At 70.6% G+C, this 54888-nt stretch carries 56 protein-coding genes and 2 tRNA genes (2 of these 58 cut by a window edge); 35 read left to right on the top strand and 23 right to left on the bottom strand.

Annotated elements, in window-relative coordinates; genetic code table 11:
• From accC to ACFFIC_RS05710, 4 genes are all read right to left on the bottom strand, one after another.
• Positions 1 to 522, bottom strand: partial view of an acetyl-CoA carboxylase biotin carboxylase subunit gene (gene accC, locus ACFFIC_RS05695; protein WP_377049166.1) — the 5' end (the start) only. The gene continues 837 nt to the left of window position 1, outside the view; only the first 522 of its 1359 coding nucleotides appear in the window; the start codon lies at positions 520 to 522; the stop codon falls past the left edge of the window.
• Positions 523 to 529: 7 nt separating this feature from the next.
• A complete protein-coding gene (gene accB, locus ACFFIC_RS05700) occupies positions 530 to 1003 on the bottom strand; it encodes an acetyl-CoA carboxylase biotin carboxyl carrier protein (protein WP_377049167.1) in 474 nt (157 codons plus the stop codon).
• Complete coding sequence (aroQ, locus tag ACFFIC_RS05705) at positions 1000 to 1455, bottom strand: type II 3-dehydroquinate dehydratase (protein WP_377049168.1); 456 nt, start codon at positions 1453 to 1455, stop codon at positions 1000 to 1002. The genes accB and aroQ overlap by 4 nt, the downstream gene beginning before the upstream one ends.
• 110 nt (positions 1456 to 1565) lie before the next feature.
• A complete protein-coding gene (locus tag ACFFIC_RS05710; protein WP_377049169.1) occupies positions 1566 to 2525 on the bottom strand; it encodes a methyltransferase domain-containing protein in 960 nt (319 codons plus the stop codon).
• Positions 2526 to 2712: 187 nt separating this feature from the next.
• Between ACFFIC_RS05710 and thiS the strand changes: the two genes are divergently transcribed.
• Both thiS and ACFFIC_RS05720 read left to right on the top strand, forming a co-directional pair.
• Positions 2713 to 2925 (top strand): sulfur carrier protein ThiS, encoded by a 213-nt coding sequence (gene thiS / locus ACFFIC_RS05715; protein WP_377049170.1) that lies wholly within the window; start codon positions 2713 to 2715, stop codon positions 2923 to 2925.
• A 4-nt stretch (positions 2926 to 2929) separates the two neighbouring features.
• Positions 2930 to 3745: a thiazole synthase gene (locus ACFFIC_RS05720; RefSeq protein WP_377049171.1), complete on the top strand. Its 816-nt coding sequence runs from the start codon at positions 2930 to 2932 to the stop codon at positions 3743 to 3745.
• Between the two features lie 9 nt (positions 3746 to 3754).
• Here ACFFIC_RS05720 and ACFFIC_RS05725 read toward each other — a convergent pair whose 3' ends face one another.
• The 3 genes from ACFFIC_RS05725 to ACFFIC_RS05735 form a co-directional block, all read right to left on the bottom strand.
• Positions 3755 to 4147 carry a hypothetical protein gene (locus ACFFIC_RS05725; RefSeq protein ID WP_377049172.1) on the bottom strand — a complete coding sequence of 131 codons (393 nt, stop codon included), beginning with the start codon at positions 4145 to 4147 and terminating at the stop codon, positions 3755 to 3757.
• A 70-nt stretch (positions 4148 to 4217) separates the two neighbouring features.
• The gene (locus ACFFIC_RS05730) at positions 4218 to 5813 is read right to left on the bottom strand and encodes a DHA2 family efflux MFS transporter permease subunit (RefSeq protein WP_377049173.1); all 1596 of its coding nucleotides are present in this window, start codon (positions 5811 to 5813) and stop codon (positions 4218 to 4220) included.
• Between the two features lie 8 nt (positions 5814 to 5821).
• Positions 5822 to 7024: an HlyD family efflux transporter periplasmic adaptor subunit gene (locus ACFFIC_RS05735; RefSeq protein WP_377049174.1), complete on the bottom strand. Its 1203-nt coding sequence runs from the start codon at positions 7022 to 7024 to the stop codon at positions 5822 to 5824.
• A gap of 117 nt (positions 7025 to 7141) precedes the next feature.
• Between ACFFIC_RS05735 and ACFFIC_RS05740 the strand changes: the two genes are divergently transcribed.
• The 4 genes from ACFFIC_RS05740 (at position 7142) to ACFFIC_RS05755 (ending at position 10641) form a co-directional block, all read left to right on the top strand.
• Positions 7142 to 7771, top strand: a complete 630-nt coding sequence (locus tag ACFFIC_RS05740; protein WP_377049175.1) for a TetR/AcrR family transcriptional regulator — start codon at positions 7142 to 7144, stop codon at positions 7769 to 7771.
• Positions 7772 to 8148: 377 nt separating this feature from the next.
• Positions 8149 to 9279, top strand: coding sequence for a type III PLP-dependent enzyme (locus ACFFIC_RS05745; protein WP_377049176.1), 1131 nt, complete (start codon positions 8149 to 8151; stop codon positions 9277 to 9279).
• A gap of 151 nt (positions 9280 to 9430) precedes the next feature.
• Positions 9431 to 10000: a DedA family protein gene (locus ACFFIC_RS05750; protein ID WP_377049177.1), complete on the top strand. Its 570-nt coding sequence runs from the start codon at positions 9431 to 9433 to the stop codon at positions 9998 to 10000.
• Between the two features lie 176 nt (positions 10001 to 10176).
• Positions 10177 to 10641 (top strand): Lrp/AsnC family transcriptional regulator, encoded by a 465-nt coding sequence (locus ACFFIC_RS05755; protein ID WP_377049178.1) that lies wholly within the window; start codon positions 10177 to 10179, stop codon positions 10639 to 10641.
• Between the two features lie 47 nt (positions 10642 to 10688).
• Here the strand turns inward: ACFFIC_RS05755 and ACFFIC_RS05760 are convergent, their stop codons facing one another.
• Positions 10689 to 12311 (bottom strand): ABC transporter substrate-binding protein, encoded by a 1623-nt coding sequence (locus ACFFIC_RS05760; RefSeq protein WP_377049179.1) that lies wholly within the window; start codon positions 12309 to 12311, stop codon positions 10689 to 10691.
• 110 nt (positions 12312 to 12421) lie between these two features.
• Here ACFFIC_RS05760 and ACFFIC_RS05765 point away from each other — a divergent pair, with 110 nt between their 5' ends.
• From ACFFIC_RS05765 to ACFFIC_RS05795, 7 genes are all read left to right on the top strand, one after another.
• Complete coding sequence (locus tag ACFFIC_RS05765; protein WP_377049180.1) at positions 12422 to 14008, top strand: ABC transporter substrate-binding protein; 1587 nt, start codon at positions 12422 to 12424, stop codon at positions 14006 to 14008.
• 19 nt (positions 14009 to 14027) lie between these two features.
• The gene (locus ACFFIC_RS05770) at positions 14028 to 15611 is read left to right on the top strand and encodes an ABC transporter substrate-binding protein (protein WP_377049181.1); all 1584 of its coding nucleotides are present in this window, start codon (positions 14028 to 14030) and stop codon (positions 15609 to 15611) included.
• A gap of 60 nt (positions 15612 to 15671) precedes the next feature.
• Positions 15672 to 16646 (top strand): ABC transporter permease, encoded by a 975-nt coding sequence (locus ACFFIC_RS05775; protein ID WP_377049182.1) that lies wholly within the window; start codon positions 15672 to 15674, stop codon positions 16644 to 16646.
• Entirely contained in the window at positions 16643 to 17575 is a 933-nt protein-coding gene (locus tag ACFFIC_RS05780; protein WP_377049183.1) for an ABC transporter permease, read from the top strand. Before ACFFIC_RS05775 ends, ACFFIC_RS05780 begins: the two co-directional genes overlap by 4 nt.
• 1 nt (position 17576) lies before the next feature.
• Positions 17577 to 18587 carry an ABC transporter ATP-binding protein gene (locus ACFFIC_RS05785; protein WP_377049184.1) on the top strand — a complete coding sequence of 337 codons (1011 nt, stop codon included), beginning with the start codon at positions 17577 to 17579 and terminating at the stop codon, positions 18585 to 18587.
• Positions 18584 to 19648 carry an ABC transporter ATP-binding protein gene (locus ACFFIC_RS05790; protein ID WP_377049185.1) on the top strand — a complete coding sequence of 355 codons (1065 nt, stop codon included), beginning with the start codon at positions 18584 to 18586 and terminating at the stop codon, positions 19646 to 19648. The genes ACFFIC_RS05785 and ACFFIC_RS05790 overlap by 4 nt, the downstream gene beginning before the upstream one ends.
• Before the next feature lie 122 nt (positions 19649 to 19770).
• Positions 19771 to 20151: a VOC family protein gene (locus tag ACFFIC_RS05795; RefSeq protein ID WP_377049186.1), complete on the top strand. Its 381-nt coding sequence runs from the start codon at positions 19771 to 19773 to the stop codon at positions 20149 to 20151.
• Here the strand turns inward: ACFFIC_RS05795 and ACFFIC_RS05800 are convergent.
• The 4 genes from ACFFIC_RS05800 to ACFFIC_RS05815 form a co-directional block, all read right to left on the bottom strand.
• Positions 20148 to 20657 (bottom strand): DinB family protein, encoded by a 510-nt coding sequence (locus ACFFIC_RS05800; protein ID WP_377049187.1) that lies wholly within the window; start codon positions 20655 to 20657, stop codon positions 20148 to 20150. The two genes, ACFFIC_RS05795 and ACFFIC_RS05800, sit on opposite strands and share 4 nt — an antisense overlap.
• Positions 20657 to 21655, bottom strand: a complete 999-nt coding sequence (locus tag ACFFIC_RS05805; protein ID WP_377049188.1) for a GNAT family N-acetyltransferase — start codon at positions 21653 to 21655, stop codon at positions 20657 to 20659. Before ACFFIC_RS05805 ends, ACFFIC_RS05800 begins: the two co-directional genes overlap by 1 nt.
• On the bottom strand, positions 21652 to 22854 hold the full coding sequence (locus tag ACFFIC_RS05810; RefSeq protein WP_377049189.1) for a pyridoxal phosphate-dependent aminotransferase: 1203 nt from the start codon (positions 22852 to 22854) through the stop codon (positions 21652 to 21654). The genes ACFFIC_RS05805 and ACFFIC_RS05810 overlap by 4 nt, the downstream gene beginning before the upstream one ends.
• An 86-nt stretch (positions 22855 to 22940) precedes the next feature.
• Positions 22941 to 23828: a LysR family transcriptional regulator gene (locus ACFFIC_RS05815; RefSeq protein ID WP_377049190.1), complete on the bottom strand. Its 888-nt coding sequence runs from the start codon at positions 23826 to 23828 to the stop codon at positions 22941 to 22943.
• A 111-nt stretch (positions 23829 to 23939) separates the two neighbouring features.
• Between ACFFIC_RS05815 and ACFFIC_RS05820 the strand changes: the two genes are divergently transcribed.
• Complete coding sequence (locus ACFFIC_RS05820) at positions 23940 to 24413, top strand: cupin domain-containing protein (protein WP_377049191.1); 474 nt, start codon at positions 23940 to 23942, stop codon at positions 24411 to 24413.
• Between the two features lie 42 nt (positions 24414 to 24455).
• Here ACFFIC_RS05820 and ACFFIC_RS05825 read toward each other — a convergent pair whose 3' ends face one another.
• From ACFFIC_RS05825 to ACFFIC_RS05845, 5 genes are all read right to left on the bottom strand, one after another.
• On the bottom strand, positions 24456 to 25658 hold the full coding sequence (locus ACFFIC_RS05825; protein ID WP_377049192.1) for a pyridoxal phosphate-dependent aminotransferase: 1203 nt from the start codon (positions 25656 to 25658) through the stop codon (positions 24456 to 24458).
• Between the two features lie 91 nt (positions 25659 to 25749).
• Positions 25750 to 26538: an ABC transporter permease gene (locus ACFFIC_RS05830; RefSeq protein ID WP_377049193.1), complete on the bottom strand. Its 789-nt coding sequence runs from the start codon at positions 26536 to 26538 to the stop codon at positions 25750 to 25752.
• Positions 26535 to 27371 (bottom strand): ABC transporter permease, encoded by an 837-nt coding sequence (locus ACFFIC_RS05835; protein ID WP_377049194.1) that lies wholly within the window; start codon positions 27369 to 27371, stop codon positions 26535 to 26537. Before ACFFIC_RS05835 ends, ACFFIC_RS05830 begins: the two co-directional genes overlap by 4 nt.
• The gene (locus ACFFIC_RS05840; RefSeq protein WP_377049195.1) at positions 27368 to 28417 is read right to left on the bottom strand and encodes an ABC transporter ATP-binding protein; all 1050 of its coding nucleotides are present in this window, start codon (positions 28415 to 28417) and stop codon (positions 27368 to 27370) included. The genes ACFFIC_RS05835 and ACFFIC_RS05840 overlap by 4 nt, the downstream gene beginning before the upstream one ends.
• The gene (locus ACFFIC_RS05845; RefSeq protein WP_377049196.1) at positions 28414 to 29508 is read right to left on the bottom strand and encodes an extracellular solute-binding protein; all 1095 of its coding nucleotides are present in this window, start codon (positions 29506 to 29508) and stop codon (positions 28414 to 28416) included. The genes ACFFIC_RS05840 and ACFFIC_RS05845 overlap by 4 nt, the downstream gene beginning before the upstream one ends.
• 238 nt (positions 29509 to 29746) lie before the next feature.
• Here ACFFIC_RS05845 and ACFFIC_RS05850 point away from each other — a divergent pair, with 238 nt between their 5' ends.
• The 4 genes from ACFFIC_RS05850 to ACFFIC_RS05865 are packed head-to-tail and all read left to right on the top strand — an operon-like array spanning position 29747 to position 34476.
• Complete coding sequence (locus ACFFIC_RS05850; RefSeq protein ID WP_377049197.1) at positions 29747 to 30394, top strand: hypothetical protein; 648 nt, start codon at positions 29747 to 29749, stop codon at positions 30392 to 30394.
• A 59-nt stretch (positions 30395 to 30453) separates the two neighbouring features.
• Positions 30454 to 32862: a glycosyl hydrolase family 28-related protein gene (locus ACFFIC_RS05855; RefSeq protein ID WP_377049198.1), complete on the top strand. Its 2409-nt coding sequence runs from the start codon at positions 30454 to 30456 to the stop codon at positions 32860 to 32862.
• Positions 32862 to 34088: a phage head spike fiber domain-containing protein gene (locus tag ACFFIC_RS05860; RefSeq protein WP_377049199.1), complete on the top strand. Its 1227-nt coding sequence runs from the start codon at positions 32862 to 32864 to the stop codon at positions 34086 to 34088. The genes ACFFIC_RS05855 and ACFFIC_RS05860 overlap by 1 nt, the downstream gene beginning before the upstream one ends.
• Positions 34089 to 34101: 13 nt before the next feature.
• The gene (locus ACFFIC_RS05865; RefSeq protein WP_377049200.1) at positions 34102 to 34476 is read left to right on the top strand and encodes a phage tail fiber protein; all 375 of its coding nucleotides are present in this window, start codon (positions 34102 to 34104) and stop codon (positions 34474 to 34476) included.
• A gap of 19 nt (positions 34477 to 34495) precedes the next feature.
• Here the strand turns inward: ACFFIC_RS05865 and ACFFIC_RS05870 are convergent, their stop codons facing one another.
• Together ACFFIC_RS05870 and ACFFIC_RS05875 are read right to left on the bottom strand one after the other, a co-directional pair.
• The gene (locus tag ACFFIC_RS05870; protein WP_377049201.1) at positions 34496 to 37714 is read right to left on the bottom strand and encodes an error-prone DNA polymerase; all 3219 of its coding nucleotides are present in this window, start codon (positions 37712 to 37714) and stop codon (positions 34496 to 34498) included.
• Positions 37711 to 39252 carry a Y-family DNA polymerase gene (locus ACFFIC_RS05875; protein ID WP_377049202.1) on the bottom strand — a complete coding sequence of 514 codons (1542 nt, stop codon included), beginning with the start codon at positions 39250 to 39252 and terminating at the stop codon, positions 37711 to 37713. The genes ACFFIC_RS05870 and ACFFIC_RS05875 overlap by 4 nt, the downstream gene beginning before the upstream one ends.
• 473 nt (positions 39253 to 39725) lie before the next feature.
• Here ACFFIC_RS05875 and ACFFIC_RS05880 point away from each other — a divergent pair, with 473 nt between their 5' ends.
• Positions 39726 to 39911, top strand: coding sequence for a hypothetical protein (locus ACFFIC_RS05880; protein ID WP_377049203.1), 186 nt, complete (start codon positions 39726 to 39728; stop codon positions 39909 to 39911).
• Between the two features lie 331 nt (positions 39912 to 40242).
• Here ACFFIC_RS05880 and ACFFIC_RS05885 read toward each other — a convergent pair.
• A tRNA-Thr gene (locus ACFFIC_RS05885) sits at positions 40243 to 40317 on the bottom strand.
• A gap of 470 nt (positions 40318 to 40787) precedes the next feature.
• Between ACFFIC_RS05885 and ACFFIC_RS05890 the strand changes: the two genes are divergently transcribed.
• On the top strand, positions 40788 to 41027 hold the full coding sequence (locus ACFFIC_RS05890; protein WP_377049204.1) for a hypothetical protein: 240 nt from the start codon (positions 40788 to 40790) through the stop codon (positions 41025 to 41027).
• Positions 41028 to 41123: 96 nt separating this feature from the next.
• On the opposite strand, the gene ACFFIC_RS05895 is transcribed toward ACFFIC_RS05890, so the two are convergent.
• Both ACFFIC_RS05895 and ACFFIC_RS05900 read right to left on the bottom strand, forming a co-directional pair.
• Positions 41124 to 41828 (bottom strand): PEP-CTERM sorting domain-containing protein, encoded by a 705-nt coding sequence (locus ACFFIC_RS05895; protein ID WP_377049205.1) that lies wholly within the window; start codon positions 41826 to 41828, stop codon positions 41124 to 41126.
• 375 nt (positions 41829 to 42203) lie between these two features.
• Complete coding sequence (locus tag ACFFIC_RS05900) at positions 42204 to 42431, bottom strand: hypothetical protein (protein WP_377049206.1); 228 nt, start codon at positions 42429 to 42431, stop codon at positions 42204 to 42206.
• 205 nt (positions 42432 to 42636) lie between these two features.
• On the opposite strand from ACFFIC_RS05900, the gene ACFFIC_RS05905 reads away from it, so the two are divergent.
• The 13 genes from ACFFIC_RS05905 (at position 42637) to ACFFIC_RS05965 (ending at position 52981) form a co-directional block, all read left to right on the top strand.
• A complete protein-coding gene (locus ACFFIC_RS05905) occupies positions 42637 to 42816 on the top strand; it encodes a hypothetical protein (protein ID WP_377049207.1) in 180 nt (59 codons plus the stop codon).
• Between the two features lie 138 nt (positions 42817 to 42954).
• A complete protein-coding gene (gene dcd, locus ACFFIC_RS05910; protein WP_377049208.1) occupies positions 42955 to 43509 on the top strand; it encodes a dCTP deaminase in 555 nt (184 codons plus the stop codon).
• A 12-nt stretch (positions 43510 to 43521) separates the two neighbouring features.
• Positions 43522 to 44781 carry a UDP-N-acetylglucosamine 1-carboxyvinyltransferase gene (gene murA, locus ACFFIC_RS05915; protein WP_377049209.1) on the top strand — a complete coding sequence of 420 codons (1260 nt, stop codon included), beginning with the start codon at positions 43522 to 43524 and terminating at the stop codon, positions 44779 to 44781.
• A gap of 131 nt (positions 44782 to 44912) precedes the next feature.
• Positions 44913 to 46568, top strand: a complete 1656-nt coding sequence (locus tag ACFFIC_RS05920) for a DUF4214 domain-containing protein (RefSeq protein WP_377049210.1) — start codon at positions 44913 to 44915, stop codon at positions 46566 to 46568.
• Between the two features lie 138 nt (positions 46569 to 46706).
• A complete protein-coding gene (gene hisG, locus ACFFIC_RS05925; RefSeq protein ID WP_377049211.1) occupies positions 46707 to 47402 on the top strand; it encodes an ATP phosphoribosyltransferase in 696 nt (231 codons plus the stop codon).
• On the top strand, positions 47399 to 48694 hold the full coding sequence (gene hisD / locus ACFFIC_RS05930) for a histidinol dehydrogenase (protein ID WP_377049212.1): 1296 nt from the start codon (positions 47399 to 47401) through the stop codon (positions 48692 to 48694). The genes hisG and hisD overlap by 4 nt, the downstream gene beginning before the upstream one ends.
• 241 nt (positions 48695 to 48935) lie before the next feature.
• A complete protein-coding gene (gene infA, locus ACFFIC_RS05935) occupies positions 48936 to 49154 on the top strand; it encodes a translation initiation factor IF-1 (protein WP_043836045.1) in 219 nt (72 codons plus the stop codon).
• A gap of 23 nt (positions 49155 to 49177) precedes the next feature.
• On the top strand, positions 49178 to 49789 hold the full coding sequence (locus ACFFIC_RS05940; RefSeq protein ID WP_456306925.1) for a Maf family protein: 612 nt from the start codon (positions 49178 to 49180) through the stop codon (positions 49787 to 49789).
• Complete coding sequence (locus ACFFIC_RS05945) at positions 49786 to 50946, top strand: ribonuclease E/G (RefSeq protein ID WP_377049214.1); 1161 nt, start codon at positions 49786 to 49788, stop codon at positions 50944 to 50946. The genes ACFFIC_RS05940 and ACFFIC_RS05945 overlap by 4 nt, the downstream gene beginning before the upstream one ends.
• Positions 50936 to 51106 (top strand): DNA gyrase inhibitor YacG, encoded by a 171-nt coding sequence (gene yacG / locus ACFFIC_RS05950; RefSeq protein WP_377049215.1) that lies wholly within the window; start codon positions 50936 to 50938, stop codon positions 51104 to 51106. Before ACFFIC_RS05945 ends, yacG begins: the two co-directional genes overlap by 11 nt.
• 80 nt (positions 51107 to 51186) lie before the next feature.
• Positions 51187 to 51262: transfer RNA gene (locus tag ACFFIC_RS05955), tRNA-Phe, on the top strand.
• 541 nt (positions 51263 to 51803) lie between these two features.
• A complete protein-coding gene (locus ACFFIC_RS05960; protein WP_377049216.1) occupies positions 51804 to 52028 on the top strand; it encodes a hypothetical protein in 225 nt (74 codons plus the stop codon).
• Positions 52029 to 52747: 719 nt separating this feature from the next.
• Positions 52748 to 52981 carry a hypothetical protein gene (locus ACFFIC_RS05965; protein WP_377049217.1) on the top strand — a complete coding sequence of 78 codons (234 nt, stop codon included), beginning with the start codon at positions 52748 to 52750 and terminating at the stop codon, positions 52979 to 52981.
• 47 nt (positions 52982 to 53028) lie between these two features.
• Here ACFFIC_RS05965 and ACFFIC_RS05970 read toward each other — a convergent pair whose 3' ends face one another.
• Positions 53029 to 53334, bottom strand: coding sequence for a hypothetical protein (locus tag ACFFIC_RS05970; protein WP_377049218.1), 306 nt, complete (start codon positions 53332 to 53334; stop codon positions 53029 to 53031).
• Positions 53335 to 53467: 133 nt separating this feature from the next.
• Between ACFFIC_RS05970 and ACFFIC_RS05975 the strand changes: the two genes are divergently transcribed.
• Together ACFFIC_RS05975 and pepA are read left to right on the top strand one after the other, a co-directional pair.
• Positions 53468 to 54139 (top strand): HAD family hydrolase, encoded by a 672-nt coding sequence (locus ACFFIC_RS05975; RefSeq protein WP_377049219.1) that lies wholly within the window; start codon positions 53468 to 53470, stop codon positions 54137 to 54139.
• A gap of 425 nt (positions 54140 to 54564) precedes the next feature.
• Positions 54565 to 54888, top strand: the 5' end (the start) of a protein-coding gene (pepA, locus tag ACFFIC_RS05980) for a flocculation-associated PEP-CTERM protein PepA (RefSeq protein ID WP_377049220.1). Its footprint extends 501 nt past the window's final position; only the first 324 of its 825 coding nucleotides appear in the window; the start codon lies at positions 54565 to 54567; its stop codon lies beyond the right edge, outside the window.

A 54888-nucleotide genomic window follows, 5' to 3' on the forward strand; every position in this document is an offset into this window, starting at 1 on the left:
GTGCGCGACCTTCATGCCGCGCCCGCCGCCGCCGGCGGCGGCCTTGATCAGCACCGGGTACCTGATGTGGTCCGCGATCTCGCGCGCCTCGTCCACGGAGGCCAGGGCCCCGGGCGAGCCGGGGACGAGCGGCACGCCGAGGCGGCGCATGGCGTCCTTGGCGGCGATCTTGTCGCCCATGATGCGGATGTGCTCGGCCGTCGGGCCGATGAAGGCCATGCCATGGGCCTCCACCATCTCGGCGAAGCGGGCGTTCTCGGACAGGAAGCCGTAGCCGGGGTGGATGGCCTCGGCGCCGGTGATGGTGGCGGCCGAAAGGATGGCGGCGGCGTTGAGGTAGCTGTCCCGGGCGGAGGGAGGACCGATGCAGACGCTCTCGTCGGCCAGGCGGACGTGCATCGCCGTGTCGTCGGCGGTGGAATGCACGGCCACCGTGCGGATGCCCATCTCCTGGCAGGCGCGGTGGATGCGGAGCGCGATCTCGCCGCGGTTGGCGATCAGGATCTTGTTGAAGGGGGGCACGCGGCGATCACTCGATGACCAGCAGGGGCTCGCCGAATTCCACGGGCGTGCCGCTCTCGATCAGGATGCGGGTCACGGTGCCGGCGCGCGGGGCCTTGATCTGGTTGAAGGTCTTCATCGCCTCGATCAGCAGCACGGTCTGGCCCTGCGTGACGCGGGCGCCGAGCGTGATGAAGGGGGCCGCGCCGGGCTCGGGCGAGAGGTAGGCGACGCCGACCATGGGCGAGGTGACGGCGCCGGGGGTGGCGGCGCTCACCTCCTCGCTGGCGGTGGTGGGCACGCCGGGGGCCTCCGCGGCGGGGGCGGCGATGGCGGGCGAAGCCGGGGCCGCGACGGCCTGGACCACCTGCTGGGCGGGCGCGGTGCGGGCGACGCGGATGCGGGCCTCGTTCTGAACCAGCTCGATCTCGGTCAGGTCGGTTTCACGAAGGATCTTGGCCAGGGCGCGGATCGCGTCCGGGTCGAAGGAAAGGCCGCTCATGCCGTCTCGTCCTGTCCGATGATGCCGGCGATCGCGCGCAGGCCGAGGGCGTAGCCCCCGACCCCCAGGCCGCAAATCACGCCCACCGCCGCGCGGGAGACGTAGGAGAGATGCCGGAAGGCCTCCCGCCGGTGGATGTTGGTGATATGGACCTCGACCACCGGCAGGTCCACCGCCAGCAGGGCATCCATCAGCGCGACCGAGGTATGCGAGTAGCCGGCGGGGTTGATGATGATGCCCGCGGCCCGGCCCCGGCATTCCTGGACCCAGGAGATCAGCTCGCCTTCCAGGTTGGTCTGGCGGAAGTCGATGGCGAGGCCCAGTTCCTCGGCGGCCTCGGCGCAGAGGGCTTCCACGTCGTCCAGCGTGGCGGAGCCGTACTTCTCGGGCTCGCGCGTGCCGAGGAGATTGAGGTTCGGGCCGTTCAGGACGGCGATCAGAGGGGGTTCCAAGGGCCTGGTTCCGGTTGCCCCGGCTGCTCCGGGGCTGTGGGCGGGCGGGCTAGCAGGCGGGGCGCGCCCCGGCAACCCGGGTGGAGGCCCCTCCCCCGCGAGGCCTGGCTTCAGCGGCCGCGGAAGAGGCCGATGATCTCGCGGTCGGGGATCGGTGTCGCCCGCCTGCGGCCGAAGAAATACACGGCGCAGGCGGCGTTGTAGGAGCTTTCTGTGCGGAACAGCAGCGGATCGAGGTAGCGCAGCGGATAGGTGACCAGGAGCGCCCCCAGGCGCAGCACCGAGCGGATGGTCGGGCGGTCGGACAGGCTGAGCACGAGGTTGCGGAACAGGTGGATCGCCGAATAGCCGGGCCCGCCCACCATGCCGCTGCCCAGGTCGTCGAACTGGCGGAACAGGCGGCGGTGGCCGAGATAGGTGAACCGCGTGAAGTCGTAGGCCCCCATGTGGACCGGCTGCAGGAAGGGGGTGACGGCGTAGACGAAGCCCTCCGGCTTCAGGACCCGGATGATCTCGGCCACGACGCGCTGGGGGTCGCAGACATGCTCCAGCACGGCTTCGGCGAGGACGGCATCGAAGGCGCCGTCCTCGAAGGGAAGGTCGTGGGCGTCGCAGATGCAGGCGATGTTCCGGGCAAAGGCGACATCGGTGTAGGTCACGTTGCCGGCGTGCCGGCGTTCCCCGGCGCCGATGACGAGGATGCGCGCATCGGGCTGCTGGCGGAGGATTTCGGCCATGGGGTCGAAGCCCGAGCCGGGCACAGGGGCCTCGGACAGGCGGCGGGCGAAGTTGCGGTAGGCGCGCTTCAGGCCGCTCGTGTGGTCCGCCGAGCCGCCATAGGCGCTCGCTCCGCCATACCCGTCATCGTTCCTGTAGTCCTCGATGCGGAAGACGCTGTTCTCGTCGTTGATGAGGACGGGGACGCCGCGCAGCACGGGGAAGCGGGCGCCGCAGCCCGCGCAGACCAGCATGTCCCCCTCCGCCACCAGCGGCGCACGGTCGATCGGGCAGACAAAGCGCGGCCGTCCATCGAGCGCAGGCGGTGCGGCCAGGGTGAGCGGATAGGACAAGAACGGCTGCCTAGAGGAAGGGCGTTAACATGAGATGTACAGGGTTCGGCGTCGAGGCGCCACAGATTACAACTCCTGGTTGCCATGGTGGTTGGGGGCCGGATGAGGATCGTGGCGTGACCGTGCCGCCGGATCCTTGTGACAGGGCCCTTCAATCGGTGCGAGCCCCGTGCCACATGCGGGCGGCATGGACAGCCCCATTTCCATCACCGTCAACGGCGAGCCGCGCGTCCTGGACGCCCCGCTCGCCCTTTCCGAGTTCCTGACCTCGGCGGGGCTGGACCTGCGCAAGGTGGCGGTGGAGCGGAACGAGGAGATCGTGCCGCGGTCGGCCTACGGAACCACGGTGCTCGGGCCGGGGGACCAGATCGAGGTTGTGCACTTCATTGGTGGAGGCTGAGGCGATGGATGGGCTGATCGCGGCCGAGAACGGCGTTGCCGATCCCGTGTCTGACTTCTGGGAGGTGGCGGGGCGCCGCTTCCGCTCCCGCCTGGTGGTGGGAACCGGGCGCTACAAGTCGCTGGAGGAGACGGCCGCGGCCATCGAGGCCTCGGGCGCGGAGATGGTGACCGTCGCGGTGCGGCGGGTGAACCTGTCGGATCCCGGCGCGCCCATGCTGCAGGATTTCGTGCCTCCGGACCGCTACACCTACCTGCCCAACACCGCTGGCTGCCACACGGCCAGGGAGGCGGTGCGGACCCTTCGGCTGGCACGGGAGGCCGGGGGCTGGAACCTGGTGAAGCTGGAGGTGCTGGGGCCGCCGCCCTTCCTGTACCCGGACATGCCTGCGACCTTCGAGGCGGCGGAGGCGCTGATCAAGGACGGGTTCGAGGTCATGGTCTATTGCGCGGACGACCCCCTGGCCGCCAAGCGGCTGGAGGAGATGGGCTGCGTGGCCGTGATGCCGCTGGGGGCGCCGATCGGCTCGGGCCTGGGGCTGTCCAACCCCTTCATGCTGCGCTCCATCATCGAGAACGCGCGCGTGCCGGTGCTGGTGGATGCCGGGATCGGGACGGCGAGCGAGGCGGCCCAGGCGATGGAGCTGGGCTGCGACGCCGTGCTGCTGAACTCCGCCATCGCCCATGCGAGGGACCCGGTCCGCATGGCGCGGGCCATGCGGGCGGGGGTGGAGGCCGGGCGGCACGCCTATCTTGCGGGACGGATGCCCCGCAACTACGCCGCCGATGCCTCCAGCCCTATGAGCGGACTGATCCGGTAGAGGCTGCGGTTAGTCCCAGTAAACCGGCAGGCCGGGCAGTTCGCCGTCGTCCTCGGTGGAAAGGCGGGCGGCGCAGAGGATGTCCAGCAGCGTGACGCCCGCCACCGCCGCGATGGCCCATTGGGCGTTGGCGCGCTCCCGCGGGCCGTAGACGGGGGTGCTGGCGAGAAGGGCGAGGTCCATGGCGTCGCCCGCGACGCGCGTCATGAGCAGGGGGGCGGAGGCGGGACTTCCGAGGATGGCCACGCCGTTCGCGACCTCCCGCACGCCGAAGGCACGGATCAGGCCGGTGTGGCGGCGCATGCCGATGGTGCGCGCCAGGTCGCGACCGTAGAGGATTTGCAGCAGGCCGAGGCCAATGCTGAACCAGCCCAGGAAACGCGAGAGCCTCAGGACCTGCATGGGCGAACTCCTCTGCCTTGTGTCAGCCTCTGGAACGCGGCAGGCGGGAAAAGGCTGAGGCACGGCGCGATCAATGCGCGGCGCCGCCCCCTGCCCCGGGCTTGGGCGCCTTGATGAAGAACACGAGAGGGACCGCCAGGGCGAACAGGCCGGCGATCACCACCAGCACGTCGTTGTAGGCGAGGATCAGCGCCTCCCGCGTGAGCATGGCGGAGACGCGGGCCAGGGCGGCGTGGTCGGCGGCCTCGCCGAGGCGCGAGGACAGGGCGCCGGAGATGGCGTCCACCGAGGAGGCGACGCCCGGGCGCGCCCAGTTCACCCCTTCGGATAGATGCAGGCGGTGGGCGGCGGAGCGGCCGATCACCAGGGTGTTGATCATGGCCAGCCCCACGGCGCCGCCGAGGTTGCGCATGAGGTTGTAGAGGCCGGATGCATTCTTGATCATCGCCGGCGGCAGGGTTCCGAGCGCGAGCTGGTTCACCGGCACCATGGCGAACATGGTGCCGATTCCGCGCAGCGAGAGCGGCAGCCAGAGTTCCCCGAAGGCCGACTGGGCGGTGAGCTGCGCGGTCATCCACATGGCGACGGCGGTCACGCCCATGCCGAAGGCGAGCAGCAGGCGGAGGTCCACCGCGCGCGAGAGGCGCCCGACCACGGGTGCGGCCAGGAACATGGCGAAGCCCGTGATGAACATCGTCTCGCCGATCTGGAGCGAGTTGTAGCCGCGGACGCGCCCGAGAAAGACGGGGATGAGGTAGACGGCGCCGTAGAGGCCGATGCCCACGATAAAGGCGAAGACGCTGCCGAAGGCGAAGTTGGCGTTGCCGTAGGCGCGCAGCTCCACGATCGGGTCCTGCCGGTTGAAGGCGCGCCAGAAGAAGACGAGGGCCGAGACGAGGCAGGCGGCGGCGAAGGCGGCGATGGTCGGGTCGTCCAGCCAGTCCCAGCGGGGCCCCTCCTCCATCACGTATTCCATGCTGCCGAGAAAGACGGCCATGGCGACGAGGCCGGTCCAGTCGAAGCGGCCGAGCAGGCTGCGGTCGCCGCGGTCGATGTCCATGGTGGTCCAGACCACGATGGCGATGAAGATGCCGACGGGGACGTTGATCAGGAACAGCCAGTGCCAGGAGAAGCTCTCGGTCAGCAGGCCGCCCAGCGTCGGGCCGATGGTGGGCGCGAGGGTCGCGGTGAGGCCGATCAGCACGCTGACCGAGGCGCGGCGGGGTCCCTGGAAGAGCAGAAAGGCGGTGGCGAAGACGGTGGGGATCATCGCCCCGCCCAGGAAGCCCTGCGCGGCGCGGGCCGTGATCATCACCGGGAGCGAGGTGGCGGTGGCGCAGGCCAGCGAGAACAGGGTGAATCCCGCCGCCGATATGGTGAACAGCACGCGGGTGGACAGCAGGCGCGACAGGAAGCCCGAGAGCGGGATCATGACGATCTCCGCAATCAGGTAGGAGGTCTGCACCCAGGATGCCTCGTCGGGGGAGGCAGCGAGGCCAGCCTGGATGTCCGTGATGCTGGCCGAGACGATCTGGATGTCCAGGATCGCCATGAACATGCCGAGCACCATGGTCATGAAGCCGAGGAAGTGCTGGCGGGAGACGGCGCCCGCCGCGGGGGGCGCGGCGGGAAGGCTCCCCGGGCTGGCGGTGGCGGTGGCGGACATGGGGGGGCTCAGTGCCCGCGGATCATCGCCGCGGCGGCGCCAAGGAGGCCGCGGGGGGCGTGCGGATCGTCCCGGGTGTCGACCTCGGCTTCCACCGACAGGCCCGGGCGAAGGTTGCCGACCGGCTGGCCCGGCTCCACCGCGATGCGGACGGGCACCCGCTGGACGATCTTGGTGAAGTTGCCCGTGGCGTTCTCGGGCGGCAGCAGGGAGAACTGGGCGCCGGTGGCCGGGGCCAGGCTCTGCACGGTGCCGTGGAGCGTGCCGCCGGCATCGACGGAAAGCTCCACCGGCTGGCCCTCGCGCAGCCGCCGGAGCTGCGTCTCCTTGAAGTTGGCGGTGACGTAGAGGCGCTCGGCGGGAGGCGAGACGGCGATCAGGTTCTGCCCGGCGCGGACGTGCTGGCCGAGCTGGGCGGCGCGGTTCCCGGCGATGCCCGCGAAGGGTGCGCGGATCGTGGCGTGGTCGAGGTTGGAGTCCGCGAGGGCGAGCGCGGCGCGGGCGGCGTCGCGCCGGGCCACGGCGGACTTCGCCTGGGCATCCAGCACGGGGACGGCGCCGCGGGCCGATTCAAGCCCGGCCTGGGCGACCGCGACCGAGGCCTCGGCGCGGCGCCGGGCGGCGGTGGTGCGGTCCACGGCTTCCCGCGTGCCGAAGCCGGAGGAGGCCAGCGTTCCGGCGCGGCCGGCATCGGTGACGGCGAAGACGCGGTCGGCCTCGGCCTGGGCGATCTGGGACTCGGCGGCGGCGACCTGGGCGACGGCCTGGGCACGCTGGGCGGCCAGCGTGCCGATATTGGCCTCGGCTTCGGCGAGCGCGGCGGCCGCTTGGTCGCGGCGGGCCTGCCAGTCGCGGTGATCCAGCTCGATCAGGGGCTGGCCGGCCTCCACAGGCTGGTTGTCGCCCACCAGGATGCGGGCCACGTCGCCCTCGATGCGCGAGGAGAGCACGGCGATGTCGCCGCCGACATAGGCGTTGTCGGTGGACTGCATGAAGCGGCCGACCTGCCAGTACCAGGTGCCGCCCAGCGCGCCGCCCGCCAGGGCCAGCAGGCCGAGGAGGGGCAGCGCCCGGCGGAAGCGGGAGCGGCGGGGTGGGGCCGTGACGGCGGGGGCTGCCTCGGGCACCGGGTGGGGATCGGCGGCGGCCTTGGCCTGCGGGGCGCTGGAGCGCGGCTCGGGGTCGGGCTGGGTGGAGGTGCGAGCATTCATGATCTGACTGAACCGTTCAGTTCAATCGGGTAAATGGGCCTGGCCCGCCGTTTTGTCCATGGAAAACTGAACCGTTCAGTATCACCTATCGGCCTGCCCCTACCGGAGCATCCCGTCTTGTCCGTAGCCCTCACTCCTCCAGCGGAGACCTCCCCCAAGCGTGCCGCCATCCTTGCGGCCGCGGCCCGGCTCTTCATGGCCGGTGGCTATGCCACCGTTTCCATGGATGCGGTGGCCAGGGAGGCCGGTGTCTCCAAGGCGACGCTTTACGCCTACTTCGCGGGAAAGGAGGCCCTGTTCGGCGCCATCGTGGGGGAACGCTGCGCGGCCATCGCGGCCCAGGCGGAGGAGCTCGCGGCCCATGCCGCCTCGGCCGATGGCGCGTTGCGCGAGATGGGGCGGCTCTGGATGCGCTTCCTGCTCGAGCCGGCCAGCATCGCGATCCACCGGATCGTCATCGCGGAATGCGGCCGTTTCCCGGACCTGGCCTCCACCTTCTATGCGGCGGGGCCGGGCGCGGGCCGGGCCTGGCTGATGCGGCGCCTGGCGGAGGAGCAGCGGCAAGGGCGGTTGCGGGCCGATGCCGATTCGGGGGTGGCGGCCGACCACCTGATGGGGCTGATGCGGGGCGAGCTCTACCTCCGCACCATCCTCGGCGGGCCGACTCCGGACGAGGCGGCGAGCAACGCGGTCGTGGACCAGGCGGTGGAGGTGTTTCTGCGGGCCTATGGTGTGGTCGTGCCGTAAAGCGGCCTGCCTGGGCCCGGTTTGGCCGTGCGATCGCCGGGCCGGTCGGCGGTTCGCCCGGCCTGTTTCCGGCTCTGGCAGCCGCCTTGCGGAAAAATCTTGAGCCGGAGCGCGAAGTCCCTTGCATGGGGGGCAGGCGGGGGCTATCTGCCCGCTCAGACGCAGTACGCACGTGCCTCTGGCCCGCAAGGTTACGCAACGACGTCAAGCGTTCTGGCAACCCCCTGCCGCTTCGGACGACCCTCACGACAAAGAGGGTGGAAGGATGCGACGGGGCCATCACTTGGTCGCTGGTTCGTTCGACCGTTCGTCAACCTGAGCATGGCCGTATCGCCCCTGGCGAACGCCTGCCGCCTCATCATGGGGAGGGTGGTGCGATGACTCCGAAGATCGCGCAGTATCTGGCCGATGTTCAACCGGCGACGCCGTGCCTCGTCCTTGACGTGGACCGGGTCGAGGCGAACTACCGGCGCTTGCAGGCGGCGCTGCCGCTGGCCCGCATCTACTATGCCGTGAAGGCCAATCCGGCCGCCGCCATCCTTGAGCGGCTGGCGGGGCTGGGCTCCTGCTTCGACGCGGCCTCCTTCGAGGAGGTGTCGGCGGCGCTGGAGGCCGGCGCGGCGCCGGAAGCGGTGTCCTACGGGAACACCGTGAAGAAGGAGAGCGCCATTCGCGCCGCCTATGCGCGGGGCGTGCGGATGTTCGCCTTCGACTCCGAGGGTGAGCTGGAGAAGCTGGCCCGGTCGGCGCCGGGCTCGCGCGTTTATTGCCGCATCCTCGTCGGCAATGACGGGGCCGAGTGGCCGCTGTCGCGCAAGTTCGGCTGCGAGCTGGAGATGGCGCGCGAGCTGATGCTCCGCGCCGGCGAGCTGGGGCTGGACCCGTTCGGACTGTCCTTCCACGTGGGCAGCCAGCAGATGCACACGACGGCCTATGAGGCGGCGATCGCCAAGGTCGCCATGCTCTTCACCGACCTCAAGCAGGCCGGGGTGAAGGTTCGCATGGTGAACCTGGGCGGCGGCTACCCCGTGCGCTACCGCGCGGAGGTGCCGGAGATCGACGCCTTCGGCTCCGCGATCATGGGGGCCATGGCCGAGCACTTCGGCAATGCCCTGCCCGACATCGTGGTGGAGCCCGGGCGCTTCATCGCGGGGGATGCGGCGGTGGTTTCGGCCGAGGTGGTGCTGGTGTCCCGCAAGTCGAAGGACGATCCGGTGCGCTGGGTGTATCTCGACATCGGGCGCTTCGGCGGCTTGGCCGAGACGGAGGGCGAGGCCATCAAGTATGCCTTCCGCACGCCGCACGATGGCGGGGCGGAGGGGCCAGTGACGATCGCGGGGCCGACCTGCGACAGCACCGACACGCTCTATGAGAAGTCCAACTACCGGCTGCCGGAAAGCCTGGTGCCGGGTGACCGGATCGAGATCCTCTCGGCCGGGGCTTATGTGACGACTTACGCCAGCCAGGGCTTCAATGGTTTCGCGCCATTGGCCGAGCACTACATCTGACGTTGGCGTAAACGGAAGGGGCGCCGCATGGCGCCCCTTCTCGTTTTTGGTTCCAGGCGACGCCTTGTCTCGATTGCTGCAACGCAGGACGGAATCTGCTTTGTTAAGCATGACGTGTCGGTAATAATGCCGCAAAAGACCGGGGGCTTGCGTGGCAGAGTTCTGGGCTGAATGGGGCGCGCTGGCCTATGTTGTTGCGGCGCTCTGGGCGTTCTTCGAGGGTGAGACTTTCGTTCTGGCGGCCTCGGCCGTGGGCGCGACAATGGGGGTGATCGACCCCTTCCTTCTCATGGGCGCGGTGTGGCTGGGATCCTTCCTTGGGGACCAGACCTGGTTCACCCTGGGCCGGCGTTATGGGCCGCGCGTGATGAAGCGCTATCCCAAGGCGGAGGCGAAGATGGCCACCGCCACCTCCATGCTGCTCCAATACGGCACGCTGTTTGTGCTGACCTTCCGGTTTCTTTACGGCATCCGAAACGTGGCGGCCGCGGCCTGCGGGCTGGCGGGCATGGGGAAGCTCCGCTTCGCGGCCCTGAACTTCATCGCGGCCGGCGTCTGGGCGGGCAGCTTCGTCGCGGCCGGCTGGTATCTCGGTGCGCTGATCGGGCCGGAGCGTCTGTTCCACGTCATCGCGGGCGGGGCTCTGCTGGTCCTGGCGGTGGTGCTGTTCCGCCGCTTCTACCGCAGGCGTCGTTCGGCCCGGACGGTTCCGGTCATCTGAGTCCGTCCGGGCCAGGCGGGCCTTGTGCCCGATCGACCATCCGGCTTCAGGAAGCCAGAGCGCAGGGCAAGCGTGCCTTGGGGGCCGCGTGTTCTTGCGCCTGAGGTGGAGCAGGCCGTTCCCGAAGGCGGGACAGGCGGTTTGCCAGAAGCGGTACAGGCACTAGGCTGCATCCCATGGACGAGATCGACCGGAACATCCTGATCGCGGTGCAGCAGGACGGCGCAGCGGGGCTGGCGGAGCTTTCGAAGGTGGCCGGGCTTTCCGTTTCTGCCACCGCCGAGCGGGTGAAGCGGCTGGAGGAGCGTGAAACGATCCGCGGCTGGCACGCGGCGCTGGACCCGGCCGCGGTCGGCTGCGCGCTGCTGTCCTTCGTGATGGTGGGGCTGCGTCCCGGACGGGATGACGGGGCCTTCCGCAAGGCCATGCGCCGGGCGCCTGCCGTGCTGGAGTGCCACGCCGTCAGCGGCCCCTGGGATTACCTGCTGAAGCTGCGCCTGCACGACCTTTCGGGGCTGGAGCGATTCGTGGCCGAGGAGGTTCGGGGACAGACGGGAGTGGAGCGGACGGAGATCATCGTCGCCCTGGCCTCCGCCAAGGAAACGATGATCCTGCCGGTGGCCGAGGCGGACGAGGAGTAGCCCCCCTTCCCCGCCCCGGTGTCGGCCTCCGCCCCGGCTTGCTTGCGTCAGGCGGCCGGGGTGACGCCGGTGGCCAGGGTGCGCTCGTCGGCGCGGGCGTCGTAGGCCAGGCCGCGCTTGAGGGCCCAGATGTTCACGAGCTGGAACAGCGGGGTGAAGGCCAGGTCGTCCATGGCGATCTTCACGGCCTCCTGCAGCAGAGTCTCGCGCGCCTTGTCGTCCAGCGTCGCGGTGGCCCGCTCGGTCAGGGCGTCAAGCGCCGGATTGCTGTAGCGGGCGGTGTTGTTGGTGCCCATGCGCTTGGCGGTGTCGTAGGTGCCGGTGATGTTGACGAGGGTGTAGGAGGCCTCGCCCGTCACGCTGCCCCAGCCGGCAAGGCGGGCGGCGAATTCCTGGCGGTTGCTGCGGACCGAATAGGTGGTCCAGGGCAGGGCCTCCACGCTCGTCTGGATGCCGACGCGCTGCCACATCTGGGCCACTGCCTGGATGGTGCGGGCGTCGTTGGGGTAGCGGTCGTTGGGGCCGTGCAGGGTGAGCTTGAAGCCCTGGGGGAAGCCGGCTTCGGCGAGCAGGGCCTTGGCGCGCTCGGCATTGAAGGGGTTCGGCTTGACCTCGGGGTTGTAGGAGTAGGAGCCGGGGGGCAGCCACTGGCCGGTGGGGGCGGCGGTGCCTTCCATGACCTGGCGGCAGAGGGCCTCGCGGTTGATGGCGAGCGACAGCGCCTGGCGGACGCGGAGGTCGTTGAAGGGATTCTTCGCGAGGGGCTGGCCGGCATTGTCCGTCACGAAGGGCACGGCGCCTTCGCGCGAGCGGTCGAAGGTGAGGTAGATCACGCGCACGCCCTGGACCTCGGCCAGCGCCACGCGGCTCTCGCGGCGGAGGCGGGCGAGGTCGCTGGTGGGGACCTGGTCGATCAGGTCCACGTCCCCCGCCAGGAGGGCGGCGGTGCGGGCGCTGTCATTGCCGATAAAGCGGTAGGACACGCGGGCCCAGGGCTGCTTGGGTCCGAACCAGTCGTCGTTGCGGACGAGTTCGGTGCGGTCCCCGGGGGCATAGGAGACCACCTTGTAGGGGCCGGTGCCGATGGCCGCCTTGCCCGAGTTGTAGTCCTCCGTGCCGGCATTCGCCCCGGCGTGGCGGGAGACGACCGCGACCGAGCCGAGGTCCGTGGGCAGCAAGGGCGAAGGGGCGGCGGTGTGGAAGCGCACCGTGAGGGGGTCCACCACCTCGGTGCGCTGGATGGCACGGACGAAGCCGCCGAAGCCGCCCGGCGAATTCGGGACGTTGGGCGCGCGCTCGATCGTGAAGGCGACGTCGTCCGCGGTGAAATCGCGGCCGTCATGCCACTTCACGCCGGGGCGGAGCTTGAACTCCCAGACCTTCTCGGAAACGGGGGTCCAGGAAAGGGCGAGGCCGGGGACGAGGCGGGTCTGGGCGTCGCGCTCCACCAGCCGGTCGAAGACGTGCATCGACAGGCTGTTGTTGGGGGAGGCGTTGTAGAAGTGCGGGTCGAGCGAGGTGACGGCGCCGCCGATGCCGATGGTGAGCGGGCGGGCAGCGGGCGCGGCCGCGCCCTGGGCCGTGGCGAGGGATGGCGCGAGGCCACCGGTGATGGCGGCCAGTGCCGCCGGGGCGGTCACGAAGAGACGCCGGCCGATGGGCTTGGTCATCTGAAGCTCTCCCTTTTGTAATCCTTCGGGGGCGCAAACTAGCGGCAGGGTGAGCGGACTGCTAGAAGGGGTGCCTGGGAAGGCGCCATCGGGAAATCCGGGGGAACTGAATGCGGCATGTAGCACAGGCGGCCCTGGCCGCCTGCCTGTCGTCGTTTGCGTTGGGAGGCATCCTTCCGGCGGCCGCCCAGACGCTGAATCTGGCGGTGGGCGCTCCGGTCACATCGCTTGACCCGCACTACCACGCGCTGTCGCCGAACTACGCGGTGGCGGACATGCTGTTCGACAGCCTGACGAGCTTCGACGCGCGGGCGCGGGTGGTGGCACGGCTGGCGGAAAGCTGGCGGCCCGTGGCCGAGGACGGGTGGGAGTTCAAGCTCCGCCCCGGCGTCACCTTCCACAACGGGAACGCCTTCACGGCGGAGGACGTGGCCTTCACCGTGGCGCGGGTGCCGACGGTGCCGAACAGCCCGTCTTCCTATGGCATCTACACGAGGGCGATCCGGCGGGTGGAGGTGATGGACCCGCTGACGGTGCGCTTCCACACCAGCGGCCCTTACCCGCTGCTGCCGGTGGACCTGGCGCAGGTGGAGATGCTGGACAGCGAGACGCATGCGAACCCGCTGACGGAGGAGTTCAACTCCGGCAAGCTGGCCATCGGCACGGGGCCGTTCCGGGTGATGGCCCACCGCAACGGCGACCGGATCGAGTACGCGCGCAACGATGCCTATTTCGGCGACCGGCCGCACTGGGCGCGGGTGAGCTACCGGATGATCACCAACGACGCGGCGCGCACGGCGGCGCTGCTGTCGGGCGACGTGGACTTCATCGACCAGGTGCCGACCAGCGACATCGCGAAGCTGCGCGGCGATGCGCGGGTGCAGATCAGCGAGATCGACGGGCTGCGGCTGATCTTTCTGGCGCTGGACCATTCGCGGGAGGCGGCCTCCCCCTTCGCGATGGGGGAGGATGGGCGGCCCCTGCCCCGCAACCCGCTGAAGGACGTGCGGGTGCGGCGGGCGCTGTCCATGGCGATCGACCGCGGGGCCATTGCCGAGCGCGTGATGGAGGGGGCGGCGACACCGGCCGCGCAGTTGCTGCCGGCGGGGGCCTTCGGTTCCATCCCCGGGCTGGTGGCGCAGCGGGGCGATCCGGATGGCGCCCGACGGCTGCTCGCGGAGGCCGGCTATCCCAACGGCTTCCGCCTGACCCTGCACGGGCCGAACGACCGCTACATGAACGACGCGCGGATCATCCAGGCGATCGGGCAGATGTGGACGCGCGCCGGGGTGCGGACGAGCGTGGAGGCGCAGCCCTGGGCCACCTTTGTGGGGAGGGCGGGGCGGCAGGAGTTGTCGGCCATGCTGGTGGGCTGGGGGACGTCCTCGGGCGAGGCATCGAGCCCGCTGCGGTCGCTGCTCGCGACCTTCAACGCCCAGCGGGGCTTCGGCGGATCGAACCGCGGGCGCTACAGCAACCCGGCGATGGACGCGGCCATGGACGAGGCGCTGCGCACGCTGGACGACGAGAAGCGCGAGGCGTTGCTGCGCGAGGCCACGCGGATCGGGATGGAGGATGTCGGGATCATTCCGGTCCACATCCAGAAGAACGTCTGGGCCATGCGCCGCGGGTTGCGGCACGAGGCGCGGGCGGACGAGCTGACGCGGGCGCAGGACGTGCGCCCGATGCAGCCTTGAGAGCGAGGGATGGCGAGGGATGCGCATGAAAAAGCTGCTGCTCGGTGCGACCGTGGCGCTCGGGACCCTGGCGGGCGGTGCGGCCTGGGCGCAGACGCTGACCATGGCGGTGGGCGCGCCGGTGACCTCGCTGGACCCGCACTACCACCAGCTTTCGCCCAACAACGCCGTGTCGGACATGATCTTCGACAAGCTGGTGAACACGGACGGGCAGTCCCGGATGATCCCGGGGCTGGCGACGGAGTGGCGGGTGGTCGGCCCGACGGTCTGGGAGTTCAAGCTTCGGCCGGATGTCCGCTTCCACAACGGCAGCGCCTTCACCGCCGAGGACGTGGCCTTCACCATCGCGCGGCTTCCCAACGTGCCGAACAGCCCGGCCTCCTATGCCGTTTATTCGCGCCCGATCACGCGGGTGGAGGTGGTGGACCCGCTGACGGTGCGCTTTCACACGGCCCAGCCCTATCCGCTGTTGCCGCTGGACATGACCAACGTGCGGATCTTGGACAAGGAAACGCATGAGCGGGCGGCCACGGAGGACTTCAACGCGGTGTGGGCCGCGGTGGGAACCGGGCCGTACCGAGCGGTGAGCTACCGCAACGGGGACCGGATCGAGTTCGCGCGGAACGACGCCTATTGGGGGCCGAAGCCCGCCTATGAGCGCGTGAACTATCGCATGATCACGAACGACGCCTCCCGCACGGCCGCCCTGCTGGCGGGGGATGTGGACTTCATCGACCAGGTGCCGACCACCGACCTGTCGAAGCTGCGGAACGATCCTCGGGTCGCGCTGAGCGAGACGGTGGGGCTGCGGCTGATCTTCCTCGGGCTGGACCACCTGCGGGCGGCGAACGAGAACTCGCCCTTCATCACCGACAACGACGGCAAGCCGCTGGGGCGGAACCCGCTGCGCGACGTGCGCGTGCGGCGGGCGCTGTCCATGGCGGTGGACCGGCAGGCCATCGTGGAGCGGCTGATGGAGGGGGCGGCGACGCCGGCCGGGCAGTTCCTGCCACCGGGGGTGACCGGCCACGTGCCGGACGTGCAGCCCACGCGCTACGACCCCGAGGGGGCAAGGCGGCTGCTGGCCGAGGCGGGCTATCCGAACGGGTTCCGCATGCAGCTCAACGGGCCGAATGACCGCTACATCAACGACGGGCGGATCATCCAGGCGATCGGGCAGACCTGGACGCGCATCGGCGTGCGGACGGCGGTGGAGGGGCAGACCTGGTCGGTCTTCGTCGGCCGGGCCGCGCGGTCCGAGCTCTCGGCGCATCTGATCGGCTGGGGGTCGAACCCCGACGGGTCACACCCGCTTCGCAACATCCTCGCGACGGTGAACGCCGAGAAGGGCTGGGGCGCCTCCAACCGCGGACGCTACTCGAACCCCGAGGTGGACCGGCTGCTCGAAGCGTCGCTGACGGAGCTGGACGAGGAGAAGCGGCAGAAGCTGGTGCTGGACGCCGAGCGGATCGCGGCCGAGGACGTGGCGGTGATCCCGATCCACATCCAGACGAACATCTGGGCCATGCGGCGCGGACTGCGGCACGATGCTCGCAATGACGAATTGTCCCGCGGGCAGGACGTGCGGCCGGCGGGGCCTTGAGCCTCGTTTCGGCCGGCTGGTCTTGACGGAGGCGGGGACGTTGACCGAAAGGGATAGGGCATGAGCGTTTACCTTTTGCGCCGGCTTATCCAGGCCGCGCTGGTCATGCTGGCCATGTCCGTCATCGTCTTCGTGGGCGTCTACGCCATCGGCGATCCCGTTGAGATCCTGATCTCCCCGGATGCCGACCAGGCGGAGAAGGCGCGCGCGATCGCGGCGCTTGGCCTCGATAAGCCCTTGTGGGAGCAGTATCTTTCCTTCCTGTCGAACGCGCTGCGGGGCGACCTCGGGCGCTCCTTCGTGTTCAACGAGCCGGCGTTGCAGCTGATCGGGCAAAGGGCGCCGGCGACGCTGGAACTCGCCTTCGGGGCCACGATCCTCGCGATTCTGGTGGGGCTGCCGCTCGGGCTTTATGCGGGGTTGCGGCCGAACGGGGCCGGAGCGAAGGCAATCATGGCGGGCTCCATCCTCGGCTTCTCCCTGCCGACCTTCTGGGTGGGGCTGATGCTGATCATGGTGTTTGCCGTGCAATTGGGCTGGTTGCCCTCCACGGGGCGGGGCGAAACGGCGGAGTTCCTGGGGATGCGATGGTCCTTCCTGACCTGGGACGGGCTGCGGCACATGGCCATGCCGGCGCTGAACCTCGCCCTGTTCAAGATCAGCCTCGTCATCCGCCTGACCCGCGCCGGCGTGCGGGAGACCATGCTGATGGATTACGTGAAGTTCGCGCGCGCCAAGGGCCTGTCGCCCCAGCGGGTGATCGGGGTGCACGTGTTCAAGAACATCCTGATCCCCGTGGTGACGGTGGTGGGGCTTGAGCTGGGCTCCACCATCGCTTTCTCGGTGGTGACGGAAAGCGTGTTCGCCTGGCCGGGCATGGGCAAGCTGATCATCGACAGCATCAACGTGCTCGACCGGCCGGTGATCGTCGCCTACCTCATGAGCATCGTCCTGATGTTCATCGTCATCAACCTCGTGGTGGACCTGCTCTACTCGGTCCTCGACCCGCGGGTGCGGCTGGAGAGCAAGGGATGAGCGCGACCACCGCAGGGCCGGCGCCCACCGCCGCGCCCGCCAAGGCGCCGAAGGTCGAGACGCCGTTCCGGCGCTTCGTCTCCGAGTTCTTCGAGAGCAAGATCGCGACGGGGGCGCTGCTGGTCTTCGTCTGCATCGTGCTGGTCGCGGTGCTGGCGCCCGTGATCTCGCCGCAGAACCCCTATGACCTCGCGCAGCTCGACATCATGGACGGGCGGCTGGAGCCGGGGTCGCGCAACGCCGACGACACCATGACCTACTGGCTCGGCACCGACGACCAGGGCCGGGACATGCTGTCGGGCATCATGTACGGGCTGCGAATCAGCCTGATCGTGGGCGCGGGATCGGCCATAGCGGCGGCGCTGATCGGGGCCTCGCTGGGGATGCTCGCGGCCTATGCGGGCGGGCGGACCGACACGGTGATCATGCGGCTGGTTGACCTCCAGCTTTCCTTCCCGACCATTCTTTCGGCGCTGATGATCCTGGCCTTCCTGGGCAAGGGGATCATGAACGTGGTCTTCGCGCTGATCGTGGTGGAATGGGCCTATTACGCGCGCACGGTGCGCGGCACCGCCCTGGTGGAGCGGCGGCGGGAGTATATCGAGGCGGCGCAGTGCCTGGCGCTGCCGACGCGGCGGATCATCTTCCGCCACCTCCTGCCCAACTGCATGCCGCCGCTGATCGTGGTGGGGACCATCCAGATCGCCCGCGCCATCGCGCTGGAGGCGACGCTCTCCTTCCTCGGCCTCGGCGTGCCGATCACGGAGCCCTCGCTCGGGCTGCTGATCGCCAATGGCTACGAGTACATGCTGTCCGGCAAGTACTGGATCTCCTTCTATCCGGGCATCGCGCTGCTGATCACGATCGTCTCCATCAACCTGGTGGGCGACCATCTGCGCGACGTCCTCAACCCCCGGCTGAAGAAGTAACGTGCAGCCCAATATCCCCGCCTCCGCCGCCCCGCCCACCCTGCAGGTGCGGAACCTGCGGACGCATTTCTTCACGCGCGCCGGCGTGGTGCCGGCGGTGAACGACGTGTCGTTCAACGTCGGGCGCGGGAAGGTGCTCGGGCTTGTGGGCGAATCCGGTTCCGGCAAGACCGTGACCGGCTTCTCCATCATGCGGCTGGTGGACGAACCCGGGCGGATCGTGGGGGGCGAGATGCTCTTCGGCGGGCGCGACCTCGTGCGCGCCTCGGAGGAGGAGATGAGGGCGATCCGGGGGAACCGGATCGCGATGATCTTCCAGGACCCGATGATGACGCTGAACCCGGTCCTCCGCATCGACACGCAGATGATCGAGACGATGCAGGCGCATCGGAAGATCAGCCACGACGACGCGCGGCAGCGGGCGCGGGACACGCTGGGCATGGTGGGCATCCCCTCCCCGGACGAGCGGCTGAAGGCTTATCCGCACCAGTTCTCGGGCGGCATGCGCCAGCGCGTCGCCATCGCGATCGCGCTGCTGCACGAGCCGGAGCTGATCGTGGCGGACGAGCCGACGACGGCGCTGGACGTGACGATCCAGGGGCAGATCCTGGCGGAGGTGCAGAAGTTGGCGGCGAACACCGGGACATCCATCATCTGGATCACGCACGACCTTTCGGTGGTGGCCGGGCTCGCCGACGACATCGCCGTGATGTACGCGGGGAAGATCGCGGAATACGGCGCGGTGGACGACGTGCTGGACCAACCGCTGCATCCCTACACGCACGGGCTGCTGGGCTCCGTGCCCAGCCGCAACAAGCGGGGGCAGCCGCTGCTGCAGATCCCGGGGATGACCCCTTCCCTGCTCAACCTGCCGGTGGGATGCCCCTTCCGCACGCGCTGCCCGCGGGCGGCGGAGGTTTGCGCGCAGGACCCGCCGATGGCCGAGATCCTGCCCGCGCATGAGGCGCGCTGCTTCCGGCCGCATCTCGAGGAAGCGGGAGTGGCCGCATGAGCGCGACGGTTGATGCCCCGAAGGCCTTCGCGCGTGGCGCGGATGCGGAGAAGCTGATCGAGGTGGTGGGGGTATCCCGCCGCTTCGCCAAGCGCCTGGATTTCGCGGGAAAGATCGCGGCCAAGCTGGGCGCGCCCCTGCGCGACGAGGTGGTGCACGCCGTCGACAACGTGGACCTGACCATCCGCAAGGGCGAGGTGGTGGGACTGGTGGGCGAATCCGGCTGCGGCAAGTCCACGCTCGGGCGGATGGTGGCGGGGATCCTGCCGCCCTCGGACGGAACGATCATCTGGAAGGGGCGCGACCGCACGGGGCTGAACGCGAAGGACGCGCGGGCGGCGATGCTGCAGGCGCAGATGATCTTCCAGGACCCGATGTCCTCGCTCAATCCGCGGCTGAAGGTGGCGGAGATCATCGGCGAGGCGCCGCTGTATCATGGGCTGACCACGCGGGCGGGCCTGTCCGCCTATGTGGACGAGCAGATGCGGCGGGCGGGGCTCGATCCCGTGTTCAAGGCCCGCTACCCCCACCAGTTCTCGGGCGGGCAGCGGCAGCGGATCGGGATCGCGCGGGCGCTGGCGGTGCAGCCGGAGTTCCTGGTCTGCGACGAATCGGTCGCGGCGCTGGACGTGTCGATCCAGGCGCAGGTGCTGAACCTGTTCATGCGGCTGCGGCAGGAGCTGAACCTCACCTATCTGTTCATCTCCCACGACCTCGGCGTCGTGGAGCACCTGAGCGACCGGGTGGTGATCATGTATCTCGGGCGCGTGGTGGAGGAGGCGGCGACGGAGACGGTGTTCGCCCGCGCCAACCATCCCTACACGCAGTCGCTGCTGGCGGCGGTGCCGAAGATCGAGGCGCGCAAGAAGGCCTTCGCCACGGTGAAGGGGGAGATCCCCTCCCCGCTCAACCCGCCGGCGGGCTGCCACTTCCATCCGCGCTGCCCGCATGCCTTCGACCGCTGCCGGGTGGAGATCCCCGCGCTGAAGGAGGTGGCGCCCGGGCACCGCAGCCGGTGCCACCTGAACGACCTGCCGGACCATGGCGGGATGCCCGTCTGATGCGCGCGGCGCTGGTGCTGCTCGCGCTGCTGGGCCTCGCGGCCTGCGAGCAGCGGGAGGGGTCGCGCGGGGCCTATGTCGGTGGTAGTGGCGGCTTCAACAGCCTTCGCTGAGGAAACGCCATGAGCCGCTTCGCCTTCGACCACGTGCACCTGCGCAGCCCCGATCCGGACGCGACGGCGGCCTGGTTCGTGGAGCACTTCGACTGCACGCAGAAGGGGCGGAACGAGGGGCCTTCGAGCCTTCGGGTGATGCTCGACCTCGGCGGCGTCGACATCTTCATCGACCGGGTGCCCGCCTCCACGCCGGGCAATCCGCCTGCGCCTTTCCTGGGGATCGAACACCTGGCGGTGGCCGTGAGCGGCATTGACGCGATCATCGAGGAAATGCGGGCCAAGGGCGTGCGCGTGGTGATGGAGCCGAACGATGTGCGGCCGGGCACGCGGATCGCCTTCGTCGAAGGGCCGGAGAACGTGCGGGTGGAGCTGCTCCAGCGGAGCTAGGCGTCGTCCAGCACGAGGAAGAGGTCGGTGTCGCCGGTGTCCTCGCCGGCGGCGGTCAGCAGGGCGTGGGCCTGGCCGCGATGATGGGTCTGGTGGTTGAAGAGGTGCGCCGCCAGCAGGGCGCGGGGGCGCGTGACCTCGCGCCCGGCGGCGCCGCTGTACCAGGTGAGATCGCCGGCCAGCCATTCGGGTGAGAGGCGGCCTGTCCACTCGGTGATGCGGGCGTCCATGGCCACGCGCTTGCTGGCCAGGGCGTCGAAGTCGGGCTCCAGGCCGGTGCTGGCCTGGCCGCCGCCGACCGGGGGCTTCTCGCCGCCGTCGAAGCGCGACATCCACTGCATGTCGCCCCAGAGAAGGTGGTTCAGCGTGCCGTGGAGGCTGCCGAAGAAGGCGCGGCGGTTCTCGCGCCGTGCCGCATCCGGCAGGCGGGCGGCCGCGGCAAAAAGGCGGCGATTCATCTCCGCGTTGTAGGCCGCCATCATCCGGCACCAGCCTGGCGTGATCATCAGGGCCGCTTCCAGAAGAAGACCGTGTCCAGGGGCTTGCGGTCGTGGCCGAGCGCGTAGCCGGGCACGCGGCCGGTCTCCTGCCAGCCGAGGGCGCGGTAGAGGCGCTCGGCGGGGCCACCGGCCTCGGTGTCCAGCACGAGGAGGCTGCGGCCGGTGCCGCGGGCGGTCTGCTCGGCGCGGCGGATGAGGGCGCGGCCGATGCCGCGGCGGCGGAAGGCGGGGTCCACCAGCACCTTCGCGACCTCGGCCCGGTGCGGGGCGTTGGGTTGCTGGGCGAGGACGAGCTGCACGGTGCCGGCGAGCTGGCCGTCGCACCAGGCGCCGAGCAGGACCTTGGCGCCGGTGGCCACGTCCGCCGAGACGCCGCGCCAGAAGGCGCGGGCGACCTCCGGTGAGAGGGGCGGCAGGTAGGAGACGGAGGCGCCGGCCGCGACGCAGGCGACGAGGATCTCGGCCAGGCGGCGCTCGGCGCTGGCCGCGGCGGCGGCGTCCAGCACCTCCACCACCACGCCGGTCGCGGGCTTGGCGTAGCGGAACTCGAGGGAGTTGGAGATGTCGTCGAGGATCCGGATGGAGCCGGCGCGGACGTAGCCGCGCTTCTCGTAGAAGCGGTGCGCGGCCTCGAAGCGGGTGTCGGTCCAGAGGATCATGCGCTTGGCGCCGTGGGCGACGGCATGGGCCTCGGCGCGATCCAGCAGGGCATGGGCGAGGCCGGTGCCGCGGGCGGATTTCGCGACGTACATGCGGCCGATCTCCCAGGCCTCGTCGTCGTCGCGCAGCGGGCGGGTGGCGACCATGCCGACGATGGTTCCGTCCGTCTCGGCGGCCCAGAGGGCGCCCCCCACCTTGTCGAAATGGGTGGCCAGCGCCCGGAGCTCGGGGACCTCGGCGTCCACGTCGAGGACGCAGTTGGGGTATTCGGCCCAGGCGTCGCCGATCAGGCGGATGAAGCCATCCGCGTCGGCATCCTTGCCCCGGCGGATGGCGGGGGTCACGACAGGGCCTGGCAGAAGGACTGGATGCGCGAGCAGGCCTCGCGGAGCGTTTCCGTGTCCGTCGCGTAGGAGAGGCGGATATAGGGGCTCATCGCATAGGCGGTGCCGGAGACGGTGGCGACGTGGTTCTCCTCCAGCAAGGCCATGGCGACGTCCTCGTCGGTTTCCAGGCGGCGGCCGCCGGCGGTGGTGCGGCCGAGGAGGCCGGCGACGCTGGGATAGACGTAGAAGGCGCCCTCCGGGCGGTGGCACTGCAGGCCCGGCGCCTGGTTCAGCATCTCCACCACGAGGTCGCGGCGGGCGCGGTAGAGGGCGCGGCGCTCCTCCACCTGATCCTGCGGGCCGTCGAGGGCGGCGATGGTGGCGGCCTGGGCGACGGTGGCGATGCCATTCGTCGTCTGGCTCTGCATGTTGGTCATGGCCTTGATGAGCGCGCGCGGGCCGCCGCAGAAGCCGACGCGCCAGCCGGTCATGGCATAGGTCTTGGAGGCGCCGCTGACGGTGAGCACGCGGTCGCGCAGGCCGGGCTCGACGGCGGCGATGCTGTGGAAGCCGGTCTCGACGTAGGAGATGTGCTCGTACATCTCGTCCGACATCACCCAGACATGGGGGTGGCGCATCAGCACGGCGGCGAGCGCGGCCACCTCGTCGCGCGTCAGCGCCGCGCCGGAGGGGTTGTTGGGGAAGTTCAGCACGACCCATTTCGTGCGGGGCGTGATGGCGGCGTCGAGGTCCTCGGGGCGCAGCTTGAAGCCATTGTTCTGCGGGCAGGGAACCAGCACGGGCTTGCCGCCGGCGAGCTTGCCGATATCGGCATAGGCGGACCAGAAGGGCGTGGGGATGACGATTTCGTCGCCCGCATCCACGGTGGCGAGGATGCCGTCCAGGATGACCTGCTTGCCGCCGTTGCCGATCATGATCTCGTCGAGCGCGTAGTCGAGGCCGTTCTCGCGACGAAACTTGCGCTGCACGGCTTCCTTCAGCTCGGGCCAGCCGTCATTGGGCGGGTACTTGGTCCTGCCGGCGAGCGCGGCCTCGTGGGCGGCCTCGATGGCGTGGGGTGGGGTGGCGAAGTCGGGCTCGCCGATGGTGAGGCTGATGACCTTGTGGCCGGCCTCGCGCAACTCCCGCGCGCGGATGGACATGCGGGAGGAGCCGGAGAGGGTGATCTCCTGCAGCCTCTGGGCGAGGGCGGGCATGGGATGCGTTCCAGTCTGGGCCCGGCATGGGCCATGCTTTAGGGGGCGGAAACTAGGGCCAGGGGGCCATCGCGCCAACCCCGGCGTCAGGGCGGCAGGCCGCGCTCGCGCAGCATGGCGGCCACATGGTCGGTGAAGGCGCGAACCTTGGGCACCATCAGGCGGTTGGTGGGATAAACCGCGAAGATGCCGCTGGCCGGCGTCTCGCAACCGGGCAGGACGTATCGCAGGGCACCCGAGGCCAGGGCATCGGCCACTGCCCAATCGGGAATCGCGGCGATGCCGATGCCGGCCAGGGCGGCGGCGCGGAGTGATTCGGCGTTGTCGGTCAGCAGCACCGGACGCACCGGCACGGCTTCCGCGCCCAGGCGCCAGGTGTCGCGCCAGGACAGCGGGGCGAAGCCGATGCAGCGATGGCGCGCGACGTCCTGCGGCGCGGCCGGGAAGCCGTGCTGGGCGAGGTAAGCGGGCGAGGCCACGATCACGACCCGTGACGTCGCCAGGCGGCGGACCACGAGCCCGGGCGCCGGGGCCTCGGCCACGCGGATTGCGAGATCGAAACCGTCCTCGACCAGGCGGACGGCGCCGGCGGACTCGACCAGGTCGATTTCAATGGCTGGGTGGCGGGCCAGGAAGGCGGCGAGGCCGGGCATGAGGTGGCGCGCGGTGAAGCATTCCGGCGCCGCGATCCGCAGGCGGCCGGCCGGGGCTTCCCCCAGGGCCTGGGCCTCCAGCCTCGCGGCCTCCTCCTCCCGCAGCAGCAGGAGACAGCGCGCGTAGAAGGCCCGGCCAGCCTCGGTGGGCTGCACCTTGCGCGCGCCGCGGTCCAGCAGGCGGACGCCGAGACGGTCCTCAAGGGCGCGGACCGTCTCGCTGACCGAAGACTTGGCCGTTTGCAGGCGCTCGGCGGCGGCGGTGATGCTGCCGGTCTCCACCACCCGGGCGAAGGCTTCGATTCCAAGGAAGGCCCGCATGGGAGCATTGTTCGCCGGGGCGAACGGGCTGTCCAGAACCGGGTGCTGCCATGCGCGCGCACCGTGCCGCACCCTGCCGGCGCGGGATGGAGCCCGCACCAGGAAAGGGAGATGGCGATGTTGGATGCGGTGGGCCAGCAGCCGAGGCCGGTGGGCCGGCTGGCGGCGGGGGACGGCGAGGCATTGGACGTGTTCGGCGCCGCCATGGTGGTCAAGGCGGAGCCGCGCCTGTCCGGCTTCTTCCTGGGCGAGCACCTCGTGCCACCGGGCTTCGGCGTGCCGCCGCACGTCCATGCGGAAGACGAGGAGGTGTTCTACGTGCTGGAGGGGGAGCTGACAGTGTTCGACGGCACGGCGGAGACGCGGCTTGGTGCCGGAGGGAGTGCCACGCTGCCTGCGGGCTCGCGCCATGGCTTCCGCAACGCCACGGCGGCGGTCGTGCGCTTTCTGGTGATGGCCTGCCCCGGCGTGCAGAGCCTGGAGATGTTCCGCCACTTCGACCGGGCGGCACGGGCGGCGCCCGGCGGCCTGACGCCGCCGGAGATCGTGGCGATCTGCGCGCGCCACGGCGTCAGCATGGGCTGAGCGGAAGCGGGAAAGGCCGCAGCGGCCTTTCCCGGCGCGGCCTCAGTGCAGGCCCTGGCAGAAGCGCTGGATGCGCTCGCAGGCGGCCTTCAGCTGGTCGTCGGCGGCCGCGTAGGAGATGCGCATGTAGCCGGGGAAGAGGAAGGCCGAGCCGTGGACGGTGGCGACGCCCTCCTCCTCCAGCAGGGCGAGGACGAAATCCTCGTCGGTCTTCAGCACCTTCCCGCCCTTGGTGGTCTTGCCGAGGCAGCCGGTGACGGAGGGGAAGACGTAGAAGGCGCCCTCGGGCGTGTTGCAGTGGATGCCCGGCGCCTGGTTCAGCATGGACACCACGAGGTCGCGGCGGCGCTCGAAGGCCTGGCGCATCGTCTCCACCGTGTCCTGCGGGCCGTTCAGCGCCTCGACGCCGGCAGCCTGGGTGATGGAGGAGGTGTTGGAGGTGGACTGGCTCTGCAGCTTGTCCATCGCCTTGGCCAGCGCCGCCGGGGCGCCGGCATAGCCCAGGCGCCAGCCCGTCATGGCATAGGCCTTGGACAGGCCGTTCATCGTGACGGTGCGGTCGCGCAGCTTCGGCTCCACCTCGACAACGGTCGCGAACGTGAAGCCGTTGTAGACGAGCTTCTCGTAGATATCGTCGGTGAAGACCCAGACGTTGGGATGGCGCAGGAGCACGTCGGTGAGGGACTTCAGTTCCTCCGCCGTGTAGGCCGCGCCCGTGGGGTTGCAGGGGTTGTTCAGCATGAACCACTTGGTGCGCGGGGTGATCGCGGCCTCAAGCTGGTCGGCGGTGATCTTGAAGCCCTGGTTCGGCCCGGCCTCGACGATCACGGGCGTGCCGTCGGCGAGTGCCACGATGTCGGGGTAGGAGACCCAGCAGGGGGCGGGGATGATGACCTCGTCGCCCTTGTCGAGCGTCGCGACCATGGCGTTGAAGATGACCTGCTTGCCGCCGGTGGAGACGACGATCTCCTCCACCTTGTAGTCCACGCCGTGGTCGCGCCGGAACTTGTCGGCGGCGGCCTGGCGCATGGCCTTGGTGCCGGAAACGTCGGTGTAGCGGGTCTCGCCGGCCTCGATCGCGCGGATGGCCGCGTCCTTCACGTTGCGCGGGGTCTCGAAATCGGGCTCGCCGGCCGAGAGGCTGATGATGTCCCGCCCCGCCGCCTTCATCTCCCGCGCCTTGGTGGAGATGGCGATGGTCTGGGAGGGGGAGATCTTGTTCAGGCGCTCGGCGGTGAGGGTCATCTGTCTCGGACTTCGAGTTGAAAACGCGGCGGACCCTAATGCGCCCGCGCGCCCGGCGGAACCGCCGATCGGCGCATTCCTGTTCCGATTTTCAGTCGCGCGGCCGCAACAACCAGCCGATGGCGGCGAGCGCCACCCCCGCGGCGGCGAGAAGGAGGGTGGCGAGCGCGTTCACCTCCGGCGTCATGCCCAGGCGGAGCATGGAGAAGAGGGCCACCGGCAGGGTGGTGCCGGCGGGGCCGGAGACGAAGGAGGCGAGCACCACGTCGTCCAGCGAGAGGGTGAAGGCGAGGAGCCAGCCGGCGGCCAGGGCCGGGACCATCAAGGGCAGGGTGATGGTGGCGAAGGCGGTGGCCGGGCCGGCGCCGAGGTCGCGCGCGGCTTCCTCCAGGTCGCGCTCGCCCGAGGCGAGGCGGGACTGGACGACGACGGCGACATAGGCGGTGCCGAGCGTGGCATGGGCGAGGAGGACGGTGAGGGCGCCGCGGCCCTCCGGCCAGCCCGTGGCGCCTTCCAGCGCGACGAAGAAGAGGAGGAGGGAGAGGCCGGTGACGACCTCGGGCAGGACCAGGGGGGCGCCGGCCAGGGCACCGAAGGCCGCGCGGCCGGCGAAGGGGCCGTGGCGGGCGAGGACCCAGCCGGTGGCGCCGCCGAGGAGGACGGCGAGGGTGGCGGCGCCGGCGGCGACGCGGAGTGAGAGCCAGGCGGCCTCCAGCAGGCGGTCGTTGGCCGCCAGCGCCGCGAACCAGCGCGTGGAGAAGCCACCCCAGCGGAAGGGGACGGGATCGGCGGAGAAGGCGTAGGCGACGAGCAGCGCCACGGGCAGCCAGAGGAAGGCGATGCCGGCCCACATGGCCGCGCGCAGCCAGCGGGGGATCATGCGGAGCGGCCCAGGCGCTGGAAGAGGATGATGGGGCCGATCAGCAGGGCGAGAAGCGCGAGCGCGAGCGCGGAGGCGACGGGCCAGTCGCGGTTCTGGAAGAATTCCTGGAACAGCACGCGGCCGACGAGCGTGGCGTCGGCGGGGCCGAGGAGCTCGGGGATGACGTATTCGCCGGCCGCCGGGATGAAGACGAGGAGGAAGGCGGCGGCCAGGGCGGGGAGGAGTTGCGGCAGGGTGATGGAAAGGAAGGCGTGGCCCGGGGTGGAGCCGAGATCCGCGGCGGCCTGTTCCAGCACCGGGTCCAGCCGCGTGGCGGCGGCGAAGATCGGAAGGACGGCGAAGGGCAGGTAGGCGTGGACCATGCCGAGCAGCATGGCGCCGTCCGAGTAGAGCAGCGGCAGGGGCTGCTCGATCCAGCCGAGGGCGCGCAGGGTCGAGTTGATCCAGCCCTCGTCCCGCAGCAGGCCGATCCAGGCGCCGATGCGGATGAGGAAGCCGGTCCAGAAGGGCAGCAGCACGGCGCCGAGCAGCGCGTTGCGGGCGCGGCCGGCGCGGGCGATGGCGATGCCCATGGGGGTGGCGAGCAGCAGGCAGAGGCCGGCGGTGAGGGCGGCGACAACCAGGGACTGGGCGAGGGCGTCGCGGTAGTGCGGGTCCTCGGCCAGCAGGCGGAGGTTCTCGGGGTTGGCCCCCTCCCCGGCCCAGGGCGGGCTGTAGGGGGGCACGCCCTCGGCCTGCCACGACAAGGCCATGACGGCCACCAGCACCAGGGGGCCGGCCACCAGGAGCATGAGCCAGGCGGCGGGGACGAGGCGGAGAAGGGCCTTCATTCGGCGAGCGGGATCACGGCTTCGGCGTCCCAGGCCAGGCGGACCGCTGTGCCGCGCGCGGGGGGGGCGCCGTCCTCCTCGGCGTGGGAGACGCGGATCAGGGCGCCGCCGGAGAGGCGGACGAGGATGAGGCTGCTTTCGCCACGGAAGGCGGCCTCCTCGATGGTGCCGACGGCGGTGTTGTCGCCGGTGGCGGGGGCGATGCGGATGCGCTCGGGGCGGAGTGCCACGGCGGCGAGGCCCTCCGGGATGGGGGTGGCCGCGCGGAGGGTGCAGCCCGCCTCCGGGCAGTCGAGCGCGCCACCGGCGGTGCGGGTGCCCGACAGGATGTTGGCGGCGCCGAGGAAGCCGGCCACGAAGCGGGTGGCGGGGCGCTCATAGACCTCGCGCGGGGGGGCGACCTGCACGATCCGGCCGCGGTCCATCACGGCCACGCGGTCGGCGAGCGCCAGGGCCTCGGCCTGGTCGTGGGTGACCATGACGAAGGCGGCGCCGCTTTCGCGCTGGATGGCGCGAAGCTCGAAGCCCGTGCGCTCCCGGAGGTTGGCATCGAGGGCACCGAGGGGTTCGTCGAGCAGCAGGAGGCGGGGGCGCTTCACCAGGGCGCGGGCGAGGGCGACGCGCTGGCGCTGGCCGCCGGACAGGGCATCGGGGCGGCGGGATTCCATGCCGTCGAGGCGCAGCATGGCGATCGCCTGGGCGACGCGGTCCGCGATCTCGGCGCGGGGGCGGCCCTCGCGCTTCAGGCCGTAGGCGATGTTCGCGGCGACGCTCATGTGCGGAAAGAGCGCGTAGGACTGGAACATCATGTTCACGGGGCGGCGGTGCGGGGGCACGCCGGCGAGGTCGGCGCCGTCCAGCGCGACCGTGCCGGAATCGGGCTGCTCGAAGCCGGCCACCACGCGCAGCAGGGTGGACTTGCCGGAACCGGAGCCGCCCAGCAGGGCCAGGAACTCGCCGGGGGCGACGTCCAGCGAGACGCCGTCGAGCGCGGCCACGCCGCCGAAGCGGCGGGTGACGGCGCGGAGGGAAAGGCGTGGGGTCAACGGCCGGCCTTGAAGCGGGACCAGGAGCGGGCACGGGCGCGCTCCGCCGCCGGGCCCGGCGCGGCGACGGTGAAGGCGCGGGCGACGGCCTCGGGCGAGGGATAAACGTTGGGGTCGGCCACGACCTCCGGCCTCAGGTGCTGGCGGGAGGCGGGGACGGCGTTGGGGTAGCGCACCTGGTTGGTGACGCCCGCGATCACCTCGGGGCGCAGCATGTAGTCGATGAAGCGTTGCGCGGCCTCGGGGTTCGGGGCGTCGGCGGGGATGGCCAGCATGTCGAACCAGACCTGCGCGCCCTGACGCGGCTGGGCGTAGGTGAGGCCGGAGTCGCGCCCGGCGGTCTCGGCGCGGGTGCGGGCCTGCACGACGTCGCCGGAATAGGTGAGCACGGCGCAGTATTCGCCCTGCGCCAGCGCATCGGTGATGGCCGAGGAGGGGATGATGGCGCGCACATGCGGGCGGATGGCCAGCAGCGCCGCCTCGGCCGCGCGCTGGTCGGCGGCGTCGGCGCTGTTGGGGTCCTTGCCCAGCCAGCGGAGGACGCTGGGGATGATGTCGATGCCGCTGTCCATGATGGCGATGCCGCAGCGGGCGATGCGGCTGGCGTTCTCTGGCCTGAGGATCAGGTCGAGGCTGTCGAGCGGGGCGTCGGGGGCCAGGGCGCGGATGCGGTCGGGGCGCAGGCCCATGCCGATGGTGCCCCAGAGATAGATGGCGCCGAAGCGGTTGCCGGGGTCGCTGGACGCCACCTGCGCCAGCAGCGCGGGGTCCTGGCCCGACCAGTTGGGGATGGCGGCACGGTCCAGCGGGCGCAGCGCGCCGGCGCGGGCCAGGCGGGCGAAGCTGGGCTCGCTGGTGGGCACGATGACGTCGTATCCGGATCGCCCCGCGGAAAGCTTGCCCTCCAGCGTTTCCAGGCTGTCGAACACGTCGTAGCGCACGCGGATGCCGGTTTCGCGCTGGAAGCCCTCGATCGCCTGGGGATCGATGTAGTCGGTCCAGTTGTAGACGTTCAGCACCGGCTGCTGCGCGGGCGCGGGCACGGGCGCGGCGAGTGCGAGGAGCAGGAAAAGGGCGCGCAGAAGGGTCATGCCGTCTCGCAGGAGGGGGCCGTTGTCCCGCAGGTTATGGGCATGCGGGCCGGACGCAAGCCCGGGGCATTTTGCGCGCAAAAGGAATTATTTCTTGACACGAGGTTGAACGTCCTGTAATCCCCCATCCGCCAACGGGACATCTGCGCCCGGCCTCTCACCCCCATCCCTCCTCCGCCCCCGCCCGGCCCTGCCGGCGCGGGGTTTTTCGTGTCCGCCCCGCAGGAGCCATGCCCGCATGTCCCTTATCGCCAGCAACCTGATTCCGCTGATCGCGGCCGACGGCTTCACGCTCTGGCTCTACAAGACCCCGGACAGCCGGGCCACCGTGCTGTCGCCGGGCTATTTCGGCACGGCGGGCGGGCTGCTGCCCGGGCACATGGTGGTGGTGCAGGCGGGCGACGCCACCGCCATCCTGCCGGTGCGCGGCAATGGCGAGGTGGGCAACGGCATCGTCGTGGATGCTTCCTCCGCGCCGCTCCGCCTCACCGGCGCGGGCTCGCTCAACCTCGGGGCGGACCTTGCCGCCAGCGCGGTGGCACGCGGCGTGACGCTGGGCGCCATGCCCAGCGGCATCACCACGGGGCAGAGCTTCACGGTCCAGGCCAGCGCCTCCGGCGCCACCGCCACGCTGCGCTTCAGCGTGCTGGATGCGGCCGGCAATCCCATCCTCGGCCCGTCCAGCGTGCCCGTCGCGGCCGGCGCCGCCAGCGCGACCTTTGCCGCGCCCGCGCCCGGCAACGGCTACCGGGTGAAGGTGGAGGACGCGTCGGACTCGCTGGTGGCGCAGATCTCCCCCTCCTTCGTCGTGCTGTCGGCCTTCGCCCTTCTCATCGAGAGCGGGGTGGGCCTGCTGCTCGAAACCGGCAGCCGGGTCGTCCTGTAGCGCGCCGCTTCCTTTCCCGACGCCCCCGCCGCCCCTTTTCAACGGAGCCCCCCGCCCCGATGCCCGATACCAGGATCAGCGAACTTCCGGCCGTCTCCACCCTCCACGACATGGACATCACGCCCTTCGTGCAGGGGATCGGCACCTCGCCCGAGACGCGGCGCGCCACCTTCGGCCAGCTTCGCGCCGCCGTGCACGCCGACCGGCCGCTGCACGTCCGCGACTTCGGCGCGGAGGGCAACGGCACCACCGATGACGCCGCCGCCATCCAGGCCGCACTGAACGCGGCTTCCGCCGCCGGCGGCGGGGTGGTGATGTTCGGCCCGCGCCGATACCTCGTGGACAGCGCGGACATCGTCATTCCCGCCAACGTCACCCTGCGCGGCAGCACCGATCCCGGTGGCTGGCGGGTGAACAACGACTACACCGCCCTGCCCTATTGCGTGCTGCTGAACCCCCTCCGCACCATACGCCTGCGCCGCAACGCGTGCCTGGAAGGGGTCGCCGTCCTGCGCAAGGGGCTGGTCGCGCCCGCCACCCTGCGGGACGCGCTCGACGGGGTCGCTGCCTTCTCCGGCACGGCGATCAGCATCGGCGACGGAACCACGGGCAGCAGCGCCACCAACGCCACCGATGCCGCCGTGCGCGGGCTGCTGATCATCGGCTTCAACTGGGGCATCCACAGCAACGGCGCCAGCCGCACCCGCATCCTGGACGTGATCGGCGACTGCACCAACGGCCTTTATCTCGGCAAGTCCTACGACATCGCGCACAGCGAGCGCATCAACTGGCACCCGCTCCACACCACCGGGCGCAGCTTCTCCTCCGCTTCCTTCACGGTGTCGGGCTGCGCGAACAACGGCGCGGGCCTGGTGCGGCTCACGCTGTCCGCCGCGCACGAGCTGCGCGCGGGGGATGTCGTGGTGGTCGGCGGCGTCGGCGGGGTCGGCGCGGCGAACGGGCGCTTCACCGTGGCCGCGGTGCCAGGCGCCACCACGCTGGACCTGTCGGGCAGCGTCTTCTCCGGCGCCTATACCAGCGGCGGCACAGTGAACCCGATGCCGAACCACCGGCGCGGCAAGGGCTTCCACATCTATGACGCCGACATGCCGAACTTCGTCAACTGCTTCGACTTCGGCCACGACATCAGTTGGCACCTGGACGACCTGACCCATTCCGCGCAGTTCGTGAACTGCGGCCTGGACGGCATGGTGGTCGATCCCGCCACCGTCGGCGTGCAGATCTCGGGCCAGGCCAACCGCAACAAGTGGTTCGGCGGCTTCTGGTCCAGCAAGGGCCGCGCGCTGGTGGTGGACGTGCAGTCGGCCGACCAGAACACCATCTCCGGCGTGATGATGCCCTCGGGCTCCGGCCGCTCGGTGGAGCTGCTGGACGGCGGGCTGGTGCTGATGGGCTGCGACATCTACGGCGCCGTCTATCTCGCCGACAACGCGGACAGCCTGCAGATCCTGGGCTGCGACCTCAAGAGCGCGAGCTTCACGGGGCAGAGCCCGGCCGCGCTGCAGAAGCTGCAGGTCTCGGGCAGCCGGATGGCGTCGGGCGTGGGCATCAGCCGCGCGATCGGCGGGCAGTCGGAGCTGGCGGCGATCTCGGCAGCGGGCGCGGTGGAGACGCGCGTTTCCGCCCGCAGCGACGGCGTGGTGGCGGTGCACCGGCGCAGCACCGGCGCGGGCGCGATGCTGCGCCTGCACGGCAGCGCCGACACGGCCGCCGCCTCCCTCAGCGTGACGGGCACGGATGTGTTCCTTTCCGGCGATGCCAGCCTGAACCCCAATGCCGCCATCAACTTCGGCGGCAGCGGCATGACACAGCCGATGTCGCTGCGCCTGCGGCGTCTCTCCGCCGCGCCCGTGGCCAATGACCGCCTCTTCAACCTCGATGCGAACGGCCTGAACAGCGGCGCGGCCGAGGTGACCTTCGGGCGCATCGGCGCGATCGCCGAGGGCGTGACGGCGGGGGCCGAGGCCGGGGCCATCGTGGTGGAGACGCGCGCGGCCGGCGTGCTGGCCGAGCGGCTGCGGGTCGCCTCATCCGGCGCCGTCACCCTTTCCGGGCCGCTGACCCTGCCGGCCGATCCGGCATCGGCCATGCAGGCGGCCACGCGGAACTACGTGGACAACAGCTTCACGCAGCGCGCCATGCCGGTCGTGGCGCTGGCGGCCGCGACGCCGCTGGTGTTCGCCACGCACAACGCACGGATGCTGGTGGCCAATTCCGGCACGAGCCTGTCGCTGGACTGGGCGAGCACGGGGAACGGCTTCTCCTGCCTCGTGGTGAACCGCTCGGGCACGGATCTCGCGGTTGCTCTCACGGGCTTCTCCGCCGCCATCGCGAACGCCGACGGCTACACCAGGATCCGCGCGGGGGGCGTTGCCAGCCTGATCGTCTACTCGCCCGACGGCGGGACCACGAAGCTCTGCCACCTGACCGGCGCGGGGGCCCCCTGATGATCGGGACCACACCCGTCATCCTCGCGCTGGGGGGCGGACCGGTCCGCCTCCTCGGCGCGGGGGCCATGCTGTTCTCGCTCGGCTTCGCACGCGCCTCCGCCGCCAGCGGCCGCGGCGCGGACGACGCCACCTTCCTGATGGCGGCCGCCGGGACCGCCCGCTTCCAGGGATCGGCGCGGCGGCTGCTGGTGGAGGGCGCGCGCACCAACGCCATCCGCAACCCGCGCGCGGAAGGGGCGACGGTGGGCGGCGCCGGCTCCTCGGCGCTGCCGGGCTTCTGGGGGAACTTCTCCTCCGGCGGCCTGACCGCGACCGTCGCGGGAACGGGGACGGCCAGCGGCCTTCCCTACCTCGACCTCGCCTTCACCGGGACCACCTCCGGGACCAGCGCCGCCTTTTCCTTCGACACGGCGAGCCTGGCCGTCACCGCCGGCCAGCAGGTCACGCACAGCGTCTATCTGGCGCTGGTGGGCGGAAGCCTCGCCAACCTGTCCTCCGTGAACAACCGCAACGTGACCTCGGGCGGCACGGGCACGGCGAGCCAGAACGTGCTGGCCAGCCTGTCGGGCGCACTCACGCGCTTCGGCAGCACCGTCACGGCGGGAGCCGGCGCGACCGCCATGCAGCACTACCTGTCCTTCAGCTTCGCCCCGGGGGCGGCCGTCAACTTCACGCTGCGGATCGCCTGCCCGCAAATCGAGTGGGGTGCCTTCGCCTCCTCGCCGATCCTGCCCGCGGCCGGCGCGCCCGCCGTCACGGCGCGGGCCGCCGACGTGCCGAGCTGTGCCCTGCCCCCGCAGGGAACGCTGGTGGGCACCTTCCTGCTGCCGCAATCCGCGCCGGCCGGCCTGGACCAGGGGCTGTTGCAGCTCGATGACGGAACGGACACCAACCGCCTCGTGCTGCAGAATGCCGGTGGCGGCAACGCCGTGCAGGCCCTGGTGGCCTCGGGCGGGAGCACGCTCGCGACGCTGGCCGCCGGAAGCATGGTGCCGGGCACGGCCTTCCGTGCCGCGATCGGCTGGAACGCCGCCGGGGTCTCGGCCTGCCTCGGCGGAGGCGCGGTGCAGTCCTCGGGCACCCTGCCGGCCGGGCTGTCCCGGCTGCTGATCGGCCACGCCTCGGCGGGCCTCGGCCGTGCCGCCTTCGGCGAGGCCGGTCCCCTCGACCTCCATGCCACGCGCCTGCCCGACGCCGCCCTGCAGGCCCTCACGTCCAACTGAACGGGAGACACCCATGTCCGACCTGACCGACTACGCACGCAACCTGCTGGCGCGCGCCGTCTGCGCCCGCGCGCCCAGCCTTCCCTCGGCCGTCTATGCCGCGCTCGGCACCGGCGGCACCGCGGCGGCGGGGCTGGCCGGCGAACCGGCGGGCAACGGCTATGTCCGCCAGCGCGTGACCTTCACCGGCACGGGCATCCAGCGCAACGCGGAGGCGCTGCGCTTCGTCTTCTCGGCCTCGGCCGGCACGCTGACGCATGTGGGGCTCTACGACGCCGCCTCGGGCGGGAACCCGCTGCTGGTCTCCCCCCTCGCCTCCCCCGTGGCCATGACGGGGACGGGCACGGTGACGGTGCCCGCCGAGAGCCTGGTGGTGAACCCGACCTGAGCCGGAATTCCCGCCGGGGCTAGTGCCAGTCCCGGCTGCCGGGGAAAGCGGGGCCGCGCGGGTCGGGCCGGTGGTCCGTCCCGCGCGAGACCTCGTCGGCGCGGGCCATCGGGACGGGAACGGGGCCGAGCAGGTGCAGCCCGTCCAGCAGGTCCGAGCGGTCCTCCAGCTTCCGTCCGAGAAGGTGGACGATCGGCACCGCGCCCTCGTCGAAGCGCTCCACCCGCCCTTCCGCCAGCAGCAGGCGGGCGGCCACCACGGGGGCGCGGTGGGCCGCGATGGTGTCGGCGTGCAGCACCAGGTTCACCGTGCCGAACTCGTCCTCCAGCGTGAAGAACACGGTGCCGTGGGCGGTGCCCGGGCGCTGGCGCACCAGCACCAGCCCCGCCACGTGCATCCGCTGCCCCTGCCGCCCCGCCGCCACCGCGCGGCTGTCGCGTGCGCCGATCTCCGTGAGCCGGTCGCGCAGCAAGGCCAGGGGATGCGCGCGCAGGCTGAGGCCGGTGGCGCCGTAGTCCAGCACCGTCGCCTCTCCCTTTGTTTCCGCTGGCAGGCGCGGCGCCGCCTCGGCCGCGAGGAAGAGCGGCAGGGGCGGCGGCCTGTTGCGCTCAACCGCCGCCGCCTCCCACAGCGCGCGCCGGCGATCCAGGCCCAGGCCGCGAAAGGCGTCCGCCCGCGCCAGCGCTTCCAGCGCGCCCCGGTCCAGCCCGGCCGAGGCGAGCGAGGCAGGGGAAACATCCGGGCGGCGCGCGACGATCGCCTTGCCCTCGGCCTCGGACAGGCCGGACACCAGGCGCAGCCCCAGGCGCAGCGCCCATCCCTCCCCCTCCCGTTCCAGCGTGCAGTCCCAGTCGCTCACCGTCACGTCGGCGGGGCGGACCGGCACGCCGTGCTCGCGCGCGTCGCGCACGATCTGCGCGGGCGCGTAGAAGCCCATGGGCTGGCTGTTCAGCAGCGCCGCCGCGAAGGCCGCGGGGTGGTGGCGCTTGATCCAGGCGGAGATGTAGACGAGCTGCGCGAAGGAGGCCGCGTGGCTTTCGGGAAATCCGTAGCCGCCGAAGCCGCGGATCTGGGAGAAGCAGCGTTCCGCGAAACCGGGTTCGTAGCCGCGCCGGATCATGCCGCCCACGAACTCGTCGTGAAAGGTGTCCAGCTTGCCGTCGTGCTTGAAGGAGGCCATGGAGCGGCGCAGCTCGTCGGCGCGGGACGGCGTGAAGCCGGCGGCCACGATCGCCATCTCCATCGCCTGTTCCTGGAACAGCGGCACGCCCAGCGTTTTCTCCAGCACGGCGCGCAATTCGGGCTTGGCGTAGTCCACCGCCTCCCGGTTGTTCCGGCGGCGCAGATAGGGATGCACCATGTCGCCCTGGATCGGGCCGGGGCGGACGATCGCCACCTCGATCACCAGGTCGTAGTACTCGCGCGGGCGCATGCGCGGCAGCATGTTCATCTGCGCCCGGCTTTCCACCTGGAACACGCCCAGCGAATCCGCGCGCGACAGCATGGCGTAGGTTTCGGGATCGTCCTGCGGCACCGATTGCAGGTCGTGGTCGATGCCGTCATAGCGCCGCAGCAGGTCGAAGCCGCGCCGGATGCAGGACAGCATCCCGAGCCCCAGCACATCCACCTTCAGCATGCACAGCGCGCCGATGTCGTCCTTGTCCCATTCCACGGTGTGGCGGTCCTTCATGGCCGCCTTCGTCACCACGGCCAGCTCCGTCAGCCGGCCGCGGGTGATGACGAAGCCGCCGACATGGGTGGCCAGGTGGCGGGGAAAGCCCTGCAGCTCCTCGGCCAGGTCCATCGCCAGCCCCAGGCGCGGGTCGGCATCGGGATCCAGCCCCGTGGCGCGCGCCACGTCCCGCAGCCCTTCCGCGCCGTCGTGCCAGGAGGCCTTGGCGAGCCGGCCCGTGATGTCGTCGGACAGGCCCATGGCGCGGCCGACCTCGCGCACGGCGCTGCGGGTGCGGTAGCGGATCAGCGTGGCGGCGATGGCGGCGCGGTCGCGGCCGTAGCGCTGGTAGATGTGCTGGATCACCTCCTCGCGCCGCTCGTGCTCGAAGTCGATGTCGATGTCGGGCGGCTCGCCGCGCGCGTCGCTCAGGAAGCGGGCGAAGAGCAGCCGGTGCTTGGAGGGATCGACGGCGGTGATGCCCAGCACGTAGCAGACGGCCGAATTGGCCGCCGATCCCCGCCCCTGGCAGAGAATGCCCTTGCTTCGCGCGAAGCGGACGATCTCGTGCACCGTGAGGAAGTAGGGGGCGTAGCCGCGGCGCTCCACCAGCGCCATCTCCTCGGCGATCTGGGCCGCGACCTTCGGCGGCGTGCCCTCCGGCCAGCGCGCCGCCACGGCCTCCGCCACGCGGCGCGCCAGGGTTTGCTGCGCGGACAGGCCGGGTTCCAGAATTTCGTCGGGGTATTCGTAGGACAGGTCGCGCAGGCTGAAGCGGCAGGCCTGCACCACCCGCAGCGTCGCCTCCACCGCTTCCTCGTGGCCGGCGAAGAGGCGGCGCATCTCCCGGGCGGATTTCAGGTGCGCCTCGGCGTTCGGGGCGGCGTGCAGGCCTAGCGCGTCCACCGTCACGCCCCGGCGGATCGCGGCCACCACATCGGCCAGGCGCCGGCGCGAGGCAACGTGCATGCGCGCCCCTCCCGCCGCCAGCAGCCCGGCCCGCGCCCCCCCGGCCATGGCGGAAAGGCGCCGCAGCCGCAGGCGGTCATCCCCGGCGAAGCGGTGCTGCGCGGCCAGGAACAGGGGCAGCGCGAGCGCGCGGCGCATCGCGGCCGCGTCGCGCCGCAGGCGATCCGCGAAGTCCTCCCCGGCGCCGTCGGGCGGCAGCATGGCCATCACCTGCCCTTCCGCCGCCGCGACCAGGGCGTCGCGCGGGATGCGGCACTCATCCTTCTCCCCGGCCATGCGGGCGTCGGACAGCATTTGCGCCAGGCGCGAATAGGCCGGGCGGTCCGTGGGCCAGACCAGGAACTCCTGCCCGTCCTCCAGCGCCACGCGGCAGCCGGGGACGAAGCGCAGCCCGGCTTCCTCGGCCGCGACCATGCCGCGCACCAGGCCCGCGAAGGAGTTGCGGTCGGCGATGCCGATGGCGGCATGGCCCAGCGCCTTCGCCGCCGCCACCAGTTCCCAGGGGTGGGAGGCACCCTCCAGGAAGGTGAAGTTCGACATCGCGCCCAGTTCCGCGAAGCCGGCGTCCGCAAGGCCGGTTCCGGGATGGGCGCTCACGGCATCAGGCCGTGCAGGAACCACCCGCCCTCGCTTGGTTCACCCGCCCGACAGATCCAGAACCGGCGCCCATCCGCCATCTCCAGCCGGTAGTAGTCGCGCATCGGGCGTCCCGGGCGATCCCGCCACCATTCGGGCGCCAGCCGCTCCGGCCCCTCGGCCGCGCGCACCTGGAACCAGGTGCCGCGCCAGCGGATGCGGAAGGGTGGGTCGTCGGGCAGCACGGCCATGGCCTCCAGCCGCTCCGGCCGGCGCAGCAGGCGGAGCGGGCGCAGACGGGGGGACCACCCCTCCGGAATCCGGTCCTCCAGCGCCGGCATGGGGGAGAATGGATCGGCGCGCTCCACCGCTCGCTCGGGCCAGTGGCTCGCGCGCGGGCGCAGGCGCCAGGCGGGCAGGCGCTGCTCCACGCGGTCCAGCAGGGCGATCAGGGCATCGCGCCCGTCCTCCCCGTCCAGTCCCGACTGCACAGCGGCCATGGGTTCGGTTTCGCCGGCCATCAACGCGATACGGTCGAAGCCGAAGCCGGGCGATAGCGCCTCCAGCTTCGGGGAAAGCAGGCGGGCCAGGTGGCGCGGGTCGCGACTGGCCTGGCCAAGGCCGGCCGACACCTCCTGCACGCCGCCATCCGCCCGGTGCGCCCGCAGCAGCAGGCGCCGCAGCCCCCTCCCCTCCTCCGCCAGGCGCGCGCAGAGCAGAACGAGGAGGCGCTCCGCCGCGATGTCGATGGCGGCGCGGGTGATCAGCGGTTCCTCGAAGTCGAAGGCGACGTGGCGGTCGGGCACCGGGCGGATGCTGCGGAAGGGCTCCGCCGCAGCGCCGGTGGCGCGGTCCAGCGCCAGCGCCAGCCCGGCCCCGAAGCGGCGCACCAGGGGGCCACGGGGCTGAGCCACGAGATCCCCGATGCGGTGCAGGCCCAGCCGGGCCAGGGCCAGGTGGGGCAGTTCCCCGCCGACAGGCCGAAGGGCCGCGACGGGGAGCGGCGCCAGGGCCGCCAGTTCTTCCCCGGGGGGGACCAGGGCTGGAATGCCGCAACGGGCCAACGCCATGGCAGCGCCCGCGCTGCCCGCAACCGCGCCGGAGGCCGCGTGGCCCAGCCTCGCCAGCCCCGCCACGGCACGGCGCAGCACCGCCTCCTCCCGGCCGAGCACGCCCTCCGTGCCGGCGATATTCACCAGCAGCCCGTCGGGTGGGTCGAGGGCGACCAGCGGGGCGATCCGCAGGGCCCAGAGAGAGAGTTCCTGCAGCCGTGCCGCCATCCCCTCAGGCCTGTGAGGGTGGACGCCAACAGCGGGCACCATGGCCTGGGCATCACCCAGCGCCTGGCCGGGGTGCAGGCCCAGCGCCGCGGCCTGCGGGTTGGCGGCCGCGACCAGTCGCCGGTTTCCGACCGCGTGCCAGGTGAGCACGGGGCCGGCGAGGCGCAGGGACCCGCCACACAGAACCTCCGTTCCCAGCCAGGGCAGGTGCAGGGCGAGGATACGCGGCCTGGCCGCCTCGAAACCCTGGGGGACGGCCGCTGCAGCGTGGGCGGGCAACGCATCGCCCTGCGCTGCTTCGGGCAGGCTGGGAGGTTGGCTGGCTCGGCCCCCCAGGTGCCCTTCCGCCTGGGCAAGGACACCCGGGAATGGAGATGGAAAAGCCGAATCGGGGATCATCGTTCCCCAAATGTTCCGCTCCGCGCCGTCCTTGGCAAGCCGTCTCCCCAGGTGCCTCCCGTTCAAGGAGCGGGCAAACCGCGGCGGATCGGCCGCTGCGGCAGCCAGAGGAGAATGGTTTGCAAGGAACAAACCCGTGAGAAGAATTCCCAAACCGAATCCAACCAGTCATCTAGCCCCAAAAATACATCACAATGTTGTGAATACTGGCAAAGCTATGATTTCTCAGGCCTGACTTCAGAGCGGAGAAGCCCGTCTCCCCTGCCATTGCCCGGCTTAACAGAGTAGCGTGCCACCACCGTCACGATCCTCGTGCATTCTGCCAAGCCGCGGCGCAGTTCATGGAACCGGATATGAGCGAGAGGGGCTATCTCTTATCGGCCAAGCAGCGGCCCTCAGCCGGGCTGGAAGGGCCGCACGAGGATATTTTATCTGCCATCAGCGAGTTGGCCGATCATGTGCGGGCCAGCAACCTCAGGCACGCGGACGATCTGCTCACGGAGCTTCTGGTGCTGCTGCACACCCGCAAACAGGACTGAGCCTTCCTCACACAAGCGGCTTTCCCACGCGTGGCAGGCGCCGCAAGGTCCTGGTCTATCCGCCCCCGGCACTTTGCCTGTTTGCCTTACCAGGTCCTGATCCGGGCTGTGCGCCGCACCGGCAACGTCGCCGGCCAGCCCAATGGCTCTGCCAGCGCGGGATATGTGTTCCGGAACCCGCTGCTATTCGCGCCACGGCGTTCTGGACGGTTTTCCTGCGGGAAGAGCCCGGTCCAGCGATCCCCACCGAATCTGTGCTGAAGCAGGCCAGCCGACCACCGCCCACGAAACGAAATTCCGCAAAAAAGGCTGTTCGGCGGATGCGCTGGAATGGTGCTGCCAGAGAGGATTGAACTCTCGACCTCTCCCTTACCAAGGGAGTGCTCTACCACTGAGCTACGGCAGCGTACCGGTGGCTAACGCCCGGAGCGTCTAGCCGCACGCTCTGCCCGGCGCAACCCCTTCCCTCCTCAATCCATCACACGGCGGCAACGGGCGGCGGCACGACCCCACCGACGGCCGACATGGCGCCATGTAGGGTATCAGCACCGTGTTCGTATCTGGGGACCAAGCCAGTTCCGGCCGGCACCCTTCTCCCCGGGGCGCACCCAAGTCCCCGGCCCGTCGAGTGCTCTTCCACCTCTCTCGTTTCATGCGGCCGAGCACCGGGATCGCCACCAAAAAAGGGTGACGCGAAGTTCGCCCGCGCCCCAAGCGTGGCTCCACACCAACCCAAACTATCGCACAATCGAAACGGGACGCCTTCTGCCCGCTTATCCAGAAAAGTTGCAGCTGGCACGACAATGTGTTCTGACAGAAAGCTACACGATTGGCTTAATGGGCTGCCGAACAACAAACCGAAAAATAGGAACGCCAATGCTCTGGATGCTGGCCGCGGTGGCTGTGGCGCTGGTTTGGACAGTAGCCTCCGTCGGCCAGGCGCTGCTTGCGATCTGGATCGATGAACAAGCCGACATCAACCGAAAAGATCGCATCAGGAAGCGTCGTGCCGGAGAAGGGCTTGCTTGGCGGGACATGCCTTATCATACCGATGCCGCCGAGAAGTCCGAAACGCCCACCGGACTGCCGATAGGGGCTGTGAGCGGACCAGGCTGAATTCATCCATTGACAGTACAGCAATGAAAGGGCCGGGTGCCAATGCACCCGGCCCTTGTTACTTAGAAGTTACGCGTTCGTTCTCGCCGACCCGGTTCAGGCCTGCGGCGTCGCCGCGCGCCGGCGCACCAGGCCCATGCCGAGCAGCCCCATGCCGAACAGGGCAAGGGATGCGGGCTCGGGCACGGCCACGATCTGAGCGGAGGCGTTCAGGCTGGCGCCAGCGCCGGTGAAGGTGGCGGTGATCACCACCGTCTCGGAGAACAGCGGCCCATTCAGGGTCGGGTTGGCCAGCATGGCGCCGGAAGCGTTGGTCGGGCCGCTGGTGTAGGTGTTGGAAGCCAGCAGCTGAGAGGTGCCGAAGGCCGTGTTCGCGGCATCCACATAGGACGCGATCGTGACGCTGCTGATGGCGCTGCCGTTGATGAGGAAGTTGGCAGTGAAGCTGCTCGCCAGCGCGGCCAGCGGTGTCCCGGCGCTGGCGCTGTCAAGGCCGGTCTGCGTCACTTCGAAGGTCAGGGTGTGCGAACCGCTGAAGTTGCCGATGCTGCTGACGCTGGTGGTCTGCACGTCCAGCGCCGGCTGGGCGATCTGCGGGAAGCCCAGCGAAAGGGCGCTCAGGAAGGTGAAGTTGTTGCCCACGCCGCTGATGAACAGGGTGCCGGTGCTCGAGGTGGTCATGGAACCCGGCACCAGGCTGCCATCCTCGAAGATGCGGGCGGAAAGGTCAGGGGCGGCCTGCGCCTGGGAGGTGAGTGCTGCCGCGAAGATGGCGGCGGCGGCGAGGAGGAGCTTGCGCATGGAATGGAGGTCCTTGTTGCTGCGGTCACGGGCGCATCGTTGCGTCCTTACGAACCGTAATGGCAACGTCCATGCCACTGAAAATTACGCTTTGAAATCAAAGTGTTGGCTTTCAATTTACGCGCAAATTCCAGATGATGTAATGTATTCCGACAAGCCCGCAGGAATCGTTACACGAATGCCGAACATCGTTTCTTGAAAGTAGGACATAGTTTCCACACCGGACACATGAAATATCCGTGGGCTTGCGAAACGGTTCACCCCGCGGCCATGCTTTGCCTGGCAAGCGGGCGACGTGGACGCTGCCTGCGTCACCCCGGCGGTTCTGCCGACAACTGTGGCCCTGCGGTGCCGATCCATGGCTGGGCCATGGTGTCAGCGCCGCGCGAACCCCGCTGTTCCCGGGGCGTCGTTTGCCGACCGAAGGTCGAGCACCCTCTCGCGCGCGGCCTGGTAGGCGTCCTCGGCGCTCTTGAACCCGGTGCCGACGCCCACGGACAGTCCGCACTCCCGCGCCAGGCGCCACCGCCATTTATGCGGGCCGAAGCCGCCCCGCTCCACCACGATCCGCACCTCCTCAGAGCCTGGATCTCCGCTCTTCATCCCCAAAACCTTTCGTTCCGGATACGAACCGCCGCAGCCCTCACTATTCCGTGATCACCTCCTGTCGCAAGATAAATCTGCAGGCATGGACAACTGTGGGGCACGCCTTGCAGCCGGAGGCGGGCGCTACCGGGCCTGGTACTTCCGGCGAACCGGCGGAACCGCGCTTGACCGGGGCGCCAGGGCACCCGAAGCCTTGGCTGCCATGACCGACGAACCACCCGCCCCACCGGACCCGCGCCGCGCCCCCGCATCCGCCACGGTTGCCCAACTCTCGGCCCGCGAGCAGCGCCTGGCCGCCGCGTTGCGCGAGAACCTGAGGCGCCGCAAGGCGCAGTCGCGCGAGCGCGCCACGCCTCCCTCCCCTCCTCCGAAGGAAGGTTGAGGCCAGGGAAGGCACGGGGCGCGGCACCCGGCGCTGCGCCTCCCGCCCGGTTGCCCGCCCGCCGCCCAGGGGCTATCCCCCCCCGCGCGCACCCCGCCTGCCTGATATTTCGCGGAAGCGTCCGAGGGAAAACCAGCCATGCCCATCATGCCCGATCACTGGATCCGCCGCATGGCGACGGAGCAGGGCATGATCGAGCCCTTCGTGGAGGCCCAGCGGCGGGAGGGCGTGATCTCCTACGGCCTGTCGTCCTACGGCTACGACGCGCGCGCCGCCGGTGAGTTCAAGATCTTCACCAATGTGGACAACGCCTTGGTGGACCCCAAGCGCTTCTCCGACGACAGCTTCGTCAGCCGCGCCGGCGACACCTGCATCGTGCCACCCAACTCCTTCGTGCTGACGCACACGGTCGAGTACTTCCGCATCCCGCGCGACGTGCTGGTGATCTGCCTGGGCAAGTCCACCTATGCCCGCTGCGGGCTGATCGTGAACGTGACGCCGCTCGAGCCCGAATGGGAGGGCCAGGTGACGATCGAGATCAGCAACACCACGCCCCTGCCCGCCCGCATCTACGCGAACGAGGGCATCTGCCAGTTCCTCTTCCTCAAGGGAGAGGGCCCCCCGGACGTGTCCTATGCGGACCGCGCCGGGAAATACATGCATCAGCGCGGCGTCGCGCTGCCGCGGCTCTAGGAAGCACACACCATGGACCGCATCCGCCTCCGCGGCGGCCGCCCCCTGCGCGGCAGCATCCCGATCGGCGGCGCCAAGAACGCCGCCCTTCCGCTGATGGCCGCGGCCCTTCTCAGCGAGGGGCCGCTGGTGCTGACCAACGCGCCCGCCCTGGACGACACCCGCACCATGGCCGGGTTGCTGGCGCAGCACGGGCTTTCGGTGGAGCACGACACCATCGCCCGCACCATGACGCTGGGCGGCACCGCGACCAACCTCGTCGCGCCCTATGACCTCGTGCGGAAGATGCGCGCCTCCGTCCTCGTGCTGGGCCCGCTGCTCGCACGCTATGGGGAGGCGAAGGTCTCGCTGCCCGGCGGCTGCGCCATCGGCACGCGCCCGGTGGACCTCCACCTCAAGGGGCTGGAGGAGATGGGCGCCAAGATCGACCTCGATTCCGGCTACATGAACGCGACCGCCCCGGGCGGCCTGCGCGGCGCGAAGGTGTTCTTCACCCAGGTGTCCGTGGGCGCCACCGAGAACCTGCTGATGGCCGCGACCCTTGCCGACGGCATGACGGAACTCGTGAACGCGGCGCGCGAGCCCGAGATCGACGACCTCGCCCACTGCCTCATCGCCATGGGCGCGAAGATCGAGGGCATCGGCACCGACCGCCTGCGGATCGAGGGCGTGAAGGCGCTGCACGGCGCCACCCACCCGATCGTGCCGGATCGCATCGAGGCCGGCACCTTCGCCTGCGCCGCCGGCATCACCGGCGGCGAGGTGCTGCTGGAGGGCGCGAAGCTCGAGCACCTCGGCACCGTCGCCCGCGTGCTGCGCGAGGCCGGCGTGGAGGTGGAGGAGGCCCCCAGGGGCGTGGTCGTGAAGCGCCTGTCCGGGCTGCGCGGCGTGGACGTGATGACCGAGCCCTTCCCGGGCTTCGCCACCGACATGCAGGCGCAGTTCATGGCGCTGATGGCGGTGGCCGAGGGTGCCTCGATGATCACCGAGACCATCTTCGAGAACCGCTTCATGCACGTGCCCGAGATGAACCGCATGGGCGCCCGCATCAACGTCCACGGATCGTCCGCCATCGTGCGCGGCGTGTCCCGCCTGTCCGGCGCGCCCGTCATGGCGACCGACCTGCGCGCCTCCGTTTCGCTTATCCTGGCCGGGCTGGCCGCGGGCGGCGAGACGATCGTCAACCGCGTCTATCACCTGGACCGCGGCTACGAGCGCCTGGAAGCCAAGCTGGCGGCGGTGGGGGCCGACATCGAGCGGCTTCCCGGCTGACCGGTCCGGTTCATCGGCGCCGTTTTGAAAGTTGTAACAGGAGGATCCCAGCGACGCTGGACCCCGCGAGTGGAGATCGTTAGCATCTCGAAATGCTGAGACTCAGCGCCATTTAAGGGAGGATCGCCGCCTTGGCACAGCTTATCAACGGCCTCGGCGGAGCGGCTGGCTTCGGCGAGAACCTCCTCGCGCGCAATGACGACGACTCCACCGGCCTCGTCAGCCTCGCCGAGGCCTTTCCGGCCGGCCTCGACTTCTTCGGCGTCAGCTACACGGGCCTCTACGTCAACAACAATGGCTCGGTGACCTTCGCCGCCCCCACCGACGACTACACGCCGACCGCGATCACCGGCACCACCAACAATCCCATCATCGCCCCGTTCTGGGCGGATGTGGACACGCGGCTGATTGAAGGCGGAATCGCGGGCGGCACCACGCCGGGCGGCACCAGCCTTGGCACCGACCTGATGTACTACGACCAGGACGCCGCCACCGGCACCTTCACCGTGACGTGGGACGACGTCGGCTATTTCGACGGGAACACCGACAAGCTGAACGCCTTCCAGCTCCGCCTCACCCGGTTCGGCAGCACCGACTTCTCGATCGAGTTCCGCTACGAGGACATCAACTGGGTCACCGGCGATGCCTCGGGCGGCACCGGCGGGCTGGGCGGCCGGGTGGCGCGCGCCGGCTATTCCTCCGGCAACGGCGTCAACTTCCTGGAGCTTTCCCAGTCTGGCAACCAGGCCGCGCTGCTGAACCTCGCCTCGGCGTCCAATGTCGGCGAGCCCGGCGTCTACCGCTTCGACGTCCACGGCGTGACGACCGCCCCGGTCGCCAGCACGCCATCGGACGAGGTCTTCTCGGGCCAGGTGGGCGCCCTCAACACCGTCAGCTTCGCCAGCGGGTTGCGCTCCGCCTCGATCGCCACGGGCACCAATGGGCCGCGGCAGGTGAGCAGCCCGGGCTCCGGCTCCGACACCCTGTTCTCGATCGAGGTGCTGTCCTTCGTGGATGGCCGCATGGTCTACGACCCCGGCGACGTGGCGGCGCAGGTGGCGCGTCTCTACCAGGCGGCGCTGGGGCGCGGCGCCGACCAGGCGGGGCTGAACGGCTGGATCGACGCGCTCCGGCACGGCGCCTCGCTCGACCAGATCTCGGAAGGCTTCCTCGCCAGCGACGAGTTCCTCCTCCGCTATCCCGGGGCGGGCGATGTGACGGTCTATGTCACTCAGCTCTACGCCAACGTGCTCGGCCGCGGGCCGGATCCGTCGGGCCAGTCCTTCTGGCTCGGCCAGCTCGGCACCGGCGCCATGAACCGGGCGCAGGTGCTGACCTCCTTCTCGGAAAGCAACGAGAACCTGCTGAACACCGCGCCGCTGGTGGCCGCCGGCATCTGGGACCGGGACGAGAACGCGATCGTCGTGGCCCGCCTCTACGACGCGGTGCTGGGCCGCGCGCCCGATGTGCAGGGGCTGGCCTGGCACGCCGGCAGGCTGGCCGGCGGCACGGCGCTCTCGACGGTGGCGGACGACTTCGTGGGCAGCAACGAGTTCCAGTCGGTCTATGGGGCGCTCGCCAACCCGGAATTCGTCGAAAGGCTGTACCTCAACACGCTGCACCGCCTGCCCGACCCGGACGGCCTGAACGGCTGGGTCGGCTTCCTGGCGCAGGGTGGCAGCCGCACCGATGTGGCGATCGGCTTCTCCGAGAGCCTGGAGCACGCCCTCAACACCGAGGCCGCCATCCAGCCCGGCTCGGGCTCCTTCGGCATCCTGTTCATCTGAGGCGGACGGGAAGGAGCCGGGCCGGCTCCTCCAGGGCCAGGACCTGGCGCGCGCCCGGCCGCACCGGCCCGCTGATGGCAGTCCTGCCCAGGGCGCGCTTTTGCCCGCCGATGGGGCGGTGCTAAGAGCGCCCCCACCATGACCGTCCAGTTCGCCGCCCCTGCCCTGGCCGCCCCGCAGGCCACCACCGGGCTCATCCTCGCCCTGCCCAAAGGCCGCATCCTCAAGGAGGTGCAGCCCATCCTCGCCCGCGCGGGGCTGGTGCCGGGCAGCGACTTCGATGACGAGGACAGCCGCCACCTGCGCTTTCCCACCAACCATCCCGGGCTGGACGTGGTGCGGGTGAGGCCCTTCGACGTCGCCACCTTTGTCGCGCATGGCGGGGCGCAGATCGGCATCTGCGGGGCGGACGTCCTGATGGAGTTCGACTACCCCGAGATCTACGCGCCGCTGGACCTCGGCGTCGGCCGCTGCCGCGTGAGCGTCGCCGGCCCGGCCGATGACGCGGTGGAGGAGGAGGCCGGGCGCTGGTCGCGCGTCACCGTCGCCACCAAGTACCCGGGCATCGCCCGCCGCCACTTCGCCGCCCGCGGCGTGCAGGCGGAGGTGGTGCACCTCAATGGTGCCATGGAGCTGGCCCCCTCCCTCGGCCTTGCCCGCCTGATCGTGGATCTCGTGCAGACCGGCTCCACCCTCAAGGCGAACGGCCTGGTGGAGCGCGAGGTGATCGCCCCCGTCACCTCGCGGCTGATCATCAACCGCACGGCGCTCAAGACCGAGCCCGAGCTGATCGGCGGCTGGCTGGCCCGCTTCCGGGAGGCCCTGGCGGCATGAAGCGCCTCGACACGCGCGACGCCGGCTTCGAGGCCGGCTTCGCCGTCCTGCTGGACATGGCGCGCGACACCACCGCCCGCGTGGACGGCGCGGTGGCGGAGATCATCGGCCGGGTCCGGGCCGAGGGCGACGCCGCGCTGCTGGACCTGACCGCCCGCTTCGACCGCTGGCAGCCCCGCGATGCCGCGGCGCTGCGGGTGACAACGGCGGAGATCGACGCGGCCACCGCCTCCATCCCCGCCGGCCTCATGGCCGCGCTGGACACCGCCGCCGCCCGGATCGAGACCTTCCACCAGGCCCAGATGCCCGCCGACGTCACCGTGCCGGACCCGGCCGGGCTGCTGCTGGGCATGCGCTGGGGCGCGGTGGACGCCGCCGGCCTCTACGTGCCCGGCGGCAAGGCCGCCTATCCCTCCTCCGTGCTGATGAACGCCATTCCCGCGCGCGTCGCGGGCGTGCCGCGCGTGGCCATGGTGGTGCCGACCCCGGACGGGGAGCTGAACCCGCTGGTTCTGGCCGCCGCCCGCCGCGCGGGCGTGACCGAGGTCTGGCGCATCGGCGGCGCGCAGGCCGTGGCGGCGCTGGCCTGGGGCACCGCCAGCATCGCCCCCGTGGACAAGATCACCGGCCCCGGCAACGCCTATGTGGCGGAGGCCAAGCGCCAGGTCTTCGGCCGCGTGGGCATCGATTCCATCGCGGGCCCCTCGGAGGTCGTGGTGCTGGCGGACGGCGCCCAGGACCCCGCCCGCGTGGCGATGGACCTGCTGGCCCAGGCCGAGCACGACGAGGCCGCGCAGTCCATCCTGATCACCGACAGCCCGGCGCTGGCCGAGGCCGTGCCGGTGGCGGTGGAGGCGGCGCTCGCCACCCTGCCCCGCGCCGCCATTGCCGGGGAATCCTGGAGCCGCCACGGGGCGGTGATCCTGGTGCGGGACTGGGCGGAGGGCGCCGCGCTCACGGACCGCCTGGCGCCCGAGCACCTTCAGATCATGACCGCCGATCCCACCGGCCTGTTCGCCCGCATCCGCCACGCGGGCGCGGCCTTCCTCGGCCCCTGGTGCCCGGAAGCGCTGGGCGACTACGTGGCCGGGCCCAACCACGTGCTGCCCACCGGGCGCACCGCGCGCTTCGCCTCGGGGCTCTCGGTGTTCGACTTCCTCAAGCGCACCACCTGGATCGCGGCGGAGGAAGCGGGGCTGCGCGCCACCGGCCCCGCCGCCGTGGCGCTGGCCCGGGCCGAGGGGCTGGAGGCCCATGCGCGGAGCATCGCGGGCCGGATCGGCATGGCCTGACACATCCATGGGGGGGCTTCCCGCGGGCCTGCCGCAGGGCACCAATGCGTGCACGAAGCCGCCATTTCCTTGACCCGGGCGGGCCGAGGCATCATCTTCCCCCTGCTCTGCCACAGGATGCGCGGCACCCCATGCGGGGCCGCGCTCATTTTGCGTGCCGGGCCGGACGCGCATCCGCGCTGCCCGAGGACCACGCGCCGCTCCCTTTGGCAGGGCGCAGCGCCTCTCATGAAGGATAGGCATGTCGAAGGAAGACATGATCGAATTCAGCGGCCAGGTGATGGAGCTTCTGCCCAACGCCATGTTCCGCGTGAAGCTGGACAACGAGCACATGCTGCTCGCGCACACCAGCGGCAAGATGCGCAAGAACCGCATCCGCGTGCTCGCCGGTGACCGCGTGAACGTCGAGATGACGCCCTATGACCTGACCAAGGGCCGGATCACGTTCCGCTTCAAGTGACTCTCGCTTCGGGTGACAGGCCTCTGCAGGAGGCTCCGCCCGCGGGGCAGGACGCAGGCCGCCCGCCCCTGATCCTCGCCAGCGCCAGCCCGCGCCGCCTGGACCTGCTGGCCCGGCTGGGCATCGTGCCCGACCGGATCGAACCCGCCGACCTCGATGAAACGCCGCGCAAGGCCGAGATGCCGCGCCGCCTGGCCCAGCGCCTGGCGCGGGCCAAGGCTCAGGCCGTTGCCGCCCGTTCCCCCGGCGCCCTGGTCCTGGCCGCGGACACGGTGGTGGGGGTGGGCCGCCGCATTCTTGGCAAGCCCGCCGATGCCGCCGAGGCGCGCCGCTTCCTCGACCTCCTGTCGGGCCGCCGGCACCGCGTGACCACCGGCGTGGCGCTGGTCTCGCCGGATGGCACCCTGCGCGAGCGGGTTGTCGAAACCACCCTCGCCTTTCACCGCCTGACCGATGCCCAGGCGGAGGACTACGTCGCCACCGGCGAGTGGGAGGGCAAGGCCGGCGGCTATGCCATCCACCAGCGCGCCGAGGTGTTCGTGCGGTTCCTCTCGGGCAGCCATTCCGCCGTGGTGGGCCTTCCGCTTTTCGAGACGGCGCAGCTTCTGCGCGGCGTGGGCTGGCTGCGGCCTTGAAGCCTGCCGCGGCGCGCGGCGGCGCCACGGCCGAGGCCACCATCCTCGTCTCGACCTCGCCCGGGGAGCGCCGCGTGGCGTTCTGGCGCGGCGGCACGCTGGAGCAGGCCTTCATCGAGCGTCCGGCACGGCCGGACGGGGTGGGCGACGTCCATCTGGGCCGGGTCACCGCCCGCGTGCCCGCCCTGTCCGGCGTCTTCGTGGCGCTGGAGGGCGATCTCAGCGGCTTCCTGCCGGATGCCCAGGGCGGCGAGCGGCTGACGGAGGGCACCATCCTTCCGCTGCGCGTCACCCGTGCAGCCCAGGGCGGCAAGGGGCCACGCCTGTCGGGCACCGGCCTGCCAAAGGACCTTTCCCGGGACGGCCCGCCCCGCCTGCTGCGCCGTGGCCCCGATGCCGCGCTGCGCCTGGCGCTGGCCCATTCCCGCGCACCCCTTCTTTCCGATCACCCCGCGGAGGCCGCCCGGCTGCGCGCCACCCTCGGGCCCGATCGTGTGCGCCTGCTCGCAGGTCCCGCCTTCGACGAGGCGGTGGAGGCGGAGTTCGACCTGCTGGCCTCGCCGGAGGTTCCCCTGCCGGGCGGCGGGCGCCTGCTGGTGCATCCCACCCCCGCGCTGATTGCGCTGGACGTGGACACGGGCCCGGCCGCCGGGCGCGACGGCGGGGCCCATCGCGCCGTGAACGCGGCGGCGCTGGCCGAGGCCGCGCGGCAGATCCGGCTGCGTCACCTGGCGGGACCGATCCTGCTGGACCTTGCCGGAGGCAGCGCGGCCTCCCGTGCGGCCCTGCTGCCGGCCCTGCGTGCGGCGGCCGGGCCCGACCCGCTGCTGCGGGTGGTGGGGCTGACGGGGCTGGGTCTCATGGAGATGGTGCGCACCCGCATCCATCCGCCGTTGCACGAGGTGCTCGGCCAGCCGCCCTCCCCCCTTACCCAGGCCCTGGCCGCCTTGCGCCGCGCCGCGCGGGAAGCGGTGGCGCGCCCGGGGGCGGCGCTGGCGCTCCGGGCGCATCCGCGCGTGCTGGCGGCCCTGCGCGGCCTTCCCGGCGCGCTGGAGGACTTCGCGGCGGGCGCCGCGCACCCCATTTCCTTTGTCCCGGATCCGGCGCTCACGCCCGGGGAGGAAGTCATCGAGGACGCCCAGCCCCATGCCGACTGACAACACCAAAGCGTGCCCCGTTTGCGGGAAGCTCGCACGCCCGGACGCCCGCCCCTTCTGCTCGCCCCGCTGCCGCGCCGTCGACCTTGGCCGCTGGCTTGGCGAAACCTATGCCGTGCCGGGCAAGCCGGAGACGGCGGAGGAACAGGACGTGGAATAACCGCGGGGGCGGGATGGACAGGTGCCGCGGCATCGTTTATCCCCCGCGACCTCTGCCGGCGGCAACGCCGCTTCGCTTGGGCCCAGGTAGCTCAGTTGGTAGAGCATGCGACTGAAAATCGCAGTGTCGGTGGTTCGATTCCACTCCTGGGCACCACTTCCCTTTCCGAAACCTGATGTCGTGGCCGAAGCACTCGCTTGGGCGTCCGCATGCGTGGCAGTCGCCCTTGTTCCCACAGGCGTAAGAGCCCGTTTTGGGATCGGGGATGGGCGATGCACCTAACGACCAGAGCGACCATGGCGACCAGGTCGTTCGTGGTAGCGCATCACATTCAGCACGTTGCACAGGTCCACGCCCTGCTTGCGTCCGCGCCGCGTGGGTTGCGGCAGCAGTAGCTGCCACACCTCCCATCCTCGTCCGTCAGGTCAGACGGGTAGCGCTGCATTCTGCGCGGGAGGTCGGCCATCCCGCTGCGGTTCTCTCGGTTTCACGATCCCGGCGTGAATCACGCCTCGCCGCCCGCCGCCCTAGCAGCAGGGGAAGCAGCCGCGGCGTATCCGTATTGCACCCCAGGCCTGATCACACCCAAGGAACGATTGCAAAAAGCAGGGAAGGTCGAGAAACCTGTGCCGCTCCTCCGCAGCTAATCACCGCACGGGATCGATCCCAATAATGAAGGAATGCCAGGAAGCTCAGCATGACGCGCCCCTGCATCAAGACGGCCGCCCAAGCGCTTGAAGCCTTCGATAAACTGACCGCCACCCGCCAGATCACCGCCGCGCTTGGCGCTTCACTTGAACATATCAGGCCAGGATCGCCGGAATGGAGCGAAACGATCCTGCAGCTGCAAGCCTGCTCGCAAGCGACATTCGACCTGACCTGGGCACTGCGCGACTTCCTGACGCTGTTAGCGCAACTTTAAAGCCACCACGAAGGCCGCAGGAGGCTCGGATAGACAGAGCGGCGCCCGATGCAGGCGACCGACGCCTTCCTGATCTGCCGCATGACCATGGCAGGACCGGTGGTCATGGCGTGACCGTCACCGGGTTCAGGATGCGCCTGGCCCGGCACCCTGGACACCGGTTCGTTCTTGGCCGCCGCGGTCATGCTCGTGCAGGGCATGCGGGGCGCGTCAGTCCTGATCACGAGCGATCAGGCGCCTGATGGCCCGGCATCCCGCCGAGAGCGCGTCATTCACGCCGAGCCTGCTGCGCAGCACGCCGCGCTCATCCACGCGGTCCGCAATCTCCTGACGCCGCACGGCTCAAGGAAAAGCGCGCGCGATCTGCCACCCGCACGCCCAGGCATGGTTGCATGGCTATCCCTTCCCTCCGGCGGACGACGCCGCTCTTCTCTCGCGAGGGAAGGGTTCGGCGGGGTTCGGGGGGGGACCGTCGCGCAGCGCGCTACCGTTCCGCCCAGCCATGCGGGTGTAGGCGAACAAGACCATCACCAGATGCAGTTCCGGAGTGGGGTGCGCCGGATTGCGCCATCGCGCCGGAACAGCCATGGCAGGGAGCAAGCGTGAGGGACGCTGACGCGCGGCATCGTGGAATGCGGAACGGGGCGCAGGAGCGCAGCCACTGGATGGTGGAGCCGGGCGCTCCGTCCCGAGGCATGCCGGAGACAGGGAGGTCGAGGATGTCCACAAGGCTCTGGTCGCTGGGAATCCTCCTCGTCGCGCTCGGCCTGGCCGCGCGGGAGGTGGGCTGGGACACGTTGCTCTGGCTGCCGATGGCCGCCATCCGCTCTCTGCTCTGGATTCCCGCCGCCGCGATCGATGCGGTGCGCTCGGACCCCACCACCTTCGGCGTGGTGGCGCTGGGCGTGCTGCTCATGGTGCTGGCCCGCCTGATCGGGCGCAGGGGCGGCTAGGACGGGACCGCCGGGGCAGGACGGCCGCTGGGCCGCCCTGCGAGTGCTCAGACGCCGTGCTTGCCCATGCCCGTGGTCTTCGCCTTGGTTTCGTCAGTGACACCGTTGTCGGGATCGGCCAGCTCGTCCGGCTGTCCCGGTGCATCGCCCGCCGCGCCCTTGACCTTGATGTTCACCGGGCCGCCCGGCGCATCCGGGCCCGTGAAGTTGTTGTTGTCGCCCGGGCTCGGCTTGTACTGGTGCTCGGGCGACTTGTCGCGCGGGCGGGGCACCGGCCCGCTCATGGTCGTCTTGCTGGAGACGGCGTTCTCCTCGGGCATGATGTCGGCGCCCTTCTCGGCAGGCTCAGTCATGGCGCTCTCCTTTTAGGACCTGTCCGCCTAACGCCAGCGGCGCGGCGGGGTTCGCGCCTTCCACCATTCCGACGGATGGAAAGCAGCGGCGCCGGCACCGGCGCGTTGAGGGTGCCTGCACAGGAGGCCACTGATGGTCCAAGCGGTGATTTTCGACGTGGATGGAACGTTGGTCGATTCCGTCGACCTTCATGCCAGGGCCTGGCAGGACGCCTTCCGGGACTTCGGGCACGAGATCGCCTTCGACAGGATCCGCGGCCAGATCGGCAAGGGCGGCGACCAGCTCATGCCCGTCTTTCTTTCGCCGGAGGAGATGGAAGCGAAGGGCGAGGCACTCTCGAAGCACCGGACGTCGATCATGCAGGACCGCTACCTCGGGCAGATCCGCGGCTTCGAGGGGGTACGCGACCTGTTCCTGCGCATCAGGGCCGATGGCACGCGCATCGCCCTCGCCTCCTCGGCCAAGGCGGACGAGTTGCAGCGCTACAAGGCCATCGCCGGCATCGAGGACCTTGTGGACGCGGAAACCTCCTCGGACGACGCCGAGCGGTCGAAGCCGTTTCCCGACATCTTCCAGGCCGCCCTGTCCCGCCTGGATGGCATCCCGGCCCGCTCCGTCGTCGTGGTCGGCGACACTCCCTATGACGCGGAGGCCGCGGGGAAGGCCGGCCTGCGCGCGGTGGGCGTGCTCTGCGGCGGCTTTCCCGAGGAAGACCTGCGCCGGGCAGGCTGTGTCGCGATTTTCGGCGGCCCCGCCGACCTGTTGGCGCGCTATGAGACCTCGCCCCTGGTGCCGGGGCCTTAGGCCCAGCCCCCAGGGGCGGGTCGGAGCACGCCTTCCCCACGACCGGCGCGCCGCCGCTGCCCCGGCGCGCGGGCGTGGCATTCCCGGCCAGTGGGCTCGAACCCGCGCTCGCTCCGGGGTCTGATGAACGCGGTGGCGGGGCCGCTCCTGCGGAGGTCGAGGCTGGCTGCGACCTCCGCAGGAAAACAGCTTGATTGATCTAAGATAATAAATCACGGTGATAACAGGACCATTACGTTACGATTTGCGCGCTTTCTCCGGGCATTATCTGTCGGATTATCTTACACCTGATGGCAGGCGTTGAGGTTCTTTGCTGCAAGCCCCTGATTTATCTGTCGATAATCGATGGCACGATGGATGCGTATGAGAGGAGGCAATCTGGCAGAGGCGGCAATTCCGCCGTTTCGATCATAAGGATGCAGCGCATGCGCAATATTTCTGCGACGGCGAAGGCACTGACTCGCGCGACGCTGGCTGGTGGCGCGATGGTCCTCACGCTGTCGCTTGGCAGCGTGGCCGTGCAGGCCGCGACTGCGGTGACCTTCGATCCCGGCGCCTTTGTCCCGGGTGCCTCGTCCTTCACCGCGGACGTGCTCAACCTGAAGGACTACTCGCGGGTTGACCTCGGCGCGAGCAGCGGCGGCTCCACCGCCTTCACCGAGAAGGGCTTCCTGCTCGTCAACAACGCTTCGCTGGGCAGCGAGACCTTCAACCCGACCGGCAACCGCGACGCCTACACCCTGTACTTC

Origin of the sequence: Muricoccus vinaceus (assembly GCF_042433125.1) — a bacterium.
GTDB classification, from domain to species: Bacteria; Pseudomonadota; Alphaproteobacteria; order Acetobacterales; family Acetobacteraceae; genus Roseomonas; species Roseomonas vinacea.

Bases quoted from the DNA above. Each gene is read 5' to 3' on its own strand.
- ACFFIC_RS05730 (WP_377049173.1), bottom strand. From the start codon at position 5,813: ATGTCCGCCACCGCCACCGCCAGCCCGGGGAGCCTTCCCGCCGCGCCC.
- ACFFIC_RS05765 (WP_377049180.1), top strand. From the start codon at position 12,422: ATGCGGCATGTAGCACAGGCGGCCCTGGCCGCCTGCCTGTCGTCGTTT.
- ACFFIC_RS05745 (WP_377049176.1), top strand. From the start codon at position 8,149: ATGACTCCGAAGATCGCGCAGTATCTGGCCGATGTTCAACCGGCGACG.
- ACFFIC_RS05965 (WP_377049217.1), top strand. From the start codon at position 52,748: ATGTCCACAAGGCTCTGGTCGCTGGGAATCCTCCTCGTCGCGCTCGGC.
- ACFFIC_RS05860 (WP_377049199.1), top strand. From the start codon at position 32,862: ATGATCGGGACCACACCCGTCATCCTCGCGCTGGGGGGCGGACCGGTC.
- ACFFIC_RS05825 (WP_377049192.1), bottom strand. From the start codon at position 25,658: ATGACCCTCACCGCCGAGCGCCTGAACAAGATCTCCCCCTCCCAGACC.
- ACFFIC_RS05780 (WP_377049183.1), top strand. From the start codon at position 16,643: ATGAGCGCGACCACCGCAGGGCCGGCGCCCACCGCCGCGCCCGCCAAG.
- dcd (WP_377049208.1), top strand. From the start codon at position 42,955: ATGCCCATCATGCCCGATCACTGGATCCGCCGCATGGCGACGGAGCAG.
- ACFFIC_RS05890 (WP_377049204.1), top strand. From the start codon at position 40,788: ATGCTCTGGATGCTGGCCGCGGTGGCTGTGGCGCTGGTTTGGACAGTA.
- ACFFIC_RS05970 (WP_377049218.1), bottom strand. From the start codon at position 53,334: ATGACTGAGCCTGCCGAGAAGGGCGCCGACATCATGCCCGAGGAGAAC.
- hisD (WP_377049212.1), top strand. From the start codon at position 47,399: ATGAAGCGCCTCGACACGCGCGACGCCGGCTTCGAGGCCGGCTTCGCC.
- ACFFIC_RS05905 (WP_377049207.1), top strand. From the start codon at position 42,637: ATGACCGACGAACCACCCGCCCCACCGGACCCGCGCCGCGCCCCCGCA.
- ACFFIC_RS05800 (WP_377049187.1), bottom strand. From the start codon at position 20,657: ATGATCACGCCAGGCTGGTGCCGGATGATGGCGGCCTACAACGCGGAG.
- ACFFIC_RS05835 (WP_377049194.1), bottom strand. From the start codon at position 27,371: ATGAAGGCCCTTCTCCGCCTCGTCCCCGCCGCCTGGCTCATGCTCCTG.
- ACFFIC_RS05775 (WP_377049182.1), top strand. From the start codon at position 15,672: ATGAGCGTTTACCTTTTGCGCCGGCTTATCCAGGCCGCGCTGGTCATG.
- yacG (WP_377049215.1), top strand. From the start codon at position 50,936: ATGCCGACTGACAACACCAAAGCGTGCCCCGTTTGCGGGAAGCTCGCA.
- hisG (WP_377049211.1), top strand. From the start codon at position 46,707: ATGACCGTCCAGTTCGCCGCCCCTGCCCTGGCCGCCCCGCAGGCCACC.
- infA (WP_043836045.1), top strand. From the start codon at position 48,936: ATGTCGAAGGAAGACATGATCGAATTCAGCGGCCAGGTGATGGAGCTT.
- ACFFIC_RS05790 (WP_377049185.1), top strand. From the start codon at position 18,584: ATGAGCGCGACGGTTGATGCCCCGAAGGCCTTCGCGCGTGGCGCGGAT.
- ACFFIC_RS05810 (WP_377049189.1), bottom strand. From the start codon at position 22,854: ATGCCCGCCCTCGCCCAGAGGCTGCAGGAGATCACCCTCTCCGGCTCC.
- ACFFIC_RS05850 (WP_377049197.1), top strand. From the start codon at position 29,747: ATGTCCCTTATCGCCAGCAACCTGATTCCGCTGATCGCGGCCGACGGC.
- ACFFIC_RS05770 (WP_377049181.1), top strand. From the start codon at position 14,028: ATGCGCATGAAAAAGCTGCTGCTCGGTGCGACCGTGGCGCTCGGGACC.
- ACFFIC_RS05735 (WP_377049174.1), bottom strand. From the start codon at position 7,024: ATGAATGCTCGCACCTCCACCCAGCCCGACCCCGAGCCGCGCTCCAGC.
- ACFFIC_RS05725 (WP_377049172.1), bottom strand. From the start codon at position 4,147: ATGCAGGTCCTGAGGCTCTCGCGTTTCCTGGGCTGGTTCAGCATTGGC.
- ACFFIC_RS05760 (WP_377049179.1), bottom strand. From the start codon at position 12,311: ATGACCAAGCCCATCGGCCGGCGTCTCTTCGTGACCGCCCCGGCGGCA.
- ACFFIC_RS05830 (WP_377049193.1), bottom strand. From the start codon at position 26,538: ATGATCCCCCGCTGGCTGCGCGCGGCCATGTGGGCCGGCATCGCCTTC.
- accB (WP_377049167.1), bottom strand. From the start codon at position 1,003: ATGAGCGGCCTTTCCTTCGACCCGGACGCGATCCGCGCCCTGGCCAAG.
- thiS (WP_377049170.1), top strand. From the start codon at position 2,713: ATGGACAGCCCCATTTCCATCACCGTCAACGGCGAGCCGCGCGTCCTG.
- ACFFIC_RS05895 (WP_377049205.1), bottom strand. From the start codon at position 41,828: ATGCGCAAGCTCCTCCTCGCCGCCGCCGCCATCTTCGCGGCAGCACTC.
- ACFFIC_RS05720 (WP_377049171.1), top strand. From the start codon at position 2,930: ATGGATGGGCTGATCGCGGCCGAGAACGGCGTTGCCGATCCCGTGTCT.
- ACFFIC_RS05960 (WP_377049216.1), top strand. From the start codon at position 51,804: ATGACGCGCCCCTGCATCAAGACGGCCGCCCAAGCGCTTGAAGCCTTC.
- ACFFIC_RS05855 (WP_377049198.1), top strand. From the start codon at position 30,454: ATGCCCGATACCAGGATCAGCGAACTTCCGGCCGTCTCCACCCTCCAC.
- murA (WP_377049209.1), top strand. From the start codon at position 43,522: ATGGACCGCATCCGCCTCCGCGGCGGCCGCCCCCTGCGCGGCAGCATC.
- ACFFIC_RS05755 (WP_377049178.1), top strand. From the start codon at position 10,177: ATGGACGAGATCGACCGGAACATCCTGATCGCGGTGCAGCAGGACGGC.
- ACFFIC_RS05900 (WP_377049206.1), bottom strand. From the start codon at position 42,431: ATGAAGAGCGGAGATCCAGGCTCTGAGGAGGTGCGGATCGTGGTGGAG.
- ACFFIC_RS05880 (WP_377049203.1), top strand. From the start codon at position 39,726: ATGAGCGAGAGGGGCTATCTCTTATCGGCCAAGCAGCGGCCCTCAGCC.
- ACFFIC_RS05845 (WP_377049196.1), bottom strand. From the start codon at position 29,508: ATGACCCTTCTGCGCGCCCTTTTCCTGCTCCTCGCACTCGCCGCGCCC.
- ACFFIC_RS05865 (WP_377049200.1), top strand. From the start codon at position 34,102: ATGTCCGACCTGACCGACTACGCACGCAACCTGCTGGCGCGCGCCGTC.
- ACFFIC_RS05975 (WP_377049219.1), top strand. From the start codon at position 53,468: ATGGTCCAAGCGGTGATTTTCGACGTGGATGGAACGTTGGTCGATTCC.
- ACFFIC_RS05820 (WP_377049191.1), top strand. From the start codon at position 23,940: ATGGCGATGTTGGATGCGGTGGGCCAGCAGCCGAGGCCGGTGGGCCGG.
- ACFFIC_RS05795 (WP_377049186.1), top strand. From the start codon at position 19,771: ATGAGCCGCTTCGCCTTCGACCACGTGCACCTGCGCAGCCCCGATCCG.
- ACFFIC_RS05815 (WP_377049190.1), bottom strand. From the start codon at position 23,828: ATGCGGGCCTTCCTTGGAATCGAAGCCTTCGCCCGGGTGGTGGAGACC.